General features: G+C 65.6%; 49 protein-coding genes, 1 tRNA gene and 1 CRISPR repeat array (2 of these 51 cut by a window edge). Of the genes, 25 read left to right on the top strand and 25 right to left on the bottom strand.

Annotated elements, in window-relative coordinates; all coding sequences use genetic code 11:
- The 6 genes from sufB to AC1AXT_RS04165 form a co-directional block, all read left to right on the top strand.
- Window positions 1–1,224, top strand: the 3' portion of a protein-coding gene (gene sufB / locus AC1AXT_RS04140) for a Fe-S cluster assembly protein SufB (protein ID WP_476540473.1). 231 nt of this gene lie to the left of the window's left edge; only the last 1,224 of its 1,455 coding nucleotides appear in the window; its start codon lies off the left edge, out of view; its stop codon occupies window positions 1,222–1,224.
- A 5-nt stretch (window positions 1,225–1,229) separates the two neighbouring features.
- Window positions 1,230–2,426: a Fe-S cluster assembly protein SufD gene (sufD, locus tag AC1AXT_RS04145; protein ID WP_476539421.1), complete on the top strand. Its 1,197-nt coding sequence runs from the start codon at window positions 1,230–1,232 to the stop codon at window positions 2,424–2,426.
- 45 nt (window positions 2,427–2,471) lie between these two features.
- On the top strand, window positions 2,472–3,248 hold the full coding sequence (sufC, locus tag AC1AXT_RS04150) for a Fe-S cluster assembly ATPase SufC (protein ID WP_476539423.1): 777 nt from the start codon (window positions 2,472–2,474) through the stop codon (window positions 3,246–3,248).
- A gap of 10 nt (window positions 3,249–3,258) precedes the next feature.
- Window positions 3,259–4,530, top strand: coding sequence for a cysteine desulfurase (locus tag AC1AXT_RS04155; RefSeq protein WP_476539425.1), 1,272 nt, complete (start codon window positions 3,259–3,261; stop codon window positions 4,528–4,530).
- A 140-nt stretch (window positions 4,531–4,670) separates the two neighbouring features.
- Window positions 4,671–5,213: a Fe-S cluster assembly sulfur transfer protein SufU gene (gene sufU, locus AC1AXT_RS04160; RefSeq protein ID WP_476539426.1), complete on the top strand. Its 543-nt coding sequence runs from the start codon at window positions 4,671–4,673 to the stop codon at window positions 5,211–5,213.
- Between the two features lie 17 nt (window positions 5,214–5,230).
- The gene (locus AC1AXT_RS04165) at window positions 5,231–5,836 is read left to right on the top strand and encodes a metal-sulfur cluster assembly factor (protein ID WP_476539428.1); all 606 of its coding nucleotides are present in this window, start codon (window positions 5,231–5,233) and stop codon (window positions 5,834–5,836) included.
- A gap of 96 nt (window positions 5,837–5,932) precedes the next feature.
- Here AC1AXT_RS04165 and glgC read toward each other — a convergent pair whose 3' ends face one another.
- The 3 genes from glgC to AC1AXT_RS04180 all read right to left on the bottom strand — a co-directional run bounded on the left by glgC (window position 5,933) and on the right by AC1AXT_RS04180 (window position 8,363).
- Window positions 5,933–7,177, bottom strand: coding sequence for a glucose-1-phosphate adenylyltransferase (gene glgC / locus AC1AXT_RS04170; RefSeq protein WP_476539430.1), 1,245 nt, complete (start codon window positions 7,175–7,177; stop codon window positions 5,933–5,935).
- A 149-nt stretch (window positions 7,178–7,326) separates the two neighbouring features.
- A complete protein-coding gene (locus AC1AXT_RS04175) occupies window positions 7,327–8,205 on the bottom strand; it encodes a TrmH family RNA methyltransferase (RefSeq protein ID WP_476539432.1) in 879 nt (292 codons plus the stop codon).
- Between the two features lie 70 nt (window positions 8,206–8,275).
- A tRNA-Leu gene (locus AC1AXT_RS04180) sits at window positions 8,276–8,363 on the bottom strand.
- Window positions 8,364–8,497: 134 nt separating this feature from the next.
- Here AC1AXT_RS04180 and AC1AXT_RS04185 point away from each other — a divergent pair.
- The 6 genes from AC1AXT_RS04185 to era all read left to right on the top strand — a co-directional run bounded on the left by AC1AXT_RS04185 (window position 8,498) and on the right by era (window position 13,940).
- A complete protein-coding gene (locus AC1AXT_RS04185) occupies window positions 8,498–9,295 on the top strand; it encodes a 16S rRNA (uracil(1498)-N(3))-methyltransferase (RefSeq protein ID WP_476539434.1) in 798 nt (265 codons plus the stop codon).
- 70 nt (window positions 9,296–9,365) lie between these two features.
- Complete coding sequence (locus tag AC1AXT_RS04190) at window positions 9,366–9,701, top strand: histidine triad nucleotide-binding protein (protein ID WP_476539436.1); 336 nt, start codon at window positions 9,366–9,368, stop codon at window positions 9,699–9,701.
- A 42-nt stretch (window positions 9,702–9,743) separates the two neighbouring features.
- Window positions 9,744–10,907, top strand: coding sequence for a PhoH family protein (locus AC1AXT_RS04195; protein ID WP_476539438.1), 1,164 nt, complete (start codon window positions 9,744–9,746; stop codon window positions 10,905–10,907).
- Window positions 10,904–11,449: an rRNA maturation RNase YbeY gene (gene ybeY, locus AC1AXT_RS04200; protein ID WP_476539440.1), complete on the top strand. Its 546-nt coding sequence runs from the start codon at window positions 10,904–10,906 to the stop codon at window positions 11,447–11,449. The genes AC1AXT_RS04195 and ybeY overlap by 4 nt, the downstream gene beginning before the upstream one ends.
- Window positions 11,450–11,469: 20 nt before the next feature.
- Window positions 11,470–12,864 carry a hemolysin family protein gene (locus tag AC1AXT_RS04205; protein ID WP_476562929.1) on the top strand — a complete coding sequence of 465 codons (1,395 nt, stop codon included), beginning with the start codon at window positions 11,470–11,472 and terminating at the stop codon, window positions 12,862–12,864.
- An 80-nt stretch (window positions 12,865–12,944) separates the two neighbouring features.
- Complete coding sequence (gene era / locus AC1AXT_RS04210; protein ID WP_476540475.1) at window positions 12,945–13,940, top strand: GTPase Era; 996 nt, start codon at window positions 12,945–12,947, stop codon at window positions 13,938–13,940.
- Between the two features lie 94 nt (window positions 13,941–14,034).
- On the opposite strand, the gene AC1AXT_RS04215 is transcribed toward era, so the two are convergent.
- Window positions 14,035–16,092, bottom strand: a complete 2,058-nt coding sequence (locus AC1AXT_RS04215) for an AMP-dependent synthetase/ligase (protein ID WP_476539444.1) — start codon at window positions 16,090–16,092, stop codon at window positions 14,035–14,037.
- A 289-nt stretch (window positions 16,093–16,381) separates the two neighbouring features.
- On the opposite strand from AC1AXT_RS04215, the gene AC1AXT_RS04220 reads away from it, so the two are divergent.
- The 3 genes from AC1AXT_RS04220 to AC1AXT_RS04230 are packed head-to-tail and all read left to right on the top strand — an operon-like array spanning window position 16,382 to window position 19,286.
- Entirely contained in the window at window positions 16,382–17,515 is a 1,134-nt protein-coding gene (locus tag AC1AXT_RS04220) for an NAD(P) transhydrogenase subunit alpha (protein WP_476539446.1), read from the top strand.
- Between the two features lie 2 nt (window positions 17,516–17,517).
- A complete protein-coding gene (locus AC1AXT_RS04225; protein ID WP_476539448.1) occupies window positions 17,518–17,829 on the top strand; it encodes an NAD(P) transhydrogenase subunit alpha part 2 in 312 nt (103 codons plus the stop codon).
- 5 nt (window positions 17,830–17,834) lie between these two features.
- On the top strand, window positions 17,835–19,286 hold the full coding sequence (locus AC1AXT_RS04230) for an NAD(P)(+) transhydrogenase (Re/Si-specific) subunit beta (RefSeq protein WP_476539450.1): 1,452 nt from the start codon (window positions 17,835–17,837) through the stop codon (window positions 19,284–19,286).
- Between the two features lie 114 nt (window positions 19,287–19,400).
- Here AC1AXT_RS04230 and AC1AXT_RS04235 read toward each other — a convergent pair whose 3' ends face one another.
- Together AC1AXT_RS04235 and AC1AXT_RS04240 are read right to left on the bottom strand one after the other, a co-directional pair.
- The gene (locus AC1AXT_RS04235; RefSeq protein ID WP_476539452.1) at window positions 19,401–20,483 is read right to left on the bottom strand and encodes an alpha/beta hydrolase; all 1,083 of its coding nucleotides are present in this window, start codon (window positions 20,481–20,483) and stop codon (window positions 19,401–19,403) included.
- A gap of 112 nt (window positions 20,484–20,595) precedes the next feature.
- Complete coding sequence (locus tag AC1AXT_RS04240; RefSeq protein WP_476539454.1) at window positions 20,596–21,678, bottom strand: alpha/beta hydrolase; 1,083 nt, start codon at window positions 21,676–21,678, stop codon at window positions 20,596–20,598.
- Window positions 21,679–22,159: 481 nt separating this feature from the next.
- On the opposite strand from AC1AXT_RS04240, the gene AC1AXT_RS04245 reads away from it, so the two are divergent.
- The 5 genes from AC1AXT_RS04245 to AC1AXT_RS04265 all read left to right on the top strand — a co-directional run bounded on the left by AC1AXT_RS04245 (window position 22,160) and on the right by AC1AXT_RS04265 (window position 28,886).
- On the top strand, window positions 22,160–22,777 hold the full coding sequence (locus AC1AXT_RS04245; RefSeq protein WP_476539456.1) for a 50S ribosomal protein L25/general stress protein Ctc: 618 nt from the start codon (window positions 22,160–22,162) through the stop codon (window positions 22,775–22,777).
- A gap of 677 nt (window positions 22,778–23,454) precedes the next feature.
- Window positions 23,455–24,585, top strand: a complete 1,131-nt coding sequence (locus AC1AXT_RS04250) for a branched-chain amino acid aminotransferase (protein WP_476539458.1) — start codon at window positions 23,455–23,457, stop codon at window positions 24,583–24,585.
- A gap of 292 nt (window positions 24,586–24,877) precedes the next feature.
- Window positions 24,878–25,717 carry a trimeric intracellular cation channel family protein gene (locus AC1AXT_RS04255; protein WP_476539460.1) on the top strand — a complete coding sequence of 280 codons (840 nt, stop codon included), beginning with the start codon at window positions 24,878–24,880 and terminating at the stop codon, window positions 25,715–25,717.
- Window positions 25,718–26,105: 388 nt separating this feature from the next.
- A complete protein-coding gene (locus AC1AXT_RS04260; protein WP_476539462.1) occupies window positions 26,106–27,269 on the top strand; it encodes an ATP-binding protein in 1,164 nt (387 codons plus the stop codon).
- A 696-nt stretch (window positions 27,270–27,965) separates the two neighbouring features.
- Entirely contained in the window at window positions 27,966–28,886 is a 921-nt protein-coding gene (locus AC1AXT_RS04265) for a GmrSD restriction endonuclease domain-containing protein (protein WP_476540477.1), read from the top strand.
- Window positions 28,887–29,126: 240 nt separating this feature from the next.
- Here AC1AXT_RS04265 and AC1AXT_RS04270 read toward each other — a convergent pair whose 3' ends face one another.
- Entirely contained in the window at window positions 29,127–29,390 is a 264-nt protein-coding gene (locus tag AC1AXT_RS04270; protein ID WP_476539464.1) for a hypothetical protein, read from the bottom strand.
- Between the two features lie 448 nt (window positions 29,391–29,838).
- Window positions 29,839–30,598: direct repeats of the CRISPR family, unit length 29 nt; unit sequence GTCTGCTCCGCACACGCGGAGATGATCCG.
- Between the two features lie 132 nt (window positions 30,599–30,730).
- Window positions 30,731–32,077: an IS481 family transposase gene (locus AC1AXT_RS04275; RefSeq protein WP_476562930.1), complete on the bottom strand. Its 1,347-nt coding sequence runs from the start codon at window positions 32,075–32,077 to the stop codon at window positions 30,731–30,733.
- A gap of 384 nt (window positions 32,078–32,461) precedes the next feature.
- On the opposite strand from AC1AXT_RS04275, the gene galE reads away from it, so the two are divergent.
- A complete protein-coding gene (galE, locus tag AC1AXT_RS04280; protein ID WP_476541848.1) occupies window positions 32,462–33,466 on the top strand; it encodes a UDP-glucose 4-epimerase GalE in 1,005 nt (334 codons plus the stop codon).
- An 80-nt stretch (window positions 33,467–33,546) separates the two neighbouring features.
- On the opposite strand, the gene AC1AXT_RS04285 is transcribed toward galE, so the two are convergent.
- From AC1AXT_RS04285 to AC1AXT_RS04315, 7 genes are all read right to left on the bottom strand, one after another.
- Complete coding sequence (locus AC1AXT_RS04285) at window positions 33,547–34,059, bottom strand: low molecular weight protein-tyrosine-phosphatase (protein ID WP_476541846.1); 513 nt, start codon at window positions 34,057–34,059, stop codon at window positions 33,547–33,549.
- 13 nt (window positions 34,060–34,072) lie between these two features.
- The gene (locus AC1AXT_RS04290) at window positions 34,073–34,750 is read right to left on the bottom strand and encodes a dihydrofolate reductase (RefSeq protein WP_476541844.1); all 678 of its coding nucleotides are present in this window, start codon (window positions 34,748–34,750) and stop codon (window positions 34,073–34,075) included.
- Window positions 34,751–34,837: 87 nt separating this feature from the next.
- Window positions 34,838–35,710, bottom strand: coding sequence for a thymidylate synthase (locus AC1AXT_RS04295; RefSeq protein WP_476541843.1), 873 nt, complete (start codon window positions 35,708–35,710; stop codon window positions 34,838–34,840).
- A gap of 106 nt (window positions 35,711–35,816) precedes the next feature.
- Window positions 35,817–36,230 carry an OsmC family protein gene (locus AC1AXT_RS04300; protein WP_476541853.1) on the bottom strand — a complete coding sequence of 138 codons (414 nt, stop codon included), beginning with the start codon at window positions 36,228–36,230 and terminating at the stop codon, window positions 35,817–35,819.
- Between the two features lie 104 nt (window positions 36,231–36,334).
- Window positions 36,335–37,372 carry a universal stress protein gene (locus AC1AXT_RS04305; protein ID WP_476541841.1) on the bottom strand — a complete coding sequence of 346 codons (1,038 nt, stop codon included), beginning with the start codon at window positions 37,370–37,372 and terminating at the stop codon, window positions 36,335–36,337.
- A 162-nt stretch (window positions 37,373–37,534) separates the two neighbouring features.
- Window positions 37,535–38,347, bottom strand: a complete 813-nt coding sequence (locus tag AC1AXT_RS04310) for a C40 family peptidase (RefSeq protein WP_476541839.1) — start codon at window positions 38,345–38,347, stop codon at window positions 37,535–37,537.
- A gap of 151 nt (window positions 38,348–38,498) precedes the next feature.
- A complete protein-coding gene (locus AC1AXT_RS04315) occupies window positions 38,499–39,545 on the bottom strand; it encodes a CHAP domain-containing protein (protein WP_476541837.1) in 1,047 nt (348 codons plus the stop codon).
- Between the two features lie 460 nt (window positions 39,546–40,005).
- On the opposite strand from AC1AXT_RS04315, the gene AC1AXT_RS04320 reads away from it, so the two are divergent.
- Window positions 40,006–41,226, top strand: coding sequence for a phosphoserine transaminase (locus AC1AXT_RS04320; RefSeq protein ID WP_476541836.1), 1,221 nt, complete (start codon window positions 40,006–40,008; stop codon window positions 41,224–41,226).
- Window positions 41,227–41,340: 114 nt separating this feature from the next.
- On the opposite strand, the gene AC1AXT_RS04325 is transcribed toward AC1AXT_RS04320, so the two are convergent.
- Window positions 41,341–41,598, bottom strand: a complete 258-nt coding sequence (locus tag AC1AXT_RS04325) for a DUF2530 domain-containing protein (protein ID WP_476541835.1) — start codon at window positions 41,596–41,598, stop codon at window positions 41,341–41,343.
- 204 nt (window positions 41,599–41,802) lie between these two features.
- Here AC1AXT_RS04325 and manA point away from each other — a divergent pair, with 204 nt between their 5' ends.
- Entirely contained in the window at window positions 41,803–43,224 is a 1,422-nt protein-coding gene (manA, locus tag AC1AXT_RS04330; RefSeq protein ID WP_476541833.1) for a mannose-6-phosphate isomerase, class I, read from the top strand.
- A gap of 164 nt (window positions 43,225–43,388) precedes the next feature.
- Here the strand turns inward: manA and AC1AXT_RS04335 are convergent, their stop codons facing one another.
- Window positions 43,389–44,663, bottom strand: coding sequence for a sensor histidine kinase (locus AC1AXT_RS04335; RefSeq protein WP_476562931.1), 1,275 nt, complete (start codon window positions 44,661–44,663; stop codon window positions 43,389–43,391).
- 182 nt (window positions 44,664–44,845) lie between these two features.
- On the opposite strand from AC1AXT_RS04335, the gene phoU reads away from it, so the two are divergent.
- Complete coding sequence (phoU, locus tag AC1AXT_RS04340) at window positions 44,846–45,526, top strand: phosphate signaling complex protein PhoU (protein WP_476541830.1); 681 nt, start codon at window positions 44,846–44,848, stop codon at window positions 45,524–45,526.
- A 164-nt stretch (window positions 45,527–45,690) separates the two neighbouring features.
- Here phoU and AC1AXT_RS04345 read toward each other — a convergent pair whose 3' ends face one another.
- The 3 genes from AC1AXT_RS04345 to AC1AXT_RS04355 form a co-directional block, all read right to left on the bottom strand.
- A complete protein-coding gene (locus tag AC1AXT_RS04345; RefSeq protein ID WP_476541828.1) occupies window positions 45,691–46,677 on the bottom strand; it encodes a zinc-binding dehydrogenase in 987 nt (328 codons plus the stop codon).
- A gap of 42 nt (window positions 46,678–46,719) precedes the next feature.
- Window positions 46,720–48,603 carry an oleate hydratase gene (locus AC1AXT_RS04350; protein ID WP_476541826.1) on the bottom strand — a complete coding sequence of 628 codons (1,884 nt, stop codon included), beginning with the start codon at window positions 48,601–48,603 and terminating at the stop codon, window positions 46,720–46,722.
- Window positions 48,604–48,732: 129 nt separating this feature from the next.
- Window positions 48,733–49,164, bottom strand: a complete 432-nt coding sequence (locus AC1AXT_RS04355; RefSeq protein WP_476541824.1) for a DUF2000 domain-containing protein — start codon at window positions 49,162–49,164, stop codon at window positions 48,733–48,735.
- A 335-nt stretch (window positions 49,165–49,499) separates the two neighbouring features.
- Between AC1AXT_RS04355 and AC1AXT_RS04360 the strand changes: the two genes are divergently transcribed.
- The gene (locus tag AC1AXT_RS04360) at window positions 49,500–49,922 is read left to right on the top strand and encodes a nucleotidyltransferase family protein (RefSeq protein WP_476541822.1); all 423 of its coding nucleotides are present in this window, start codon (window positions 49,500–49,502) and stop codon (window positions 49,920–49,922) included.
- Between the two features lie 139 nt (window positions 49,923–50,061).
- Here AC1AXT_RS04360 and AC1AXT_RS04365 read toward each other — a convergent pair whose 3' ends face one another.
- The 5 genes in view from AC1AXT_RS04365 to AC1AXT_RS04385 are tightly spaced (at most 55 nt apart) and all read right to left on the bottom strand, a layout consistent with a single transcriptional unit that may run on beyond the window.
- Complete coding sequence (locus tag AC1AXT_RS04365) at window positions 50,062–50,802, bottom strand: phosphoglyceromutase (RefSeq protein ID WP_476541820.1); 741 nt, start codon at window positions 50,800–50,802, stop codon at window positions 50,062–50,064.
- A 53-nt stretch (window positions 50,803–50,855) separates the two neighbouring features.
- Entirely contained in the window at window positions 50,856–51,974 is a 1,119-nt protein-coding gene (menA, locus tag AC1AXT_RS04370; protein WP_476541818.1) for a 1,4-dihydroxy-2-naphthoate octaprenyltransferase, read from the bottom strand.
- Between the two features lie 55 nt (window positions 51,975–52,029).
- On the bottom strand, window positions 52,030–53,952 hold the full coding sequence (locus tag AC1AXT_RS04375) for an ATP-binding cassette domain-containing protein (protein ID WP_476541816.1): 1,923 nt from the start codon (window positions 53,950–53,952) through the stop codon (window positions 52,030–52,032).
- Window positions 53,953–54,004: 52 nt separating this feature from the next.
- The gene (locus tag AC1AXT_RS04380) at window positions 54,005–55,819 is read right to left on the bottom strand and encodes an ABC transporter permease (RefSeq protein WP_476541814.1); all 1,815 of its coding nucleotides are present in this window, start codon (window positions 55,817–55,819) and stop codon (window positions 54,005–54,007) included.
- A 9-nt stretch (window positions 55,820–55,828) separates the two neighbouring features.
- Window positions 55,829–56,402: the 3' portion of an ABC transporter substrate-binding protein gene (locus AC1AXT_RS04385; protein ID WP_476541813.1), read on the bottom strand. Its footprint extends 617 nt past the window's final position; 574 of the gene's 1,191 nt are visible here — the last part of the coding sequence; its start codon lies off the right edge, out of view; it ends in the stop codon at window positions 55,829–55,831.

Here is a 56,402-nt window from a genome sequence, read left to right on the forward strand (position 1 = left end):
GACAAGCCGATGCCGCAATGGGGCGTCGACCTGAGCGGCTTCGACGCCGACGACTTCAAGTACTACGTCAAGCCGGTGGGCAAGCAGGCCGCCACGTGGGAGGACCTGCCGGACGACATCCGCACCACCTACGACCGCCTCGGCATCCCGGAGGCGGAGAAGAGCCGTCTGGTCTCCGGCGTCGCCGCGCAGTACGAGTCCGAGGTCATCTACAACTCCATCCAGGAGGACCTCGCCAAGCAGGGCGTCATCTTCGTGGACACCGACACCGCCGTGCGCGAGTACCCGGACCTGGTGCGCAAGTACTTCGGCACGATCGTGCCGCCGGAGGACAACAAGTTCGGCGCGCTCAACACGGCCGCGTGGTCGGGCGGCAGCTTCGTCTACGTGCCCAAGGGCGTCCACGTCGACATCCCGCTGCAGGCCTACTTCCGCATCAACACCCCGAACATGGGCCAGTTCGAGCGCACGCTGATCATCGCCGACGAAGGCAGCTACGTGCACTACGTCGAAGGCTGCACGGCCCCGATCTACTCCACCGATTCGCTGCATGCGGCCATCGTCGAGATCATCGTCGAGAAGAACGCCCGCGTGCGCTACACGACGGTGCAGAACTGGTCGAACAACGTCTACAACCTCGTCACGCAGCGCGCCTACGTGCGCGAAGGCGGCACGATGGAATGGGTCGACGGCAACATCGGCTCGAAGGCGACGATGAAGTACCCGGCCTGCATCCTCGCCGAGCCGTACGCGAACGCGAGCACGATGTCGCTGGGCTTCGCCGGCAAGGGCCAGTACCAGGACACCGGCGCGAAGATGATCCACCTGGCGCCGCACACGAGCTCCACGATCGTCGCGAAGTCCATTTCGCGCGGCGGCGGCCGCTCGGCCTACCGCGGCCTGGTCAAGATCGTCGACGGCGCCGAGGGCTCCAGCTCGAACGTCGTGTGCGACGCGCTGCTCGTCGACGACTTCTCCCGTTCCGACACGTACCCGCATGTCGACGTGCGTGAGGACGACGTGTCGATGGCGCACGAAGCGACCGTCTCGAAGGTCTCCGAGGACCAGCTCTTCTACCTGATGAGCCGCGGCATCGAGGAGAAGGAGGCGATGGCGATGATCGTGCGCGGCTTCGTCGAGCCGATCAGCCGCGAGCTGCCGATGGAGTACGCGCTGGAACTGAACCGCCTGGTGGAACTGCAGATGGAAGGATCGGTGGGCTGAACAGCATGGCAACCGAAAAAGAGATCACGATACCCGTCGCGGATCCGTCCGATCCGTACGCGGTGCCGGCGGCGATGCCGTCGAGCGCCGACAACGCGCCCCGTTCGTTCGACGCCGCCGACTTCGCGGTGCCGACCCGCAAGCAGGAAGACTGGCGCTATACGCCGGTGGACCGGCTCGCCGAGTTCTTCGATCCGTTCGAGCCGAGCGGTTCGTGCCTGCTGGAAGTCACCGACATCGACGGCAACGAGATCGACCCGTCCTGCGTCGCCGTGCGCACCTGCCGGATGGGGGAGGACCTTTCCGGCACCGTTTCCAAGCCGAACGACCGCGTTTCGGCGATCGAATGGAACGTCGCGCCGTCGGCTACCGTCGTCGAGATCCTGCGCGACCCGCAGCGTCCGGTATTGATCAAGATTGACGGCGGCTCGCTTGATCCCGACGCGCTGCATCTGGTCATCGCGGCCGGCGAGGGCGTGCACGCCGACGTCGTCGTCGAGCACGCCGGGCAGGCGCGCCTGGCCGAGGGCGTCGAGATCGTCACCGGCGCCCATTCCCACGTCTCCACGACGTTCATCCAGGAATGGTCGGCCGATTCGAAGCACGTCGGCTCGCACCGCATCCGCGTGGGCCGCGAGGCGTCGCTGCGCCATGCCGTCGTCACGATCGGCGGCGACGTCGTGCGCATCCGCATGGACCAGGACTTCGCCGGCGAACACGGCGACATCAACATGCTCGGCATCTACTTCGTCGACCCGGGCCAGCACATCGAGCACCGCACGATGGTCGTGCACAACGAGCCGGAATGCCGTTCCCGCGTCGTCTACAAGGGCGCGCTCGAAGGCAAGGGCGCGCACTCGACGTGGGTGGGCAACGCGCTGATCGAGCCGACCGCCCCCGGCACCGATTCCTACGAGCTCAACCGCAACCTCGTGCTCACGCCGGGCGCCATCGCCGACTCGGAGCCGAACCTCGAGATCGAGAACGGCAACATCGTCGGCGCCGGCCATGCCAGCTCCTGCGGCCGGTTCGACGACGAGGAGCTGTTCTACCTGCAGTCGCGCGGCATCCCCGAGCACGAGGCGCGCAAGCTCGTCGTGCGCGGCTTCTTCGGCGAGCTCATCCAGGAAATCGGCATCGACGAGATCGCCGGCCACCTGATGGCCGCCGTCGACCGCCGCCTCGAGCAGGCCGACCGCTGACCGGCGCCGCTGTCCGCTGACCAACTGAACTTTTTGGAGGAAACAATGTCCACTCTCGAAATCAAGGACCTGTGCGCGTCGGTAGAGACGAAGGAAGGCCGCAAGGAAATCCTCAAGGGCGTCAACCTGACCGTCAACTCCGGCGAAACGCACGCCATCATGGGCCCCAACGGCTCCGGCAAGTCGACGCTGGCCTACACGCTGGCCGGCCACCCGAAGTACGAGGTCGATTCCGGCCAGGTGCTCCTCGACGGCGTCGACATCCTGACGATGACGCCCGACGAGCGCGCCAAGGCCGGCCTGTTCCTGGCGATGCAGTACCCGGTGGAGGTGCCGGGCGTGTCGATGACGAACTTCCTGCGCACCGCGAAGACGGAGATCGACGGCAAGGCGCCGGCAATCCGCACGTGGACGAAGGAGCTGGCCGAAGCGATGAAGCAGCTCAAGATGGACCCCAAGTTCGCCACGCGCTCGGTCAACGAGGGCTTCTCGGGCGGCGAGAAGAAGCGCGCCGAAGTGCTCCAGCTCGAGCTGCTCAAGCCCAAGTTCGCCATCCTCGACGAAACCGACTCGGGCCTCGACGTCGACGCGCTGCGCATCGTCTCCGAAGGCGTCAACCGCGCCAAGGCGGCCAACGACTTCGGCATCCTGATGGTCACGCACTACACGCGCATCCTCAAGTACATCAAGCCCGACATCGTGCACGTGTTCGCCGACGGCCACTTCGTCAAGACCGGCGGCCCGGAGCTTGCCGACGAGCTCGAGGAGAACGGCTACGACGCCTACATGCCCGAAGGCGCCTCCGAATCGGCGCTGGCGTAAGGGGCTCGGCATGGCTGACTTCGCGAAGATCCGCGGGCAGTTCCCGATCCTGGACCAGCAGATCCACGGCCACCCGCTCGTCTACCTCGACTCCGGCGCCACGGCCCAGAAGCCGCAGGCGGTCATCGACGCGGAACGGCGCTTCTACGAAACGGACAACGCCGGCGTGCACCGCGGCGCCCATGAGCTGGCGTCGCGGGCGACCGACGACTTCGAAGGCGCGCGCGCTTCGGTGGCGCGCCTCGTCGGGGCCGGCTGGAAGGAAGGCGAAGAGGAGCTCGTCGTCACCTCCGGCGCCACCGGCGCGCTCAACCTGCTCGCCACCGCCATCGGCAACGCGTCCCTGGGGCGCGGGGGAGCCGACGCGCAGCGCTTCGCGCTGAAGCCCGGCGACGAGATCGTCGTGTCGAAGGCCGAGCACCATTCGGTGCTGCTGCCGTTCCAGGAGCTCGCCGCCCGCACCGGCGCCACGTTCAAGTGGCTCGACCTCGACGACGAAGGGCGCATCCGCACCGACATGGCGGACGACGTCATCACCGAGCGCACGAAGATCGTCGCGCTGACGCATGTGGGCAACACGACCGGCGTCATCACCGACGTGGCGCCGCTGGTGCGCCGCGCCCACGAGGTCGGCGCGCTGTTCGTGCTCGACGCATGCCAGTCCGTGCCGCACATCCCGGTGGACTTCCATGCGCTCGGCGTGGATTTCGCCGCCTTCTCCGCGCACAAGATGTACGGGCCGACCGGCGTCGGCTTCCTGTACGGCAGGCGCGAACTGCTCGAGGCGCTGCCGCCGGCCAGCTTCGGCGGCTCGATGGTGGAGCTCGCGTTCATGGACCGCCCCGCCCAGTACATGGCGCCTCCGGCCCGCTTCGAAGCCGGCACGCAGCCGGTGGCGCAGGTCGTCGGCGCCGGCGTGGCGGCGCAGTGGCTCATGGACATCGGCATGGAGAACGTCGCGGCGCACGAGCATGCCATCGCCCAAGGGCTGCTAGCCATCGGCGACATCGACGGCGTGCGCATCCTGGGCCCGCGCGACAACCGCGGCCGCATCGGCACCGTCGCGTTCGAAGTGGAGGGCGTGCACCCGCACGACGTGGGCCAGTTCCTCGACGCGCAGGGCGTCGCCATCCGCGTCGGCCACCATTGCGCGCAGCCCGTGCACCGGCATTTCGGCGTCTACGCGTCCAACCGCGCGTCCAGCGGCGTCTACAACACCCCCGAGGACGCGCAGCGCTTCGTCGAGGCCGTGCGCAACGTAGGGCCGTTCTTCCGCCGCTGACCCGCCGTTCCCGCCGCGCCGCAGGCACGCGGGGCGCCGGGAACGCACGGCGGAACATGGAAAACGGGCATTCCCGCGCCGCGGCCCGTGCGTACGCAGCGGCTGCGGCACAATCTTGTTGAAGGAAAGGAACCACGCCGATGGGCGACGATTTGGAGCAGATGTACCAGGAGGTCATTCTGGAGGCGTCGAAGCATCCGCACGGCCGCGAACGCTTCGCCGGCGACTTCCTCGACGGCACGAACGCCGGGGGAGAGGCGACGGTGACGGCGCAGCACGAAGCGTGTTCGGCGGCCCGCTCCCACCAGTTCAACCCGACATGCGGCGACGAGGCGAGCGTGCACGTCGAGCTGTCGCAGGGCGAGCCGCACCGCATCGAGCGGATCGTATGGGACGGCCAGGGCTGCTCCATTTCCCAGGCCAGCCTGTCGATCATGGTCGACCTCGTCGAAGGCAAGACGCTCGACGAGGCAATGGAGCTGTACGCCGCGTTTCGCAAGCTGATGGAGTCGCGCGGCGCCGGCCTGGACGACGAGGCGCTGGAAGACGAGCTGGGCGACGCCGTCGTGTTCCAGGGCGTCTCGAAATACCCTATGCGAATCAAGTGCGCGCTGCTAGGCTGGGAAGGCATGAAGGACGCGGCCGCCCGCGCGCTCGCGCAGCAAGCAAACGGAACCGTCTGAGGAGAGGACAGCATACGATGAGCGACAATCTGGTTCCCGAACCCAAGAGCACCGTGTTCGACGCCGTTGCAGCGGCCGTCGGCGACGAGGATACGGCGGCCGCCGTCATGGCCAACCCGGCGCTGGCTGCAACGCTCGGGCAGCCCCAGGAAAGCGCCGCCGCTTCCGGCCAGGAATGCTGCGGCGGCGAAGGCCACGGCCATGGCGACGGCCACGGCGACGGCCCGTGCGGCTGCAAGCACGGCAACGAGGAGGTCGTCGACGACATCGCGCTCAAGTCGTACAGCGACATCGGCCGCGCCACTGCGCAGGACGTCAAGGAAGCGCTGCACCAGGTCATCGACCCGGAGCTGGGCATCGACGTCATCGACCTGGGGCTCGTCTACGGCATCGAGATCGACGAGCTGGGCCGCGCGATCATCACGATGACGCTGACGACGCCGGCATGCCCGCTGACCGACCTGATCGAGGACGAATGCGCCTCGACGCTGGCCGGCCTCGTCGAGGAATTCCGCATCGACTGGACGTGGAACCCGCGCTGGACCGTCGACAAGATCACCCCGGAGGGCCGCGAGCAGCTCGCCGCCCTGGGCTTCAACCTCGACGCGCTGCCGCGCTACTGACCCGCGCAGCATGACGCGGCCCCGGTGGCCGCCGCCCCTCCCCAACCCTGGGGTAGGACGACGGCCGCCGGGGCCTGTCGTGTATGGCCGCCGACGTCAGTCGTCGACGACGGTGCCCTTCGGCACGACGGTGATGCCGTCCGGCGTCACCGTGAAGCCGCGCGACAGGTCGAGCTCGGTGTCGATGCCGACGGTGGAGTTCTCGGTGATGACGACGTTTTTGTCGAGGATCGCCTTGTAGACGCGCGCACGGCGGTTGATGACGACGTTGTCGAACAGGATCGAGTCGACGACCTGGCTCCACGAATGCACGTGCACCTTCGGCGAGATGATCGAGTGGTGGATCTCGCCGCCGGAGATGATCACGCCGGGCGAGACGATCGAATCGGTCGCGTGGCCCACGCGCCCCTGGCCGGCATGCACGAACTTGGCCGGCGGCAGGTTGTTCGCGTACGTGTAGATCGGCCAGTCCTCGTTGTAGAGGTTGAATTCCGGCTCGAAGGAGATCAGGTCCATGTGCGCGTCGTAGAACTGCTTGATCGTGCCCACGTCGCGCCAGTAGGCGTGGTCGGTCGGCGTCGCCCCCGGCACCTCGTTCTTCGAGAAGTCGTAGACGCCGGCCTCGTGGCGCGCCGCGAAATACGGCGCGATGTCGCCGCCCATGTCGTGCCGCGTGTTGTCGGCCGTCGAATCGAGCGCCAGCGCCTCGAACAGCGCGTCGGTATTGGCCACGTAGTTGCCCATCGACGCGAGGATCTCGCCGGGGGAGTCCGGCAGGCCGGTCGTCTCCTTCGGCTTCTCCTGGAAGCTCTTGATCATGTCCGGATGCTCCGGGTCCACCTCGATGACGCCGAACTGGTTCGACTGCTCGATTGGCTGGCGGATGCCGGCGACGGTGAACTCGGCCCCCGACTCGATATGCTGCTGGACCATCTGCTGGAAATCCATGCGGTAGACGTGGTCGGCGCCGACGATGACGACGATGTCCGGCCGCACGTCCTCGATGATGTTGATCGTCTGGTAGATGGCGTCCGCCGACCCCAGGTACCAGTGCTTGCCGAGCCGCTGCTGCGCGGGCACGGGGGAGACGTAGTTGCCCAGCAGCTGCGAGAAGCGCCACGTCTGCGAAATGTGGCGGTCCAGCGAATGGGACTTGTACTGGGTGAGGACGATGCACTGCCGGTAGCCGGAATTGACCAGGTTGCTCAGCGGGAAGTCGATGAGGCGGTAGACGCCACCGAACGGAACGGCCGGCTTGGCGCGGTCGCGCGTCAGCGGCATCAGCCGCGTTCCCTCGCCCCCCGCGAGGACTATGGACAGGATCTTCGGATTCTTGGCCATGGCGAGCTCCTTCTTTGGTTGCCTTCTCTGCTCTGAGTTTGCCTACGGGCAACACTTTACCGCTTGAGGAGCGCGAGGGGGAATAATGCGTCGATTTCTGCAACTTTTTTACGAATCTAGATTTCCTTCGCCGGCGTTTCCTCCGCCGGTCACTGCAGCGGCGCCTGCGGACGCGTCGCGTAGAACGCGACGGCGCTGGAAGCGGCCACGTTGAGCGAGTCGACGCCGTTGCTCATCGGGATCTTCACCGTCAGGTCGGCCCCGGCGATCGTATGCCGGCTCAGCCCGTCGCCTTCGGTGCCGAAGATCAGCGCGACCTTGCCGATATGCTCCGGCGCGTCCTGCGGCAGCCGCAGCCGGCGCGCCAGTTCATCGAGCGATATGGAATCGTCGCTCAGCGCCATCGCGACCGTCGTGAACCCCAGTCCGTGCAGCTCCTCGAGCCCTTTGCGCGGCCAGTAACGCTTGTCGTCGCCGCCGATGCGCGTCCACGGCACCTGGAACACCGTGCCCATCGATACGCGCGCGGCGCGACGGTAGAGCGGATCGGCGCACGAGGGCGTCGCGAGCACCGCGTCGACCTGCAGGGCCGCCGCCGAACGCATGATCGCGCCGACGTTCGTATGGTCGACGATGTTCTCGAGCACGGCGACGCGCGTCGCGTCCCGGCACAGCTCGGCGACCGTCGGCAGCGGCCAGCGCCGCATCGCCGCGATCGCGCCGCGGTGCAGCCGGTATCCGGTCAGCGACTTGAGCTGCTCGGGGGAGGCGACGTACACCGGCACGTCGGGGCCCCACTGCCGGTCGATGGCGGCGAACTGCTGCGCCATCGACTCGATCCACGGCTCCTCGACGAGCAGCGAGAGCGGCTCGCGGCCGGCTGCCAGCGCCCGCTCGATGACCTTCGGCGATTCGGCGATGAAGATTCCCCGCTCCGGTTCCAGCCGGTTGCGCAGCTGCAGCTCGGTGAGATTCGTATAGGCCGCGACCCGCGGGTCGTCTACCGAATCGATGGGGATGAACTGCATCGTGCGCCTCGTTTCGTTGGGAGAGGGAAAACGAAAAGACCGTGAACCTTTCGGTTCACGGTCTTGCTTGTGTCCGGAGCGGGACTTGAACCCGCACGCCCGTTTAAAATAGGCACTAGCACCTCAAGCTAGCGCGTCTACCATTCCGCCACCCGGACAGGTGTCCGTTGCGCTGGGCAACGAAATGAAACTATATGCGTTCGCTCTGGTTCGCGCAAGCGTCGGCGTGTCGAAACGGGGGGATTGGCGCCGGAAGCCCGGTTTTTCCGGCGTTGGTTTAAGATTCGGAGCTATGACAGATCCTCTTTTCCTGTTGGACAGCGCGAAGGACGACGTGCCGATCAACGCCGACGAAATCCATGAAGGCTGGAAGCTGGCGCTGCCCGCGCAGGTCAGGCGCCATGCCATCGGCTCGATGCGCCTGCAGGACGGGGACCCGCTGCAGCTGTCCGACGGGCGGGGGCTGAAGATCAACGCCGCCGTGCGCGATGCCGCCGAGGGCGTCGTCGAGGTACGGTCGTTCGAAAAGGAGCCGGCGCCCCTCGTGCGCCTCGGGCTGATCCAGGCGCTGGCCAAGACGGGCCACGACGAGCAGGCCATCGACATGGCCACGCAGATCGGCGTCGACGCCGTCATCCCGTGGCAGGCGCAGCGCTCGATCGCACGCTGGAAGGACGGCAAGACGGACCGCAAGTGGGCCTCGACGCTCGCCGCGGCCACCGAACAGTCGCGCCGCGCGTGGATGCCCGAGCTCTTCGAAGTGCATTCGTCGAAGGACGTCGTCGCCGAAATACGGCGCGCCAACGTGCGCTCCGGGCTCGTCGTCGTGCTCCATCAGGACGCCACCGGCACCTGGGAGGACGTCGAGGGGCGCGTGCTGTCCATCGCCGCCTCGGCCGAAGCCGACGGCAAGCCGCGCACCGTATGGGTCGCCGTCGGCCCGGAAGGCGGGATCTCGGACCAGGAGATCGCGATGTTCCGCGATGCCGGCGCCGAGGTGGCGCTGCTGGGCTCGAACATCCTGCGCGCGGCCACGGCCGGCCCGGTCGCGCTCTCGCTGCTGTCGCGCACCGTCGGCCGCATCCGCTGAGCGCGCGCGGCGATACTGTAGAATGTCGCGTATCGACAGGAACAACGCACTCATTCCGGTAGGAGGGAACATGAAGGACGACAACTGCCTGTTCTGCAAGATCGTGGACTGCGAGGTCCCGAGCGAAAAGGTGTATGAAGACGCCACGACGTACGCGTTCCGCGACATCCACCCCCAGGCGAAGGTCCACGTGCTCATCGTGCCGCGCGACCACTACGCGAACGTCGCCGAGCTCGCCGCGAAGGCGCCGGGCCAGCTGGCGCACATGGTCGAGGTGGCGCAGTCCATCGCCGACCGCGAATACGACGGCGCCTACCGGCTCGTGTTCAACACCGGCGAAGAGGCCGGGCAGACGGTCTTCCACGTCCATGCGCACGTGCTCACCGGCGAGAAGCTCGACGAGTAGGCATCGGCGCATAGCAGGGACAAGCAAGGAAACCGAGGGGATTTGGCAAGCACTATACGAACGGTGAAAGTTCCCGATTCGCTGGAACCGCTGGCCGTGTACGGCCCGTACGACGAAACGGTGCGCACGGTGGAGGAGCATTTCCCGGCCATCACGCTGCACGTGCGCGGCAACGAAATCACGATCAGGGCGGCCGACCGCGAAGGCGAGTCGCAGGCGGCGCAGGCCGAGGACGCGCTGCACGCCATCATCGAGGCGGCGCACACGACGCCGATGGACGCCGACATGGTCTCGCGCATGCTCGACCAGCAGGTGCTGGCGAACGCGGTGCGCGCGCAGGTGCCGGGGCATGGGGCGACCGTCGAACGGCTGCGCCGCGCCACGCAGCAGGCGGCGCAGGCCGGCCGCCATGCAACGCATGGCGTCGCGCGCCGCAGGCCCAGCATGCCGGGGCTGATCACGTTCGCCAACGGCGAGCCGGTGCGCCCGAAAACGGGCGGCCAGGCGCAGTACGTCGCCGCCATCGACGCCAATACCATCACCTTCGGCATCGGGCCGGCCGGCACCGGCAAGACCTATCTGGCCGTGGCGAAGGCGGTGCGCGCGTACCAGGACGGCGAAGTGCGCCGTATCATCCTCACCCGCCCGGCCGTGGAGGCCGGCGAGCGGCTCGGCTTCCTGCCCGGCACGCTCAACGACAAGGTCGACCCGTACCTGCGCCCGCTGTACGACGCGCTCGGCGACATGCTCGGCGCCGAGCAGATGCGCCGGCTGCTCGACGACGGCACGATCGAGGTGGCGCCGCTGGCCTACATGCGCGGCCGCACGCTCAACGACGCGTTCGTCATCCTCGACGAGGCGCAGAACACCACCGAGCAGCAGATGAAGATGTTCCTGACGCGCCTGGGGTTCAACACGACGATGGTCGTTACCGGCGACAGCACGCAGGTCGATCTCGAGGTGCCGCATTCGGGCCTCAAGTCGATCGAGCGGATCCTGGGAGGCATCGACGGCATCGCGTTCGTGCATCTGGGCGCCGGCGACGTCGTGCGCCACGCCCTCGTCGGGCGCATCGTCGACGCCTACGGCAGGGAGGACGAACGCCGCGAACTGGCGCGCCGCGACAGGGCGCTTCACGCACAGGGCACGCAGGCCGCGCAGGAAGCGGCGGGCGGCGACCGGAAGAAAGGAACGCAAGCGCGATGAGCGTTGAAGTGACCAATGAAACGCAGTGGATCATCGATCCGAAGGTGTTTTCGGATCTCGGCGTATGGGTCATGGACCAGATGCAGGTGAGCACCCAGTCCGACCTGACGATCATGTTCGTCGACCCGGATCCGATCGCCCAGCTGCACATGCGCTGGATGAACCTCGAGGGGCCGACCGACGTCATGAGCTTCCCGATGGACGAGCTGCGTCCCGGCGACGGCAAGACGCCGGTCGAGGGAATCCTGGGCGACATCGTCATCTGCCCGTGGGTGGCCGAGCAGCAGGCGCTGGCGGCCGGCCATTCGACGATGGCGGAAATGCTGCTGCTGACGATCCACGGCATCCTGCATCTGCTCGGCTACGACCATGGCACCCCCGAACAGGAACGGCAGATGTTCGGGCTGCAACGCCAGCTGCTGCTGACGTTCTTCGCGGCGCGGCAGGGCTCCAACTGGCTGGTGAGCCTGCCGCAGGGCGTGCCGAACGAGCTGGAAATCTGGGATGCCGAACACGGCGCCGGCCGCCAGCTGATGCACTGAAAGGAAGTCGAACGCGCCTTATGATCGATCAAACGACGCTGGTGGCGGTAATCGTGCTGGCCGTCGTCGCCGCGGCCCTGACGTGGGCCTCGATGCTGATGGCGGCGCTGGAAAGCGCCATCGGACGCGTGACGCGGGCGAACCTGAACAACTACACGATCGAAATCCAGACCGACGCCGAAATGACGCAGTTCACGCGGCGCAAGGCGATGACGAAGGTGGCGAAGGTGCAGCGCATCCTCGCCAACCGTCGCGCCTCCGGCGGCGGCTGCGCGTTCTACCGCGTGCTGTGCAGCGTGCTGGTCGGCGTGCTCGTCGCCTGCGTGGCGTGGCTGCTGGACGCGCCGCTGTGGGGCGTGCTGGTGGCCGGCGCCGTCGTCGCCTGCGTGGTGGCGTTCATCTCGCTGCTGATGCGGCCGAAGAACGCCGGCAGCTCGGATCCGCTGCACGTCGTGCTGCGCCACGCCTCGCTGGCGACGTTCGCGCTCAACTGCGCGCCGCTGGGCCGGCGCGACGCCGCCGAAAGCCACGGCGAGCTGTCCGACGACGAGGAACGCGAGAAGCTGCAGCTCGAGCAGGGCCGCGCCGCCGTCGACCGGCTCATCGAAACGAACCGGCTGGACCCGGAAGTCTCGGAAATGCTGCGCAACGTGCTGCGGCTGTCCGATACGCTGACGCGCGAGATCATGGTGCCGCGCACCGACATGATCACCATCGAGCGCGACGAAACGCTCGAGGACTTCCTGCGGCTGTGCTCGCGCTCGGGCTTCTCGCGCATCCCGGTCATCGGCACCGACGTCGACGACCTGATCGGCATCGCCTACCTCAAGGACGCCGTGCGCGCCACCGCCTTCAACGCGGCCGCCGATTCGCGCGCCGTCAGCTCGATCGTGCGCGCGCCGATGCTCGTGCCCGAATCGAAGCCGGTCGACGACCTGTTCCATGAAATGCAGCAGACGCGGCACCATGTCGCCGTCGTCGTCGACGAATACGGCGGGGTGGCGGGCCTGGTCACCGTGGAGGACGCCATCGAGGAGATCGTCGGCGAGCTGGCCGACGAGCACGACCGCACGCAGCATGCGCAGCCGCAGCAGATCGGCCCCGACGAATGGAGCATGCCGGCGCGCACGCCGATCGCCGACCTCGAGGAGATCTTCCAGATTGACCTCGACGAAAGCGACGTCGACACCGTCTACGGCCTGCTGACCAAGCTGCTGGGGCGCGTGCCGATCGTCGGCGCCAGCGCCGTCACCCACGGGCTGCGGCTCAAGGCGGTCGATTCGGCCGGGCGGCGCAAGAAGGTCTCGACGATCGTCGTCGAGCCGAACCGCGTCGAGAGCGGCGGCGAAACTGAAACCACGAAAGACGAAACGGATGGCGCCGGGGGCGCCGGCGACAGCGAGGAGCGGCAATGAGCGACACGAAGCAGGGCACCGAACGCGAACGGGACGCCGAACCCATGCAGGAAGGCGGGGCCGCGCAGGGCGGCGAGGCCATGCAGGCCGCGCAAAGCGCGCCGCATGATGCGGCGGTGGCGCCGGCGCGCCCGGACGGCTACCGTTCCGGCTTCGTCGCCGTCGTAGGGCGTCCGAACGTCGGCAAGTCGACGCTGATCAACGGGCTGGTCGGCACGCAGATCGCCATCGCTTCGTCGCGCCCCGAAACGACGCGCAAGGCCATCCGCGGCATCCTGACGACCGACAGCGCCCAGATCGTCCTCGTCGACACGCCCGGCATCCACCGGCCGCGCACGCTGCTGGGCCAGCGGCTCAACGACATCGTCGACGAATCGCTCTCGGACTGCGATGCGGTGGCGTTCCTGCTGCCCGGCGACCAGGAGATCGGCCCAGGCGACAAGCGCATCCTCTCGCGGCTGCGTTCCGACTTCGCCGTCAAGTCCCCGGACGGCTCGTGGCAGTGGAAGGTGCCGCTGATCGCCATCGTCACGAAGATCGACAAGCTGGGCCGCGAAGGGCTCGTCAAGAAGCTCATCGAGGTCGATACGTTCGCCGACTTCACCGACATCGTGCCGGTGTCGGCGCTCGAGCACGACAACCTCGACGAAGTGCGCAAGGTGCTCATCGAGAACTTGCCGGAAGGCCCGCAGATGTACCCGGCGGAAATGGTCAGCGAGGAGCGGCCGGAGGAAACGATCGCCGAGCTCGTGCGCGGCGCGTTCCTCGAGGAGCTCGACGACGAGCTGCCGCATTCGCTCGCCGTCGTCGTCGACTCGATCGAGTACCCCACGGACGCCGAGACGGGCGAGGCGTACAACGGCAAGGCGCGCGTCATGGTGTCGATCTACGTCGAGCGCGACTCGCAGAAGCCGATCATCATCGGCCGCAAGGCCGAGCACCTCGTCGCCGTCAAGAAAAAGCTGCGCACCGCCGTCAACCGCATCGTCGGCCAGAAGGCGCAGCTCGACATGCACGTCAAGGTCGCCAAGAACTGGCAGACCGACACCAAGAAGCTCGAAAAGCTCGGCTTCTAGATTCGAAAAGCGGCCCCTCCCGATTTTGCATTCGGGAGGGGCCGCTTGCTGCTTGTGCATTGCGCCCGGTGCGGCGTGGCCGCCGGGCTGCCTGCTACTTGGAGGAATCCTTCGGGGCGGTGCGCTTCGTGTACATCTGCGTGTTGAGCAGGTTCATGTAGCGCTTGATGACCTTCGGGCGGATCACCTTCATCGAGGCGGTCAGCAGGCCGTTTTCCTGCGTGAAGTCCTCGGGCAGGATGATGAACTTGCGCACCGATTCGGCGCGCGAGACGCCTTCGTTGGCCTGGTCGACGTACTTCTGCACCTCGGCGCGCACGGCGGCGTTGTCGGCCGCCTCCTGCATCGTCATGTCGCCGTTGAGGCCCTTGCTCATCAGCCACGGGCGCAGCGACTCCTCGTCGAGCGTGATCAGCGCCGAAATGAACGGGCGCTTGTCGCCGAGCACGAGGGCCTGCGAGACGATCGGGCAGCGCTCGATGACCTCCTCGATCGGGCCGGGGGACACGTTCTTGCCGCCTGCGGTGATGATCAGGTCCTTCTTGCGCCCGATGATGTAGAGGAAGCCGTCGTCGTCCAGGCGCCCCAGGTCGCCGGTGATGTACCAGCCGTCCTCGGTGAACGACTCCTTCGTGGCCTCCTCGTTCTTGTGGTAGCGCTTGAACACCGACTCGCCCTTGACCTCGATTTCGTCGCCTTCGCCGATGCGCACCTGGAAGCCCGGGAACGGAATGCCGACCGAGCCGGCATGGTACGGCACCGTCAGCGGGTTGAACGCGCACGGCGCGGTCGTTTCGGTCAGGCCGTAGCCTTCGTATACCGGAATGCCGGCGCCGCGGAAGAAGCTCATCAGCTCCGGGTCGAGCGGGGCGCCGCCGGTGACGATCCACTGCGCGTGGCCGCCGAGCACCTCGCGGATCGACGAATAGACGAGCGGGTCGAACGCGTTGCGGCGCGCCTTGACGAACGCCGACGCCTTGCCCTTCTCGGAAATCTCCTGCATGTACTTCTGCGCGGCCACGACGGAAGCGGCGAACACGACGCCCTTGGGGCCGTTGCCGGCCTTCTGGGAAGCGGCGTTGTAGATCTTCTCCAGCACGCGCGGCACGACGATCGTCGTATGCGGGCGCGCCACCTGCAGGTCGGAGGTGAGCGTCTTGATGCCGCGGGCGATGTAGATGTGGATTTCGGAAGCGACGCAGATGTAGTTGATGGCGCGGGCGAACGTGTGCGCCTGCGGCAGGAACAGCAGCACGCGGTGCTTCTTGTTCTCCAGCAGCTCCGGCATGTACGGCGGCAGGTTGACGGCGGTCGTGCAGTAGTCCTTGTGCGTCATCTCGACGCCCTTCGGCGCCGCCGTGGAGCCGGACGTGTACACGATCGAGCACAGGTCGTCGATGCGCACCTCGGCGATGCGCTTGTCGAGCTCGTCGTCGGAAATGACGGCGCCGTACGCCTTGAGCTCGTCGAGGCCGCCGGTCTCGAAGCACACGACGTGCTCGAGCGTCTTGCATTCGGCCTTGGCCAGGTCGGTCTCGTCCTTCATGCCCTTCGTCTCGACGGCCAGGAGCCTGGCGTCCGAGTTGAGCACGATGTTGCGGATCTGCTCGGCGGAATCGGTGTCGTAGATCGTCGCCAGCACGCCGCCGATGGCGAGCACCGCGCCGTCGAACACGTTCCAGTCGTAGCTGGTGTGGCACATGAACGCCACGCCGTCGCCGCGCTTGATCCCCAGGTGCAGCAGGCCCTTGGCGACGGCGCGGATGTCGGCGAGCGTCTCGTTCGCCGTCTTGGTCACCCAGGCGGTGCCCTCCTGGAACGTATAGAGCGGCTCGTCGCCCATCCTGCGCGCGCGGTCGGCGTACAGGTCGTACACGGTGTAGTCGTCCGGCAGCGGCGGGTTGCCCTCGGTGCTGGCCGTCAGGTACTTCGAGTCGGCGTCGATGAACGTCGTCGTCGGCCGGTCCGGCCCCCAGTAGTCCACGTGCGGGAGGTCCGCGTAGTTGTGGTGCTGCACCGTGTCGCCGGCGTTCAGGTAGTCGGGCTCGTCGGGCGTATCGTCGGTCACCGGATGGGTGAAGTCGTCCTTGAGATTCAGGATCTTCTGCGTCGTGCGCGACGCATGTCCCTTGAGCGTATCGAAAACGGACACGGCGGTTCCTCCAAAGTGCTTGATTCCAACGTCTAACCGTTGCTTGCTACCTAAAGCATCGTAGTCCGGCAGTTGCCTTTCGTCACCTTACGTTTCCGTAGCTTTCCTTGGGATTCCGCCGTTTGCGGCCCCTTTCCGCGGCGCGCGGGTGAAAAAAGTGAGCCGAAAGCGCATCGAAAGATGGAACATCGCGGCGCGGCTACGGGGGTTTGGCTAGACTGTTGCGCTGTATGTCCGGCACCGTTGAAAGGCCAGCGGGCCGGGCCGCCAATAGCAAGAAAGGGTTCACATGACTGAACTGACAGAAGGCGCCGTGACGTTCGGCGTGTTCAACGAAACGGGGGAGCACGAATCCCGCGTGGCGTTGACGCCCGACATCGTGACGCGCCTGAAGAAGTCCGGCGTGCGCTGCCTGGTGGAAGCCGGGGCCGGCGAACGCGCGGGCTACGTTGACGACGACTACGCCAAGGCCGGCGCCCAGATCGCCGACCGCAAGCGCATCCTGGCCGACGCCGACGCGCTCGGCTTCGTGGACAGGCCGTCGCTGGAGCTGGCCGCCTCGATGAAGCCGGGCACCTGGGTCATCGGCATGCTCGGCTCGTTCACCGACGCCGACTACGTCGACGCGCTCGCCAAGGACAAGCTCACGGCCGTCGCCATCGAGCGCCTGCCGCGCCAGCTGTCCTCCGCGCAGTCGATGGACGAAATGACGTCGCAGAATTCGGTGATGGGCTACAAGGCCGCCCTCGTGGCCGCCAACGCCTACGGCTCCTTCCTGCCGATGATGACCACGGCCGCCGGCACCATCCGCCCGGCCAAGGTCCTCGTGCTGGGCGCCGGCATCGCCGGCCTGCAGGCCATCGGCACGGCCAAGCGCCTCGGCGCCGTCGTCACCGCGTACGACGTGCGCCCCGCCTCGCAGCAGGAAGTCGAATCGCTCGGCGCGAAGTTCCTCGATCTTGGCCTCGACTTCTCGAAGGGCCAGGGCGAGGGCGGCTACGCCCGCGCGCTGACGCCGGAAGAGCAGGCCGCCCAGCAGGCGGCCGTCGACGAGAAGGCAGCCGGCTTCGACATCATCATCACGACGGCGAAGGTGCCGGGCCGCAAGCCCCCGGTCCTGCTGACCCGCGCAGGCGTGGACGGGCTGCACCGCGGCGCCGTCATCGTGGACTGCGCGGCTTCGGACCTGGGCGGCAACGTCGAGGGCTCGAAGGTCGGCGAACAGGTCACCGACCGCGGCGTGACGATCATCGGCGCCCCGTACCTGGCCAGCGACGTGGCAACGACCGCCTCGAACCTGCTGGCGCGCAACGTGGCCGACATCCTCGTCCACTTCATCCACGACGGCAAGCTCGCCGTGGACTTGTCCGACGAAATCGACCAGGCGATGGTCGTGGCAACTGACGGCACGAAAGGGGAGTGACGATGCCTGATCTTGTAGTTTCCATTACGCTGTTCATCCTCGCGCTGCTCATCGGCATCGAGGTCATCGGCAAGGTCCCGGCCACGCTGCATACGCCGCTGATGTCGGGCGCCAACTCGATCCACGGCATCGTCATCGTCGGCGTCGTCATCGTGGCGGCCGAAGCGAACTCGCCCCTGAGCTACGTGTTCATCTTCCTGGCCGCCGTGCTGGGCACGATGAACGTCGTCGGCGGCTACGTGGTGACGGACCGCATGCTCGAGATGTTCAAGAGCGACAAGTCGAAGGAACCGACCAAGAAGGACGGTAAGTAAAAGCTATGGAACTCATCGCAAACGCCTCCCAGGTCGAGGCCGGGACGAGCTCGCTCGACATCGTTTCCTGGTTCGTCTACCTGCTGTCCGCGGTCCTCTTCGTCATGGGCCTGCACTTCATGAATTCCCCGAAGACGGCGCGCCGCGGCAACACGATCTCCGCCGTCGGCATGGTCATCGCCGTCGCCATGGCGTTCATCAAGCTGTTCGCGCAGGGCTTCGTGTCGTGGATCGCCGTCGGCCTGCTGATCGCCGGCATCGCCGTCGGCGCGGTGGCCGGCGTCGTCTCCGCCAAGAAGGTGAAGATGACCGACATGCCGCAGCTGGTGTCGGTGTTCAACACCGTCGGCGGCGGCGCTGCCGCGCTGGTCGCCCTGAACGACATCCTCGCCTCCGAAGGCACCCCGTCGCTCGTCGTGCTCATCACGGCCGGCCTGGGCGTCATGATCGGCTCGGTGACGTTCACCGGCTCGCTGATCGCCGCCGGCAAGCTGCAGGGCATCAAGTGGGTGAAGAACCTGCGCCTGGCGGGCAAGGGCTTCTGGAACATCCTGTTCATCGTCCTGACCGTCGCCTCCCTCGTGCTGCTGTGCGTGTTCCCCGAGCAGCGCCTGCTGTTCTCGATCCTGACCACCGTCTTCGCGCTGTGCTACGGCCTCGTCTTCGTCATCCCGATCGGCGGCGCCGACATGCCGGTCGTCATCTCCGTGCTTAACGCCTGCACCGGCACCGCCGTGGCCATGTCCGGCCTGGCGATCGACAACGTCGCGCTGATCGTGGCCGGCGCCCTCGTCGGCGCGGCCGGCGTCACGCTCTCGGTGCTCATGTCCAAGGCCATGAACCGCCCGCTCATGTCCGTCCTCGCCGGCGGCTTCGGCGGCGGCGCTGCCTCCGGCGGCGCCGCGGGCGACGGTCCGGAAGGCACGATGAAGGAAACGTCGGCCGACGATCTGGCCGTCCAGCTCGTCTACGCCGACAAGGTCATCTTCGTGCCGGGCTTCGGCCTCGCGCAGGCGCAGGCCCAGCGCGAGCTCGCCGACCTGGGCGAGCTGCTCAAGGAGCACGGCGTCGAGGTCGAGTACGCCATCCACCCGGTGGCCGGCCGCATGCCTGGCCACATGAACGTGCTGCTCGCCGAGGCGAACGTGCCCTACGACGAGCTCATCGACCTCGACGACGTCAACCCGCAGTTCCCGTCGGCCAACGTCTCGCTGGTCGTCGGCGCGAACGACGTCACGAACCCGGCCGCCCGCAAGCCCGGCACCCCGGTGTCCGGCATGCCGATCCTCGACGTCGACAAGAGCCAGAACGTCGTCGTCATGAAGCGCGGCCGCGGCAAGGGCTACGCCGGCATCGAGAACGAGCTCTACTTCGAGCCCAACACCCAGATGCTGTTCGGCGACGCCAAGGCGAGCCTGCAGGCCGTCATCGCCGCCGTCAAGGAGCTCCTCCAGTAGCATCCGGATGTAGCAGCGTCCAGCAAAAAGAGGCCTCGCACGAAAACATTCGTGCGGGGCCTCTGTAATTTGTGTGCAGCCTTTTGAGGGAAAGCAACGAGTGGACCGCAATGGCTACTCAATCAGCCCGCAACGGCGCAGGAAGCCGTCGACCGTGCTCCAGTAGAGCGCCGGATCCCGCCGCACGCTTGCCGTGTGCGCCGCGCCCGCAATCTGCAGCTTCTGCACGTGCCTGCCCGTCTCGCTGGCGCGCAGGTAAAGCGTGGAGAGCGCCTGCGGGTCGACGACGTCGTCCGCCGAACCCTGCACGAGCAGCACCGGCGCCTTGATGCCCCCGATTGCCGTAATCGCCGCCCCGGCGGTGAAGGGGCGCTTGAGCACAAGCCGGTTGACGATATCCGCGGCGTCTACGATCCATGTGGCGAGCCGCCGCGGCACATGCAGCGTCTGGGCGGTCGAGCGAACCAGCTGGCCGTACGCGTCGCAGTAGGCGCTGTCGGCGACGACGCCCCTGATGTTCTCAGGCGCTTCGGGCGAGCCCGCGGCTGCGAGCACCGTCGCGGCGCCCATCGAATTGCCGTCGAGCAGGATCTCCGCTTCGCTATCCGCGGCGACGACGGCGTCCGTCCATGCCAGCACGTCCTTCGCCTCCTCGTAGCCGAGGCCCACATAGCGGCCGCCGCTGAGCTCGTGGCCGCGCTGCGCCGGAACGAGCACGGTGAAGCCGAGCCGCGCGTAATGGTAGGCCCATGGCGCCATTTCGAGCGGCTCGCCGGTATAGCCATGCACGCAGATCGCGTAGCGGTGCGGCAGCGGCGTGGCGGTGTCCGGGTCGAATTTCCATGCGTGCAGGCGCGTGCCCGCGGGGCCGGCCATGCGTATCGGCTGCTTCGTGTCCTCGAACCAGCGGCGCGAAGCCGGGTCGAGATTCGCCACCGTCTCGTCCCACGACGCGAGCTTGCCGGCGCGCTTGAGCCGGAACAGCGAAACGGGGGAGCGGGTATCCAGCGCGATGGCATAGACGGCGGCGCCGGCCGTGGCGATGGCCGCCGCGCCGGCGCCCATCGCAAGCGCCGCCCGGCGCAGGAATCTGCCGGCTGCAGCGCCGGAATGCCGCGGCGCATCCGCGGAATGCCGCGCCGCGCCGCCGCCCTCGCGTCGTCCGGAACCGCTGCGGGAATCTGTGGGTTTCGTCATGCTTCCAGTGTAATTGGAGCCTTGTGCGTCACGGCTGCCTTGTTCCTTGCGTGGCCAAAATCAATCCGGCCCCTTTCCGATTGAGACGCTCCGTTACAGCCCTCTGCGCGGACTATTTGCGCGGGAAGATCCGGTCGACGAAGCCGTCGACGGTGTCCCAGTACAGTTCCGGTTCGGTGAGCACCTCGAACGTGTGCTTCGCGCCGTCGATCATCAGCTTGTGCTTGTCGTCGGACGCGCACGCGTCGTAGAGCACGTCGATCGAGTCGGGCGGCACGACGGTGTCGTCGGAACCCTGCAGGAACAGCACCGGCAGCGTGATGTGCGTGACGGCGTCCTGCACCGACACGTCCTTGAACGAGAAGCCCTGCACGAAGCGGTTGATGACGTCGACCCCGTTGACCAGCGCGCGGGCGAGCGGCCGCGGCAGATGCGTGTTGGTGATCGTCGAATCGACCATCTCCTCGAACGAGGAGTCGAAGGCGCTGTCGGCGAGGATGGCCTTGACGTTGTCCGGCATCTCGGTGTCGCCGGCCGCCAGCAGCACCGTCGTGCCGCCCATCGACGTGCCGTCGAGCAGGATCTCGGCATCCGGATCCTCCTTGACGATCGCCTCGACCCAGTCGTGCACGTCGAGGCTTTCGGTGTAGCCCATGCCGGTGAAGCGGCCATCGTCGAGCGCGTCGCCGCGCAGCGACGGCACGACGACCGTGAAGCCGCGCTGCGCGAAGTGGTAGGCCCACGGCTGCATTTCGGTCGGGTCGCCCATGTAGCCGTGCACGCACAGCACCACCTGGTGCGGCCGCGGCTCGCTGTCGAACGGCTCGAACTTCCAGGCGTGCAGCCGGGCGCCGTCGCGGGCGGCCGTGGTGAAGATCTCCTGCTTCTCGCGCTGGAACCAGGCCGCCGCTTCGGCGGTGAAATCGCTCGGCGTCGCCATCTTCTTCTTGAACTTGCCGCTGGCCTTCATCGCGAATACCGACACCGGCGACTTCGTGTCGACGGTGAACTCGAACGCGATCGCCGACGCGAGCGCGTAGATGCCGGCTCCGATCGCGGCCCCCTTCACGGCCTTCTTCGCGACCTTTCCCGCGGTGCAGCCGCAGCAGCCGCCACGGCGAGCTCCGGTTCTCCGGGCGGCGTTGACCGTGCTGGCGGTTTCCTTGGTGAGTGCAGGCTTCTTGCTTGACGACATAATGGGCTCCTCTCCTGAATATCGTTCGATGCCCCTGCCTCCATTGTCCAATTCCGGCTCCGTGTTCACTGGTTTCTTCGCTGCCCGGAAAACCCGCCCAGGAACCGGAACAGCGAAGACCTGAACCTGCCGCCTCCGGTTCCTCCCGCTCCGGCGTGTCGGGGAACCGGACCCAGAAAAGCCCAGAATCGCTGGCTCCGGTTCCTCCCAACGCGGCGTGTTGAGGAACCGGGCCGTGAAAATCGGAATCATCCCCGCTCCGGTTCCTCTCGGGCCGGCGTGTTGAGGAACCGGAACCAAGAGGGGCAGGCGTCGTCCGCGGGGTCGGATAGATTGAAACGGTTGCTTTGGCGAGGGAAGCGGGCGCGGAACGCGGCCCGGCTTCCGTGATCGACTCGGCTTGACGCCCCTTTCCTTTCGGCGAGGGCGCGCGTTGGTTCGAAGATGCGCCGAAACGCGACAGATACGAAAGGAAAACGACATGGCAAACAACACCATCGTGCTTGAAGGCTCCCTGCGCACCGAATTCGGCAAGGGCCCCGCCCGCCGCATGCGCGTGGCCAAGGAAATCCCGGCGACGATCTACGCCGGCGGCGAGCAGCCGGTCTACATCAAGCTGCCGCAGAAGGAAACGACGCTGGCCCTGCGCCTGACGAACGCCCTGTTCACCATCAATTTCGACGGCCAGTCCAAGCTCGCCGTCGCCAAGGAAGTCCAGAAGAACCCGGTCAAGCGCACCGTCGAGCACGTCGACTTCTACGAAGTGCGCGCCGGCGAGAAGATCGAGGTCGAGGTGCCGGTGTTCGTCGAAGGCACCCCGAAGGGCGCCGCGAAGGCGTTCGTCGACATCCAGGAGCTCAAGGTCCGCGCCGATGTCGCCAACCTGCCCGAGAAGATCGTCGTGAACGTCGACGGCCTGACCGACGGCACCAAGGTCTACGCCAAGGATCTCGAAATGCCGGAAGGCGTCGAGCTCGACGTCGAGAACATGGACGAGTCCGTCGTCACCGTCGAGGTGCCGGACGAGGCCGCCGCCCCCGACTTCGAAGCCGCCGCTCCGGAAGCGACCGCTGAAGGCCCGGCTGAAAACGCCGAGTGAGCCGGTCGCCGGAAACGCGCCGGATCTAATCTAGATTCCGCGTTCCAGCACGCTTAGCGAAGCGCCCTCCCGTTACGCAAACGGGAGGGCGCTTTCGTTTCTTTCCATTCCGGTTCCCCCGACACGCCGCAATCAGAGGAACCGGACCCACCCTTCCGGCGTCTCCTTGGTTCCGGTTCCCCGACACGCCATAACCAGAGGAACCGGAACCGCCCTTCCGGCGTCTCCTTGGTTCCGGTTCCCCGACACGCCGCCGCGGTCGGTGCGGATTGCCGGGGTGGGACCGGCCGCCGTGAGAGGAACCTGATACGCCGGCGTCTGATATGGGGGAGGGGGAGAAGGGGTGCCGTAGTCCGGCTGCCAGTCGGACGCGTTCCGCACGCTGAAGCCGGAGCCGCCGGAACCGTTGGCGTCTTCGGGGCGTTCGTTCGGGTTTGGGGTAGGGCTGCCCATGTCGCTCACCTCCTGCATTGGAAAATCGGAAAATCTGGCCGTGGCAACCGATGCCAGGGAATCTTCCTGAAAGCCGTTCGAAAGCCGGCTGGAAACCGTCGGGGGTGTCAAGATGTGAACCGCCGGTTTCATTCCGTAACCAACGTGTGTAAGAGTAGGGAGCCAAGCCGGCGGCCAGTGCCGCACGGCAACCCACCCGACTACCGAAGCAAAGAAGAGTTACGATGACAGATTTCCAGTCGCATCACGATCCGAAGGAACTCGACGAGCTGGCGGCGAAGTTCACCGTCCTGCCGAACGACAACCCCGCGTCCGAAGCGAAGCGCAACGAGCTGATCGACAAGCCGGCGTTCGGACAGGTCTTCTCCGACAGCATGGCCCACATGACGTGGACGAAGGGCGAGGGCTGGTCTGACCGCCGCATCGAGCCGTATGCGCCGCTCAAGCTGGACCCGGGCGCTTCGGTGCTGCACTATGCGCAGGAGATCTTCGAAGGCCTGAAGGCCTACCGCCACGCCGACGGCTCCACCTGGCTGTTCCGCCCCGACGCGAACGCCGAGCGCTTCCAGAATTCGGCCGAGCGCCTCTACCTGCCGCAGCTGTCCGTCGACGACTTCCTCGGATCGGTCGCCGCGCTCATCAAGCAGGACGTGAACTGGGTGCCGTCCCGCCGCGAATACACGCTCTACATGCGCCCGTTCATGTTCGCGTCCGAACCGTTCCTCGGCGTGCGCGCTCCGGAAGAGGTGGACTACTGCGTCATCGCGTCGCCTTCCGGCCCGTACTTCCCGGGCGGCGTCAAGCCGGTGAGCATCTGGGTGGAAGACAAGTTCTTCCGCACCGGCCCCGGCGGCACCGGCTTCGCCAAGTGCGGCGGCAACTACGCGGCGTCGCTGCTCGGCGAATACCGCGGCATCGAGCAGGGCTGCGAGCAGGTGTGCTTCGTCGACGCCGCCACCAAGACCTACCTCGAGGAGCTCGGCGGCATGAACATGATGGTCGTCTACAAGGACGGCCACGTGGAGACCCCGAGCCTGACCGGCAACATCCTGCCGGGCGTCACGCGCCGCTCGATCATCCAGCTGCTTTCCGACAAGGGCCGCGACGTCGTCGAGACGATGATCGTGCTCGACAAGCTGCTCGAGGACATCAAGTCCGGCGAGGTCACCGAGGTGTTCGCCTGCGGCACCGCCGCCATCATCACGCCGATTGGACGCTTCAAGTCGGAAACGTTCGACGTCGAAGTCAACGGCGGCAAGACCGGCGAACTGACGATGGAGCTGCGCAACGAGCTGCTTGGCATCCAGCTGGGCGAGATCGAGGATCCGCACAACTGGATGTGGAAGGTCTGCTGAGATTCCTTCCGCCTGCGCTGATGCGTAGACTTGCGTTGATGCGCAGGTTTTGCGTTGACGCGTCGGGCTTCCGTTCGCGCGTGAAGCCTGCGTTCGCGGCGTGAGGCTTCCTTTCCCACTGTATTTTCCTCTGTATTCTGCGTGCGCGGGGCGCGCGGCCTTCGGGGCCGTCGCCCCGCGCACGCTTTTTTGCCGGCGGCGCAGCCCCCGCCGCGCCGGTACGACGGGGCCGTCCCTGTCTGGTATGTTGGCGAACAGTTGGTTTGACCCGCACCCGGAGGAGGAGAAGAAGATGGCTATCGCCCTGCAGACCAGCCCGTTCTTCCAGGCCATTGAATACCTGGCGGTGTTTTTCTGCGGCATCAGCGGCGGCATGGCCGCCATCAAGAAGAACTACGATCTGCTGACCATCGTCATCACCGGCTGGCTGACGGCGCTGGGCGGCGGCCTGATCCGCGACACGTTCCTCGGCGCGCTGCCTCCGGTCGGCGTGACGAACATCGGCTACATCGCCACCGCATTCGCAGCCGGCCTCATCGTCGCCGTCATCCATCCGGAAGTCGAGAAGCTCAAATGGTCGATGCTGACGATCGACGCGCTCGCCCTGGCGCTGTTCGCCGTCAACGGCACGTCGAAGGCGCTCATGTACAGCACGACCGGCGTGACCGCCGTGTTCCTCGGCACGTTTACCGCCATCGGCGGCGGCATGATCCGCGACATCCTGCTCAACGAGGTCCCGCAGGTCATCCGCGACCAGCATTGGTACATCATCCCGGCGGTCGTCGGCTGCGTGCTGACGGTGGTGGTATGGCGCTGGGAGGAGGCGAAGCGCATTACGTTCCAGCAGGAGTTCGTGCTGGACGTCGCGATCGTCATCCTCGTCATCCTGCTGCGGCTTGCGTCGGTGAAGTTCGACTGGAAGGTTCCGGGGGCGATGCACCGCACGCAGGCGCACCTGCCGAGCAAGATCATCGAACGCAAGGTCCACCACCGCGTCGAAGAGTACCGCGAGGAAAAGGCCGAAGAGGCGGAGGAAGAAACGGAGGAGGACCACGCTTCCAGCGCCCCCGCCACTTCCTCTTCCTCCTCCGAAGGTTCATCCAAGATTCCCTCCTCGCCTTCCTCCCGCTGACGCCCCAGCGCCGCTGCGGTCCGCAGGCGTTGCGAAGCCTCCGGCAACCGCCCTGCCAGCAGCGCCGCGGAACCGTGGCGGATTCCAGCGGGTATCCGCAAAGCATTTTCGGGATTGGCGTTTGCTTCCAATTGCACAGCTCAATACGGCTATCGATGGAAGCCAACGCCAATCCTTTTCCATATCCGCTTCTTTCAAGATCCCGTCAATCCAGCTCGAATAGTTAAGAAGTATTAACGGGTGTTAAGAGGTGTTAAGAAGTGTTAACGGGGGTTAAGAAGTGTTAAGATAGGTTAAAACCAGAAGAGCGCGAGGGCGGATGATAAGGAATCAGCCGCCCTTGTTCGCGCAGCAGAATAGAGGAAGAAAGGCGGATGCGATGGCGGCCATGTCGTTTTCGGTCAATCCGTTCATGCCAGGGGCTGGCGTCGTTCCGGTGGAGATGGTGGGGCGCGACGCGCAGACCGCCAGATTCAGCTCGATGCTGGGGCAGATCGCTTTCGGCCGCGACTCCATCGGCCTCATGGTGTATGGCATGCGGGGCGTCGGCAAGACCAGCCTCCTCGTGACGTGGCAGGAGCAGGCGGAAGAGACTGGATTCACCACGCTGCGCATCGAGACGACCGGCGTCTACAAAGACGACATGGGGGAACTGGAACAACGCGTCGCCGAACGGTCTTCCGCCATTGCCGCGGCGAAGAACGCCGTCTCCCATATCGAATCCGTCACCACCCCATTCGGTGCGGTGACGGTCAGCCATGATGAAACCAAGGATGTGCGCGAGCGGATCCTGGAAAATCTCATGCCGCTCATCAATGCCGCGAAGGACCGCAAGCGGGGAGTGCTGTTGTTCATCGACGAATTCCAGGAAGCCGATGCGGCGATGATCGGCTGGTTGCTGTCGCTTCAGCAGCGGATGGTGACATCGCACTTGCCGTTCTACCTGGTCATTGCCGGGCTGCCCAATCTTCCAGGGGTCATTACCGGCGTACGCTCCTATGCCGAACGGCTGTTCCTTCCGGTCGCCCTTGACAGCCTTACCCCGGAGCAGACGCGCAAGGCGTTCCAGGACACGGCCCGCGTCGACGGCCGTTCCTTTACCGACGACGCGCTCGAGCGGCTGGCGCAGGAAACGGACGGCTATCCGTTCTTCATCCAGGTATATGGCAACGCCGTATGGAATGGCGCCGAATCCACGCCGATGACTGTCCGGGACGTCGACAACGCCAGGGCTGCGGCGCTCGACATCCTTGATGGATGCCTGTACCGCAGCCGCTGGCAGCGCGCTACCGTCGCTCAGAAACGGTTCATGCGCGCGATGGCATCCAGCGGCCAGCAGGATGTTCCGCAAAAGGCGCTGGAAGAGGCGCTCGCCGTGTCCGGTGCCAGGATCTCCGCGCTCAAGGAACAGCTCATCGAGCATGGCCTGATTTTCCAGCCAGAGTACGGCAAGGTTTCGTTTACCGTCCCAGGCATGGAAGACTACATTCTCCGCGAGCATCCCGCCGACCAGGAACCCTACGAACATAACGGCGCTGCCGACGACGACTAAACCTTAACGGCGGACCGTCATTTCGTTTTCCGCAGGATGAGGATCAGTGTGTCGGCTACCGCGCAGAAGACAAAGCATCCGACGGTCAATGCGGATTGCCCTGTATTTGCAGCAATAATGGCGAAGACAGCGAACAAGGCTATGGGAAGTCCGGAAAGCCACCTGGAGCGCATGGCGTTACCTCCTTATGTGCGTTGATTAAATGTCCGGTAATGAAATATGTTACTTCAGAAAAAGCGGGAGAGAAGTCTGCTCGACATGGAATTCAATGGCGAAAAACATGGTTGAGGGAGAGGTATGAATACTTTGAAATTATGGTGGGCCAAGCAGGAACATAAATCCGTCGTCCTGAACACGGCCCTGATCGCATTCGCATTGCTCTTTTCACTGTTCAAGGGCACGGCCAATTTCGGCATACTCCTCGCGTTCATCGCGATGGTATGGGCGGTCGCCCACGCCCTGCTTCTCCTGCTGCGCAAGGCTCCCGGCGCCGGCAAGCGTCTGGTCGCCGCCGGCGTCGCCCTCGCCGTGATGTGGGTGGGTACCATGAGCGCTCCGGCAACCGCGACATCCGCTGACGACGAGCCCGCGCAGATCGCCGAAACGGTCGAACCGGAACCCGAACAGACGGAGGAATCCACCCCTGAACCGACTGAAACGGCAGAACCCGAGCCGGAGGAAACGGCCCAGGAAACCGTGGAGGGGGATTCCGCTGGCGATTCATCCGCCACGGCGACCGCCGTCGAAGGCGAACTGGCCACGACGGTCCTCGCGACGCTCGCAGTCAAGGGCCGTGCGCCGAAGACCGGCTATTCGCGCGACCGGTTCGGCGATGCATGGTCCGACGTGGACGGCAACGGCTGCGATACCCGCAACGACATCCTCAAGCGCGACCTGACGAACATCACGTACAAAACCGGCTGCCTGATCGCGACCGGCACCCTCAAGGACCCGTATACGAACACGACCATCGATTTCGTGCGCGGCGTCGACACGTCCTCCGAAGTGCAGATCGACCATGTCGTCGCACTGTCCGACGCGTGGCAGAAGGGCGCCCAGCAGCTGGGCGCCGGCGAACGGCTCGCGCTCGCCAACGACCCGTACAACCTCCTCGCCGTTTCCGGTTCCGCCAACCAGCAGAAGTCGGATTCAGACGCGGCGTCCTGGCTGCCGTCGAACAAGGCGTTCCGCTGCGAATACGTGGCGCGCCAGATCGGCGTCAAGGCGAAGTACCGGCTGTGGGTGACAAGCGCCGAATCGCAGATGATGGGCGATATCCTCGCCTCATGCCCGGCGCAGACGGTGCCGGCGGATGACGGGGTAGTGGACCCAGCGAACGTCACCGGAACCGCGGGTTCCTCTTCTAGTTCCTCGAGCTCCTCCGGATCGTCTTCCGGTTCCTCCGAGTCCTCCGGATCCTCTGGCTCCTCGTCTTCGGGCACGACTTCCGGCTCCGGTTCGTCGTCGGTGGATTCGACGCCTGCCGATCCGTCCGGCTCCGTGTACTACAAGAACTGCACGGCTGCCCGTGAAGCCGGCGCCGCCCCGATCTACCGCGGCGACCCTGGCTATCGTAGCCAGCTCGACCGTGACGGCGACGGCGTCGCCTGCGAATAATTGGCTATATGGGCAGCTTCATCGGCTGCCCATATGCATGAATGCTGTCCAGACTTTCAGCGGGCTGACAGTCACTGGACGTAGGCAACGGTTTGCCAGGCGTGGATAGCGCTTCAAAAGGGCGTAATTCCAATGATTCTGATTCAGGGCTCACACGGCCCGATGTCCAGTGACAAAGGAGCCTGCAAACTCTGGACGCATAATCGCCCTAGGGAAGGGCTGGCGCGTTGTCGGGCGGCGTCAATCTAGCCGGTCCGAAGCCTTTTCCTGCGGATCCTCCTCATGATCGTCGCGTGCTTCGGGCGTTGCGTTAGGCGGCATTGACCGTGAATAGCGTTCGAAGCCAAGGGCTGCGGTGACCACGAGCGTCCCGGTAATAATGGATGCGAGGGTCTTCCACTCCAGGAAATGCTCCGGCCCGACTTCCGCCAATGACATCAGGGCGCAAATCGCCGTGCACAGTAGCGCTTGCCTGATCGTCGTCTTCCAGAATTCCCTGTCCATAGCGACCCGCCTCCTTGCGTGGCGATCAAAGCCGATACGGCCAATCTATGCCGCTGCCCGCTATCCGTCATGTTTTGCGACGATTCCAACCTCTTTCGCCCGAATTCCTGAACGAATGATGTTTATTCAGGAGAAGGATTAATTCCAAGGATGCTGAATCGGTATGACGGAGGCTCTCTGTTCGCTTTTTAATGGAACTGGATAATCGCTGGACAGAAGTTGCTCCACCCGACTCTTGCGACGCTGTTATCCAGGAGAAATCGACGGATATTTTCCGCCGGAAAAATTGACGAGTCGAATGTATCGTTTCCAAGATAATGCAGTAAGCTATGTCTTCGAAGGCCAAGATTTGAGGTCTATGATGCAAGTATCCGAGAGTAGAGAGACGGTTGTGCAAATCCAATTTTTCAATAAGATTGACAACCGATTTTCCGCATAATCGCAGACTGTCTGCTCCGCACACGCGGAGATGATCCTGCCGGTGCCGCCAGTGCCGGGCAGTTCGACCAGTCTGCTCCGCACACGCGGAGATGATCCGGAGACGCGGATGAGCGCATCACCAGAGGACGTCTGCTCCGCACACGCGGAGATGATCCGTGGGGATACCTCATCGCATTGCCGGGACTTCCGTCTGCTCCGCACACGCGGAGATGATCCGACGACGGGACGATCCTGTTCCTCGACGTATCCGTCTGCTCCGCACACGCGGAGATGATCCGGCGCCCAGGGGGCTGGTGGCCGGCGATTGCAGGTCTGCTCCGCACACGCGGAGATGATCCGGCTCGAACAGGGCCTCCCCGGTCTGGGCGAGCGTCTGCTCCGCACACGCGGAGATGATCCGGGAACGCACCGGCGGGGCGCCGGGCCGGTGGGGTCTGCTCCGCACACGCGGAGATGATCCGGCAACACCATCACGAAAACCTCGAATCCGCTGGTCTGCTCCGCACACGCGGAGATGATCCGCAGCGGCGCAAGGCAGCGGACCCGCACCGCACGTCTGCTCCGCACACGCGGAGATGATCCGGGCGACCTGATGCGGATGAGGCATGAAATCAACGTCTGCTCCGCACACGCGGAGATGATCCGGACGGCGCGTGGACTGATGGCGCGCACGGGAAGTCTGCTCCGCACACGCGGAGATGATCCGGAAAAGCTGCGCGAACGCAACGACGGCAGGCTGTCTGCTCCGCACACGCGGAGATGATCCGAAGACGGGCACGGCTTCGCCCCGCTGGTATGTCCTGTCTCGGCGGATAGTTGACACATGTCTCAGCGCATGCTTGACACATGTCCCGGCGGATAGTTGACAGGGGGCCGGGGCCGGTTGGCCCCGGGCTTTCTCATTGGGCGCGGCGCCTGCCTTGGTAGGGCGGGGCGGGTTCGAGTGGCTGGTCGAAGACGACTTCGCCGGTGTCCAGGCGCGTGACGGTGGCGACGCCCTGGTGGATGCGCAGCTCGGCTTGCTGTCCGGCATGCGCGCAGCCGACGCCCAGGCGCAGCGTGTGCCTGCCGAGATTGGGCGTCTTCACCGTGCCGTTGGCGCGCACGGTGACCGTCACGGGTCCCGCTTCGGGGCATTGCTGGCGGACGGGGTCCCATGCCGGCCGGTAGCGCCGGTAGTCGCCATGCGCCGCGTCGGGTTCGCCCGCGGCGGGGCGCATGGCGACCGCTTCCGCCAGTTCGCCGTCGGGCGTGGCCTTGGCGCGCTCCGTGTAGGCTTCCCATGGCGTGCGCCCTGCCAGCGCGCTGTGGGGGCGTTCATGGTTGTAGTAGCTGACGAACTCGGCCAGCTGGGCGTTGAATTCGTCCAGGTTCGCGGCCAGGGGGCGCGCGTCGAGCCATTGCTTGAGCGTCTGGTGCCAGCGCTCGATCTTGCCCTGGGTCTGGGGATGGTAGGGCCGTCCGTGCTTCTGCCGCACGCCGTGCGAGTCCAGCAGCCCCTCGAGCCGGTGGCGCTGGCCGGATCCCGGCAGGCTCCTGAATACCTTGCCGTTGTCGGTCAGCGTGCTGGCGGGGATGCCGTGCTCCCCGCACGCCTCGAGGAACAGGGCGGCCACGTCGTCGACCCTGACCGGGTCGTAGGCGCGCGAGGCGAGCACGAACCGGGAGTGGTCGTCGAACCAGGTCAGCACCTGCGCGTCGGTGCCGTCCGCGAGGACCCAGTGCGTGAAATCCGACTGCCAGGTCTCGTTGGGCAGCTCCGCCTCGAAGCGCTGCACGCTGGCGCGCGGCCGCTTGGCAGGCTCCGGGGTCACCAGCCCCTCGTCCACCAGGATGCGGTGGATCGTCGACGCCGCCGGCGCCGCGCCGTCACGGCGCAGCATCAGCGTGCGGATCGACCTGGCTCCTGCGTCCATGCCGCCGTCGCGCAGCTCGCGGCGAAGCTGCGCCACCCGCCGGCGCGTGTCTGCGTCGGTGCGGTTGGCGACCCGGCGCGCCGCGCGGCTGGCCGGCACCAGCGCCGCCTCGCCGTCCTGGCGGTAGCGGCGCTCGAGCTGGTAGACCCATTGCCTGCTCACGCCATAGCGGGCGGCCACCCTGGCGACCGCCTCGCCTTCGGCGAGGGCCTCGATGATGCGCACGTTGCGCTCGTAGAGGGAACGCGCCTGCCGGCTCAAAGCGGACGGATCGACCTCACGGGTAGTCTTGTGATTGTCGTTGCCTTGGTTGTGTTTGCTATTGACCATACCAATCACAACCACGGCAACGGCCTGAAAAATGTCAACCATCCCCTCGGACCACTGTCAACCATCCGCTGACACAGCTGTCAATTATCCGGTCGAACAGGACACGACCCGCGAAAAGGAGAAGGAAGAAGAAAAAGAGAGGACAGACGAAAAGGCACCCAGGAGAAAGAAAAGGAAGACAGGAAGGTTGCCCACGACAGGCCCGAATTGACGCACGGGAACGCACGATATAGAGTAAGAAACGAACATAATTGAACATTGGTTAACACAATTAAACGTCCAGCTGCTCGCCGTCGAGCATTGCGGGCACACTGGAACGCATAGTGACATCGTAAGTTTTCCAACCGAACCGGGCCGTGAGACGCCCGGGAAGAAAGGCAGAACATGACTGTTCTCGTTACCGGCGGCTGCGGCTACATCGGAGCCCACGTCGTCCACGCACTGCACGAAGCCGGCGAAAACGTCGTCGTCGTCGACGATCTCTCCTACGGCAAGCCCACGCGCATCGAAGGGGCGCGCCTGTACGGCATGGACATCTCCCAGCCGGGTTCCGCCGAGCGCGTGGCCAACATCATGCGCGACGAAGACGTCGACGCAGTCATCCACTTCGCCGCACGCAAGCAGGTCGGCGAATCGGTCGAAAAGCCGCTGTGGTACTACCAGCAGAACATCAACGGCATGCTCAACGTCCTCGAGGCGATGAAGGCCGCCGACGTCAAGAAGCTCGTCTTCTCCTCCTCCGCCGCCACCTACGGCGAGCCGCCGGTCGAGGTCGTCCCCGAAGACGTGCAGATGAACCCGATCAACCCGTACGGCCAGACCAAGCTGTTCGGCGAGTGGATGGCCCGCGCCTGCGAGGAACCGTACGGCATCCGCTTCTGCGGCCTGCGCTACTTCAACGTCGCCGGCTGCGGCCCGGTCGAACTCGAAGACCCGGCCATCCTCAACCTCATCCCGATGCTGCTCGACCGCCTCAAGCAGGGCAAGGCGCCGGCCATCTTCGGCGACGACTACCCCACGCCGGACGGCACCTGCATCCGCGACTACATCCACGTTTCCGACCTCGCCGATGCGCACGTCGCCGCGCTGGAGTACCTCGACCGCGACGAACGCAAATACGACGTGTTCAACGTCGGCACCGGCAAGGGCACCTCGGTGCGCCAGATCGTCGACGAGCTCAAGAAGGTCACCGGCCTTCCGTTCGAGGAAGTCGTGCAGGCGCGCCGCCCCGGCGACCCGGCCCAGCTGATCGGCTCGCCCGAGCGCATCAATACCGAGATGGGCTGGCACGCCAAGTACGATGTCGAAGACATCGTCGAGTCCGCTTGGGAAGCGTGGCAGGCGAATCCGGAGCACCATATCGACGTGGAGAACTGGAAGCAGGCGTAGTCTCGCCTTCATTCCTTTTATTTATATAAGATTCAGCCCTCTTCCGTTTGCGTACGGGAGAGGGCTTCTGTTTTGGCTTGCTAGAGCTGGGACTCGACCCAGTCGGCTATGGCGGGGGCTACCTCTTCGATCTGGTCGATGGCGATTTCGAAGTCGCGCATGCCGCCGTACCACGGGTCGACCAGGTCGATGTCGCTTTCGTGGCCCGGCGCGGGCGTCGGCAGCGACGGGTCGAAGCTGCGGTACATGCGCACGTCGCCGCGGCGCGACGGCGGCAGCTGCCGCAGCAGCGACTGCATATGCGACGCCGTCATCGGCAGGAACAGGTCGGTCGACTCGATCTCCTCGCGCGTAATGCGGTGCGCGAAGTGGCTCTCGGGAATCTTGTATCCGCGTTCGGCGAGGACCTTGACGGCGCGCCGGTCAATCGGATTGCCGTATTCCTCGTCGCTGACGCCGCACGACGCAACGCGCACCTTATCGCCAAGGCCGCGGCGTTCGAATTCGTTGCGCAGCACGATCTCCCCCATCGGGGAACGGCAGATGTTGCCGGTGCATACTGTCATGACCGTATACGGACGGTTCTCGCTCATAGTCACTTCCCAATCAATCTTCTTCCGGCGCGCCGTTGCGTTCCAGCGTTACGAAACGGAACCGCTCGACGGAAGCCCCTTCCGCGGGCGTTTTCCAGCCCGTCTGTTCGGCTATCTCCCACTCGCCGCTCTCCAGCAGGCCGGAAAGCGACGGCGCGTACGTGTCGGCATCCACCGTCGCGTCAATCTGCGTAACGTACACCTTCGAAGCGTACGGAAGCGTCTCCTCGAACAGCTGCGCGCCGCCGATGACCCAGATTTCGCTGCGGTCGAGCCCGTCGTCCGGAATCGCTTCCTGCCGCGCCAGATCCAGCGCGTCCTGCACGCTGTCGACGACGACGGCACCCACCGCTTCGTAGTCGCGGTTGCCGGAAACCACGATATTGTCGCGGTTCGGCAACGGACGGAACCGGGGGTTGAGCGATTCCCACGTCTTGCGCCCCATGATGACGGGGTGGGACACGGTAAGCTCCTTGAAGCGCTTCATGTCCTCCGGCAGCTTCCACGGCATGGCGCCACGGAACCCGATGGCGCCTTCGCGGCCGTCACTGCCGTCCGCTTGCGCCCAGATGAGATTGATGGAGAACGTCTTGGGGAAATCGTCGCCCCAGTCGTCCTCCAGAAAGTCTTCGCGCCCGGCTTCTCCGGGCTCGGGTTCGTGATAGCCGCTGCGGCTACTATCGTGCTCCATTCGTCACCACTCCTTGCATACGTCAGACGGGACTTCAGTCTATTCAGTGGGTTTGACGGGGGGACGGTAGCGGTGCGCACCCGGCGGTCAGACGGCGATCGGGGCCTTGATCGTGGGATGGTAGCGGTAGTTCTCGATGGTGAAGTCCTCGTAGTCGTAGTCGAAGATCGAGTCGGCCTTGCGGATCGTCATCGTCGGGTACGGGTACGGCTCGCGGGACAGCTGCTCGAGCACCTGTTCGACGTGGTTGTCGTAGATGTGGCAGTCGCCGCCGGTCCAGACGAATTCGCCCGGCTCGAGGCCGGCCTGCTGCGCCATCATCATCGTCAGCAGCGAATAGGAGGCGATGTTGAACGGCACGCCGAGGAACATGTCGCACGAGCGCTGGTAGAGCTGGCAGCTGAGCTTGCCGCCGGCGACGTAGAACTGGAAGAGCGCGTGGCATGGCGGCAGCGCCATGTATTCCACTTCCGCCGGGTTCCAGGCGCTGACGACCATGCGGCGGGAGTCGGGCTGGTTCTTGATCAGGTCGAGGACGTTGGCGATCTGGTCGATCGTGCGGTTCGGGTCGTCGGCCGTCGGCGCGGGCCAGCTGCGCCACTGCACGCCGTACACGGGGCCGAGGTCGCCGTTTTCGTCGGCCCATTCGTCCCAGATGTGCACGTTGTGGTCGGTCAGGTACTTGATGTTGTTCGAGCCCTTGAGGAACCAGAGCAGCTCGTACGCGATGCCCTTGAAGAACACGCGCTTCGTCGTCAGCAGCGGGAAGCCGTCAGCGAGATCGAAGCGCATCTGCTGCCCGAAGAGCGAGATCGTGCCGGTGCCGGTACGGTCGGACTTGAGATTTCCCTCCATCAGGATCTTGCGCAGCAGGTCTTCGTAAGGGGTGGGGATGTCGGAATGCGGCCGCGCCGGAACGTTCGCGCGGATTTCAGCGAGTTCTTCTTCAGTAAGCGCCATGCAGTTCAGTATATGAACCAGCGTTGAGATTTTCGCCGGTTTGCGCGAATGCGAATGGAGGGCCCGAAGGCCCTCCATGAGCATTCGCATCGGCGGAAACCGAATCTCAGTGCCGGATAGTGATATCCATCCGGACCGGAGTCTCCTGCTCATACGTATGCATGACCGTGCAGCCCTTCTTGACGTGCGCTTCGATGCGCTTGGCGAGCTTCTCCGCGCCCGCTTCGTCCATGTCGGCATCCACGGCGTCCACGACGATGTGCTCGTCGAACGCGTTGTACGCATCGGTTTCGGGGTCGTAGTTGCCGTCGACGACGACGCGCGCGCCGTTGCCCTCGCCGAGCGCCGTCTCGACGGCGAACTGGCTGGAGAGCGCGGCGCAGCCGGCCAGCGCTACGCGCATGAGGTCGCCGGGCGTGAACTGCCCACGACCCTTGCCGAACTTGATGTGGGCGCCGTCCTCGCTGAAGGCGTCCCAGGAACCGTCCTTGTTGCGCTCAACCCATATGCGCTTGCCCATGTTGTCTCCTTTGCTCATCCGGGCGGATGGTAGGCGTCGGTTTTCCTTCCATCCTACGCGGCCCTGTGATGAGAAAGGGCCCCTAGCGGGGCCCTCGGAGAAAATCAGTCGTGGTCGGGGTGGTCGGGGTCGATCTTGACCTCGATGTCGTGGACCACCTCGTCGGTGGCCTTTTCGACCGGGACTTCGCGCACGAGCTCGTCGAGCGAAACGACCTTGAGCTGCTCCTTGTCGGCCGGCTGGGCTTCGGCACGCGCGGCCTCGGCCTCGACGTACTTGCGCGGCACGACGTAGACCGGGGAGACCGAATGCTGCAGCAGCCCCTGGCTGGTGGAGTTGAACAGGATGCCCGCAAGGCCGCCGCGGCCGCAGGAGCCGACGACGACGATGTCGTGGTCGTGGCTGGCCTTCGTCAGCGCCTCCACCGGCGAGCCCGGAATCAGCGAACGGCGGATCTTCAGGTCCGGGAAGCGCTTCTCGATTGGCGCGATGCGCGCGTCCTGATCGTCCATGTACTTCTTGAGCGCGGACTGGTCGCCGGTGCTCGCGTTCGCCGGCACAGCGGTGATGACGTCGAGCTCGGCACCCCAGTTGTCGGCGAACTGCGCGGCGATCTCGAGCGCCTTGAGCCCCCACTTCGTGTCGTCGGAGCCGACCGCCACCTTCGTGATGACGTTGTTCAGGTGCATCAGGTTGCCGTCGTCGTCGGTGTACGGCACCACGACGATCGGGCAGTACGCGTACGCCGGCAGGCTCGAGCTGGTCGTGCCCAGCAGGCGCTCGGCCAGGCCGCCCTTGCCGCGGTTGCCGATGACGATCAGGTTGTAGTTGCGGCTCAGTTCGACGAATACCGACGACGGGTCGCCGGTGACGATCAGCGTCTGGGCCGTCACGCCCTGCTCGTCGGCGATGGCCTTGGCCTTCGACAGGATTTCCTGCGCGTCGCTGTGCGCCGCGTTGTCGTCCCCCAGCGCGGTGTAGGTAGCGTCAAACGATACGGCGGCGTAGCTCGGCAGCGAGTACGCGCAGACGATCTGCAGCGACATCCCCATATGCTTTGCGTAGTTGGCAGCCCACCATGTTGCCTTGTAGCTCGCGTGCGAGCCGTCCACGCCAACAAGAATAGTCTTGTCGTCAACCATGAGAACCTCCTTCAAGTGAAGTACTAACGCTTCATTGACGTTTGTACTTGATTACCTTACCAACTCACTGCGGCGAGGAACGCCTTTTCTTCCATTTTTTCCTATGAAAAATCCCCGCCAGCCTGGCGGGGAAAAGTTTGCTATATACGGCGTTGCGGAACGTCAGATGACGCGGCGGATATTGTAGCCGCCCGCGAAGCTGGAGACCGCGTTGACGGCGGTAATCTGGGTTCCCTGCGCCGGGTTCAGCGCGTTGATGCACAGGCCGTTGCCGATGTAGATCGCGGCGTGGCCGGAGTTCGCGATGATGTCGCCAGGCTGCGCGGCCGCCAGCGACGGGACCGCGGTGCCGACGGCGGCCTGGGCGCCGGACGTGCGCGGCAGCGAAATGCCGAACTGGGAGAACACCCACTGCACGAAGCCGGAGCAGTCCCAGCCGGCCGGCGTATTGCCGCCGGAAACGTACGGATAGCCGACGTAGTTCTGCGCGAACGCGGCGATGTTCGCCGCCGTCGCGCTGCCTGCCGCGACGGTTGCCGCCGCAGCGGTGCCGGCATTAGAGGAGCCGGAAGAAGTCTCGTTGGAGGAAGATTCGGAAGAGGAATCGCTGATGGATTCGCGCGACTGCGAGCGGCTCGCGGCGGCGGCTTCTTCCTGGGCCTGCCGGGCGGCCTCTTCGGCGGCGGCCTGCGCGGCGGCTTCCGCTTCCTTTTCGGCGGTCGACTTGGTGTGCGGAACGTCGAGCGACTCGACGCCGCCCCAGTTCGAATCGTCGTCGACGTCCGTCGACGTGGCTTCCGCGTACAGGTTCGCCTTCACCGTGTTGACTTTCGGGAAGGAACGTTCGGCTACGATGGCCGACGCTGAATCCGAAGCACTATTGTCAGCGAACGCCGCGGGCACGGTGCCGGCTGCCAATGCAGCCGCGGCAACCGCAGCGGTAATAAGCGTAGTGAGTTTCGTGTTCTTCATCATTGCTTACCGTAGCACGGCCGGGCGAACCCGTCATTAGGCACCCCGGCATCTTCCGCAGCCTTTTCACATTGCGCTTACTGGCGACACGCTGGCAGGAAGCGCGGCTGCGGTCCGGTTTTTCCGCAACCGGCAGCGGATCGGTTCTGGGAAATCAGTAGTGGATGTACGTGAACTGGGAGGCTTCGGCGGCGGTGAACTCGCGGTTCGAAATGACGCCAAGGCCTTCGACGTTCGATTCGGAAATCTTGATCGAGCCGTCCTCGCCCACCGCTTCGACGACGGCGACATGGCCGTAGTACGTCGAGGCGCCGGCCTGGCCGGGCGCGAAGACGACGACGTCGCCGACGTGGCGCGGCGTGCTGTCCACCCAGTAGCCCAGGGCGGAAGCTGAAGCGCCCCAGCTGCGCGCGTCGCCGAAATAGGAGCCGGCGGGCAGCCCAAGCTGGACGCGGCGCGTGTAGGCCCACCAGGTGCACTGGCCGTACGGGTAGGTGCTGCCCTTGTCGCCGGTGGCGTGGTTCGGGTCGAAGCTGGCCGGCAGCGCGTCGGCGTCGGCCGCCATCAGCTTGGCGACGTTCTCGTTGTCGGCGATGGACTTGCTCACGGCGTTCGTGTCGGAGACGGCGTTGGAATCGCCTAGATTCCAGCCGCCTTCGTTGCTGGTCGCCTGCACGTTGTCGGTGGTGAGCGCGGCGCGCGAATCCGAACGGGAGGCGGCCCCGTCGTCGCCGGCGCGCTCGATCGTCGCCGTCGTCGTGGTTTCGCCGGCGCCGAGCGTCAGCATCGAGTCGTCGCGGGTGTTGGCGAACGCAACGGCGGTGGCGGCGGTGCCGACCAGCGCCGCGAGCGAAGCCGACGTCAGGATCGTGTTGCGGCGCTGGGCCGCGCGGGCCGACTCGCGCATCGCGCGGCGCGTCATCGGGGCGACTTCGTTGATCTTCTCAAGAACGGCCGCGTCGAGCGTGGCGACGCCGTTGGTCGCGGCGACCGCGGCATGGCGGCCTGCCGGACGGGCCGCGGAACGTGCGGGGCGGGAGGGGGCCGCGGCGTGCGCGCCGACGCTGGCCGCATGCTGCATGCTCATCGGCGCGACGTGCGCCGCTCCCTGGATACGGGATGGATAACTCGCGGAAAACAGAGACTTCGCCGGGCTCGAAGCGCCATTGCCCTTCGGGCTTTTGTGGGCTGCATGCCTCATACGTCGATCACTCCTCAAACTGCTTGGTTCCTTCACGCACCCCGGCTGCGCGTTTCCGCCCCGGTTTTCCGGGCTGCGGACGCACTGCGGCCAAGGTACAGATGGTCACAGAAAGGCAGATTACAACAACAGCCGGTCACAAATCCAGCGCATTTATAATCTCTTCACCTGAGAAACGGTTGTATTTCACCGCTCGGCGTCGCAATCCCAAGCGTGTTCCCAGCATTTCGGAACCTTCTTGCCAGAAAGGCGTATCCACACCGTTTCTTCACGTTTTGCAGGCTTCGCAAGGCGGCTTCGCCCTGCACCGGCACGCCGGAACGTGCCGAATGGACGGAGGAAAGCCGGAGGGCGGGGCGGACGGGAAATCTTGCGGAAATCCCCGGCGGAATCTCCCGCCAATCCCACTGGGCAAGCGCGGCGGCGCGCGGCGCAACGTCGGCGGGGTATCCTTGCCCACATGGCACAGATCACTATTCCTAGCGCAATGCTCCCGGCCGACGGACGCTTCGGCTCGGGGCCGACGAAAATCCGCGCCGCGCAGGTCGAGGCCCTCGCCGAAGCGGGCGCAACGCTGCTGGGCACCTCGCACCGGCAGGCGCCGGTCAAGAATCTCGTGAAGGATATCCGCGAGGGGCTCGCCGAATTCTTCCAGCTGCCGGACGGGTACGAAGTCGTGCTCGGCAACGGCGGCGCGAGCGCGTTCTGGGACATCGCATGCGCGAATCTCATTGAACGGCGCGCCGCGATCGGCACCTACGGCTCGTTCTCGAAGAAGATGGCGGCGTCGGCGCAGGCCGCCCCGTTCCTCGACGAACCGGCCGTGTTCGCCGGCGACGTCGGCACGTACCGGCTGCCGGAGTTCACCGAAGGCGCCGACGCCTACTGCTGGGCGCAGAACGAAACGTCGACCGGCGTGGCCGCGCCGGTGACGCGCGTGGCAGGCAGCGCCGAAGCGGGCGCGCTGACGCTGATCGACGCGACGAGCGCCGCCGGCGCCATCGACGTCGACGTCGCGCAGACCGACGCCTATTATTTCTCGCCGCAGAAGGCGTTCGGCGCGGAAGGCGGCCTGTGGGTCGCGCTGCTGTCGCCGGCCGCCATCGACAAGGCGATGGCGATGAAGGAACGCGCCGGCGTCGCCGTAGCGATGGACGGGGCTGAAGACTGCGCCGCTGCGACTGGCGCAACCGGAAAGAACGGCGCGCCGGACATCGCCGGCGGACGCTCCGTGCGCTGGATTCCGCCGTTCCTGTCGCTGCCGAGCGCCATCGAGAACTCGCGCAAGAACCAGACCCTCAATACGCCGGCCATCAGCACGCTGATCCTGCTGGCGAACCAGGTGGCCTTCCTCAACGCGAACGGCGGCCTCAAGGCGAGCGCCGCGCACTGCGCCGCCTCCGCCGACGTCGTGTACCGCTGGGCCGAGGCCAGCGACTATGCCGAGCCGTTCGTCAAGGATCCGGCGGCGCGCTCCACGTCGGTGGTGACGGTCGACCTCAAGCCGGAAGTCAAGGACAGCGACGTCGTCGCGGCGCTGCGCGACAACGGCATCGTCGACGTGAACGGCTACCGCAAGCTGGGGCGCAACCAGCTGCGCATCGGCGTGTTCCCGTCCGTCGATACCGCCGACGTCGAAGCGCTCACCCACTGCATCGACTACGTGGTGGAGCGGCTCTAGCCGCTTGCCGCCCGCGTTCGATTCGCGCCGCCACGCCCCCGTCTGCTCTGCTACGGGGCGGCCGTGGCGGCGCGAACTTTTTTCGATACGGATTGATTACGGAAACGGGCGAGCTCAGGCGCCGAGGCGGCGGTAGTCCCAGCGGTCGAAATGCTCCCAGATCAGCAGCGCGATGCCGATGACGGTTCCGGCCGCGCACACGATGACATAGCTCAGCACATGCTGTTTGCCGCAGGCGAGCAACACGAGAAACACCGCCAGCGCGATTGCCCAGAGTACCGTGCCTCCGAGGAACGTTTTGCGCAGATCCACTTGTACCGGCTTCGGCGATTCCCGCCGTGCGCTGGGGTCATAGATCGGGGCGATTTTCATGCCCACCAGCGTAACGCGACGCCCACCCTTTTCGCAAGATTCTTCCAGCAGCGGCATCGTTTTCCGCGCACAAAGCGTCCGGTTAACTGGAAAAAGCCAACGCAAAATCGGGTAGAAGGGGTGACGTTGGGCGGGTTCTTCGGGTATTGTAGTGGAATTGGTTTATCCGCCGCGGGGCGGGGCCAGCCGGGAAAGGAGAGCGTCGTGTACCCGATTCGTCCGGTGCCCAAGCGCTATGCCTGGGGGTCGCGCAGCCGCCTGCAGTCGATGTTCCAGCTCGACGGTTCCGAATGGGACGGACCGCTGGCGGAAATGTGGTTCTCCGGGCACGCCTCCTCCCCCAGCACGATGGACGTGCCGGGCCGCGGCGCCGTCGACGTGCCGCAGGCCATCGTCGAGGAACCGGAGGCGATGGTCGGCAAGCGCGGGTCGGAGGAGTTCGGCCCGGTGCTGCCGTTCCTGTTCAAGGTCATTTCGGCCGACGAGCCGCTGTCGCTGCAGGTGCACCCGGTCGGCTTCCAGGCCCGCGCCGGCTTCAACGAGGAGAACGCGGCCGGCCTTCCCCTCGACGACCCGCGCCGTTCCTTCAAGGACACGAATGCCAAGAGCGAAATGGTCGTGGCGCTCGAGCCGTTCCTTGCGTCGGTCGGGTTCGCGAGCCGTTCGTTCGCCCTGCACAATCTTTCGCTGGTCGACCACCCGGTGGCGGCCGCGATGGCGTCGGCGCTGTCGGCTCCTTCGCGCCGCGTCGCCAGGATCGCCCACGCCGACGAACCGACGCCGGGCTTCGCGCAGGCCGACAGCATGATGCCGATTTCGGCGAGCGTGTGGCCTGCCGCCCGCAAGCGCACCTTCCGCGCGTTCCACGCGGCGGTCACCGCCGGCGCCGACGATCCCGATACGCTGGTCGCCGCGCTCGAGGATGCGCGCGCCGCCAACGCCGCCTCGCGTCCCTCCATGCGCGGGGGCGCCCGCAGCGACATGGCGTTCGACTTCGCGCTGCGCGCCGCGCGCTCGTTCCCCGGCGACCTGAGCGCGCTGGCGCTGCTGATGATGAACCCGCTGAGCCTCAAGGAGGGCGAATCGGTGTTCATCCCCACCGGCTCCCCGCACGCCTACATCCACGGCACCGGCGCCGAGATCATGACGAATTCCGACAACGTGCTGCGCGCCGGCATGACCGTCAAGCACAAGGACATCCCGCATCTGCTGCAGTGCCTCGACTGCCGTTCGGGCAGTCCCGTCGACCCGTCCAATTCGAAGATCGGCACGCTGCTGATGCGCGACATGGTGTTCTACAAGCCCGGCGTCAGCGAATTCATGCTCGTCTACGGGCACGTCGACGCCGCGCAGAAGCCGTGGCCGGTGATGAACGCGCTGGCGATGCAGTACGACACGCTCGTCCAGCAGGTTTCCGGCCGGGTGGTACTTCCCCATCTTGGGCCCCGCGTCGTGCTGTGCACGCAGGGCGCCGTCGACTGCGTCACCGAACAGGACCGGCGCGTGCTGCGCCAGGGCGAGGCGGCGTTCGTTCCCGCCAGCGACGGCTGGAGCACCGTCGACCCGGTCACCGACGGCTCCGCCGAACCCCACGGTTCCTTCGTCATCGCGTCCACCCCGTTCTAAAGCCGCACTCAGGCCGCGCTTAAGCCGTGCGTTGCTCAAAAGCCGCCTTCGCAACCGGCTAGGAGAATCGGCTGGGAAAATCGGGGCGCTTTTTGCAGGCAACATAGGGGGGCAGAGCACCGAAATCTTGGATAAAGCCAACGGCAGCGGGGAAAAACGCCCCCTTACGCACGAGGCAGCAGCAGCGTGAATGTCGTTCCCTGGCCGGGGCGGCTCCATACCGAAACACTGCCGTGGTGCGTCAGCGCGACGTGCTTGACGATGGCCAGGCCGAGGCCGACGCCGTCGCCGGTGCGTTCGTTCTGGTTCGAGCCGCGGAAGAAGCGTTCGAAAATGCGGTCCTGCTGCGCCGGATCGATGCCGCAGCCGCGGTCGAGGACGCGCACGACGGCGTCGGAACCGTCCTTCGATGCGCCGACGGTGACGCTGACGCGCGCGCCGTCCGGCGAATACGCGACGGCGTTGGCGACCAGCTTGGCCACCGCGGCCTGCAATTGCGCGGCGTCGCCGTGGACGGCAACGTCGCCGTCGGCGCGGAACGTAATCTCGATGCCGCGTTCCTTCGCCTCCGCCTGTTCGCCCTCGACGGCGCGGCGCACCGGGTCGGCGAGCGCGATGCGGTTCGCCGGCGTCGCCGCCACCGGTTCCTGCGCCTTGATCAGCATCAGCAGGTCGGCGACGAGATGCTCGACGTGCCGGCTGGAGCGCCGCACGAGCCGCGCGTCGTGCGCGATCTGCTCCTCGCTCAGGTTGCCCGCTTCCAGCGCATCCGCAAGGTCCTGCAGCTGCCGGCCGGGCTTCATCAGCTGCTGCGAAACGTTCTCGATGAAGTCGTCGCGCGTCTGCTGGAAGCGGATCGTTTCGCTCACGTCGTCAAGCATGACGACGACGAACCGCTCGTCGATGCGCCCGACGGTGACGTGCAGCCAGTTGGGCCGGCTGACGGTGCCGGAGCGCTCCTCGCCGGCGACGCGCTGCACGCTGCCGTCGTCACCTGCCTGCGCGTACCACTGCGGCATCGCCGTCGTGACGTCGAGCGTGATCCGGCCGCCCGAAGCGCGCACCTTCGCGACGGCCTGCGAAATCTCCGGCACGGCGAGCCGGTCGTCGGACACGACGCCCAGCCGGTACGCGGCGGGGTTGGCGCGCACGACGTCGCCGTCGGCGCCGACGACGACCGCCGCTCCGGGCAGCATCGACAGAAGCGTTGCGGTGGAGTCGTCGAGATCGTCGTCATCATCGTCTTCGTCGCCGTCGCGCTTGCGCTTGCGGCGATGGAACGGCGACGAGACCGCGTCGCGCAGCGAAACGCCGCCGGTCAGGCGGCTCACGAGCGGCGCAAGCCATCCGAATACCAACACGAGCAGCGCAATCACTGCGGCGATGGCCAGCAGGAAGAACGCGGCGAAAATCAGCGTCGAGGCATTGAACGGCACCATACGGCCAATTCTTGCACGGCCTGTTTACCGCGTGCGCACGGCAACCGCAAAGCGTACGGCGGGTGAACAGTGGGCAAACAACGGTTCGACACGCAGCGAAACGGTTCCCGGGGCCGGTCAAACCAAGTAGTCTGGAAGCAGACTGCCATCGCCGGCGCGGACCGGCACGACGAAAGGAAACCATGCGCGTTATTTTCAACGAAGAGATGAAAGCGGTGGCCGACGACCTCGACCACATGGCCCGCAACGTGCGCGACGCCATCCACGGCGCCGGAGCGGCGCTGACCAAGCAGGATCTCGACGCGGCGCAGACCGTCATCGACAACGATGCGGAAACCGACGCGCTGGCCAGCAGCGTCATCGACCAGTGCGTCACGCTGCTGAGCCGGCAGAACCCGGTCGCCACCGACCTGCGCGTCGTCGTGGCGACGCTGCGGCTGGCGGCGACGTTCGAGCGCATGGGCGACCTGGCGCGCCATATCGCCGAAGCCGCGCGCCGCACCTACCCCGAATCGCCGCTGCCAGCCGAGGCGCAGCCGCTGTTCAACGAAATGCAGGACTTCCTCGACCTGACGGCCGACCGCCTCGTGACGATGCTCGCCGACCGCGACACCGACACGGCCGAGCAGATCATCCGCGACGATGACAAGCTCGACGACATCCACCGCCAGACGTTCGCGCTCGCCCAGTCGGACGACTGGAGCGGCACGAACCAGCAGCTCATCGACGTCGTGCTGATCGGCCGATTCATGGAGCGCCTCGGCGACCACGCGGTGTCGGCGTCGCGCCGTGTCGTCTACATCGTCTCCGGCTTCGACCCGAGCAAGGAGCCGGCGCGCGACGAAGGCACCGACATCGACTGACGCACCAGAGCCGTCCAGACTTTTCCGGGTGACGCCTCACTGGACAGATGGACGATTGCGCCTTGTTTCCAAATCCTTGGAAAATGGCCCTTTTGAGGCTTTCAGGGTTGAGAGCTGCCGGCCGCTTGTGTCCAGTGGCGCGGCCGGCGGAAAACTCTGGACGCCTAATCCAGCGTGACCACCGTTTTGCCGATGGTTGCGTCGCGCTGGATCGCTTCAAGCCCCTCGACCAGCTCGCCGAATGGCAGCACCTGGCCAATCAGCGGGTCGATTTCGCCCTGCGCGGCCAGCTGAAGGACTTCGGTGGCCATGACGCCGAGGTCCTTCTTCTGCTCCGGGTCGCCGCTGGCGTGCGCGCCGCCGAGATTGACCGCTTCGACGCTCCAGCCGTTGCTCCACAGCGTTCCCGGATCGATGTCCGGCACGCCGACGATGGCGACGAGCTGGCCGTTATAGGCGAGCATCGAGAAATCCTTCTCGCACTCGGCCGCGCCGACGGGGTCGACGATCAGGTCGACGCCGTGGCCGCCGGTCAGTTCGGCGACGCGCGCGGCGACGTCTTCCGCTTTGTAGTCGATGAAGGCTTCGGGGTGCGTTTTCTCGACGAACTCCTTCTTGCGGCCGGACGCGGTGGTGAACACCTTCAGGCCGTGCAGGTGCGCGAACTGGATGGCCAGCGAGCCGACCGAGCCGGAACCGGCCTGCACGAGCACCGTCGAGACGTTGTTGAGGTTCGGCTTGCGGTTGATTGACTGGTATGCCGTCAGCGCCCCGCACAGCAACGCCGCCGCGTCGGCATAGCTCAGCGGCTGCGGGATCTCGGCGAGTTCGTACGTCGGCACGCTCACGTATTCGGCGAAGCAGCCGTTCTTTTCGAGATTCAGGTGCCCGGCTACCCGCATACCGGCCTTCCAGTTCTCCACGCCGTCGCCGACCGCTTCGATCTGCCCGGCCAGGTCGAGGCCGAGGACGTGCGGATACGTCCATGCCGGGTTGTGGCCGGCTACCAGCTTCCAGTCGACGGGGTTGAGGCCAACGGCCTTGACCTTGACGAGGACTTCGCCGGGCGCGGCGGACGGCTTGGGAACGTCGGCCAGCTTGACGCCTTCCAGCGTCGTCACGTCGGCATTGGGAACGACATAGGCCTTCATATTCGAGATTTCCTTCTTTCCTGCATGCTTCTTGCCTTCAAGCTACTCCTCCTGGATGCCAAATACCTTCATCATCTGGCCCAGGTAGGTTTTGTCGGCGGCCTTGAGGGCGCCCTTGAGCGCCACCTTGGCGAGCGGGTTCATCTCCATGTCGGTGATCGGCTTGCCGTCGCGCAGCTTGACGGCCGCGTTCATCATGTCTCGGATGTCGTATTCGGAGTTGAACACTTCCGGCACGCCGCGGTCGACGTTGCACAGCGTATACACCGCCTCCATGCCGGTGCGCATCGAGTATTCGGTCGTGAAGATCGTGTCGCGCGGCGTTTCGGCGAATTCGCCGAGGAAGGCGAAGTTGACGGCGCCGTCCGGCACGACGTCGGGGCGGTCGCCCAGCTCGCGCGGCATGAAGAACGCATCGATGAACGGCAGCATGACCGGCACCGTGTTGCAGTGCTTCGAGGCGAGCTCGTGGATCTGGCTTTCCGGAACGCCCATGTGGTAGAGCCATTCCTCGCAGATCTCCTCGCCGGTGCATTCCTGCATCGGCTTGCGCACGTAGTTGCCCGGCTTGTCCGGGAACAGGCCGTACAGCCATGCGGAAATCTGGTCCTTGGGCTGGTCGCGGAACTGCTGCTGGCGGTTGACGGTCCAGCTCAGCAGCCAGTTGGAGTCCTTGACGGTGACGATGCCGCCGGTGACGGTGTGGCCCGAGTACGGGTCGCGATGGCAGATCTTCTCGATGTACTGCGGAATCTCGCCGTCAAGGCAGGTGGCGGTGGCGCTCATCCATTTCGTCAGCTGCGGGTCGTAGATGAACTTGTTGGGGTGGCCGAAGCTCGGGTCGACCTTGGCGATGCGGCGCCACATGTCCCAGCCGTTGCCGGGGTGGATCTGGTCGTCGAAGCCGGCCGGCGTATGCTGGTCGCCTTCGGTGGTGTTCTCCACGCAGCCGCCGTTGGTGATGAACACGAAATCGTTGTCGGTTAGCTGAATCGTCTGCTGCTTGCCGTCGGGACCGGTGAAGATGAACTTGTCGGCGACCTTGCGGGTCGGCGTGCTGTACGGGTTGCGCGGGAACGCGTCGTTCTGCGCCTGGGCGCGCTGCACTTCGTCCTCGCCGACGCCGGTAGTGGGGCGCACCGGGCCCTTGCCGCCAATCTTGAACGTGACGTCGTCGACCTTCGTGTTGTAGTGGAACTTGACGCCGCGCTTTTCGAGGTACTTGACGAGCGGCAGTACCATCGACTCGTACTGGTTGTAGCGCGTGAACCGCAGGGCCGAGAAGTTCGGCAGGCCGCCGATATGGTGGATGAAGCGGTGCAGGTAGCGGCGCATTTCGGTGGCGGAATGCCAGTTCTCGAACGCGAACATCGTGCGCCAGTAGAGCCAGAAGTTCGAATCGAAGACCTCGTCGTCGAAATAGTCGGTGATCTTCTTGTCGTAGGTTTCCTCAGGGGTGGCGAGGTAGAGCTTCAGGATTTCCTCGCAGGCCTTGTCGGACAGGCCGAACTTGTCGTCGGTGTGCGCGTCCTTGCCGCGGGCGTAGGTGGCGCGGCACAGCGAATAGTTCGGGTCCTCCTTGTTGAGCCAGTAGTATTCGTCGAGCATCGAATGGCTCGGGTCCATGATGCTCGGCACGTCGCGGTACACGTCCCACATCACTTCGAAATGGTTGTCCATTTCGCGGCCGCCGCGCATGACGTAGCCCTTGCCGGGAATGTAGGCGCCGTCGAGCGCGCCGCCCGGCAGCGAGTCCTTTTCATAGACGTTGATGTTCTTGCCTGGCATCTGCGCGTCGCGCACGAGGAAGAACGCGGCGGCGAGCGCCGCGATGCCGGTGCCGATGATGTGCGCCGTCTTGCCTTCCATCCCCTCCGGCTTCTTCGGGTGCGCGAATGCTTCATAGTTGCCTGCGGAATAATACATGGGTCCCCTCCTGCTCGATTCGCCCACGATGATTGTCACTCCCATTGTGAAACGATTCGCTCGCCTAAGCCCACCGGCGAAATTCCTACTCCCCGCATGGAGGATTATGGTTTTCAGGAACCATCTTCTCTATCGCCACAGCGAAAAACGCTTGGTGATCGGGTCGATAACGGCTTTCTCGCCAAAGGCGGCTACGCAGAAATATTCCATGTCCTCGCTCGAAACGTTCACCGTCTTCTCGAGCTGCTCCACATAGGTGCCGCCCGTCATGGTCTCGGTGAAATCAGTGAAAAGGACATCGTTGTCCATGAATTTCCTGCGCGCCTTCTTCAGCTCGCCATTCGTACCGCGCAGCACGATCAGCGACAGGCCGGAAATGCTGCGGTGGATGGCATCGTCGCCATCGGTGAAATCGATGAAGCTCATTTTCTCCCGCAACGCCTCCGGCGCGGCGCCGACCAGTCCCGCGCAGCAATGCCCGACAGCGTTCATCGCCCTGCCAGCCTCGAGCTTTTTATTCACGAGCACAACGAACTTGTGGGTGTCTGCATATACCGTCATGAGACGTCTTCTCCTTGCCTCTCAGCATCCCGTTGTAACCCCCAATGCACTCAGATTCATGGTATCTTCGCTTTTTCACCCATATTCACCCCCGTTCACACTTTTCAGTGATTTTCACACATATTCATATCTGTTCATAGTTTTCAGCAATTTTCACCTATATTCACACTCGTTCACATCCTTCAGCAGTTTTCACCCATATTCACACTCGTTCACATTCTTCAGTAGTTTTCACCAATTTTCACATTCGTTCAGAGATTTCATCAGTTTTCATATTCCAACCAACGCAAATGGTTCTTTGGTAACGTGGAGGTATCTGGCGGAAGGAGACGGCGATGACTGCAGTGGAGGCGAATCCCGCGAAGGCGCAGGCCGGCGGCGCCCGCATTCCTACGCCGCAGGAGATTGCGGACATCGTCATACCGATTGCGCGAAAGCATGGGCTGACGAGCCTGTATCTGTTCGGGTCGATGGCCCGCGGGGATGCGGTGCCGGAATCCGACGTCGATTTGATCTACGGAACGCTTCATAACGAAATCGACGACGAAACGACGCGCCGTTCGGTACGCGAGTTCCGGCGCGAGGCGAGCGACGCACTCGGCCGCGACGTCGACCTCGTTCGCGAAAGCTATATCCGCATCCCGAAAACCGATCCGTACGAACGGGAGCTCCAGCGGCTGTTCCTGCTGAACCTGAAGAAGGGGCGGATTATCAAACTGTACGAAAGCGACGCGAAAAGCAACTGCCTTCGCTCGTAACAGCAAACCTTTCAGGCTTGAGCAACGTCCTAAGCCCGGAGCGTTCACCGGACGGTTTCCGACGAAGCCTAAACGAAAAGGGCCCGGGTTCTTGCGAAACCGGGCCCTTTCGAGCGGAAAAGTCTTCAGCAGATCACAATCACTTCTGGCCCTGGGCTGCGACGGCGGCGGCGCCGGCGGCAGCGGCTTCAGGATCGAGGTATTCGCCGCCCTTCTTGATCGGCTTCATGTTCTCGTCCAGCTCGTAGACCAGCGGCATGGCCGTCGGGATGTTGACCTTGGCGATTTCGTCCTCGGTCAGGCCGTCGAGCATCTTGACGATGGCGCGCAGCGAGTTGCCGTGCGCGGCGATCATGACGGTCTTGCCCTTCTTGAGCTCCGGAACGATGTTCGACTCCCAGTACGGCTCGACGCGCTCGACGACGTCGGCCAGGCATTCGGCTGCCGGCACCGGGTCGCCTTCATAGCGCTTGTCGCCGTTCTGGGCGTACTGGTCGTTCGGATCGATGTCCGGCGGCGGGGTGCCGTAGGAACGGCGCCACAGCATGAACTTCTCGTCGCCGTACTCCTCGCGGATCTCCGACTTGTTCTTGCCCTGCAGCGCGCCGTAGTGGCGTTCGTTGAGGCGCCAGTCGCGCTCGACCGGAATCCACAGGCGGTCCGCTTCGTCGAGGGCGACGTTCGCGGTGTTGATCGAACGGCGCAGCAGCGACGTGAAGACGATATCCGGAAGGATGTTCTTCTCCTTGAGGAGGCGGCCGGCGTTCTTGGCTTCCTCGACGCCCTGCTCGGTCAGCGGGACATCGACCCAGCCGGTGAACTGGTTGGTTTTATTCCATGCGCTCTGGCCATGCCGGAGCAATACTAGTTTGTACGTCATGGCCCCCAGTCTACAGCCGTCCGCAGTCAAAGCGCCGCGCCGTCTCGTCGCCGCTACATCGCGCCGAAAACGCAGCTGAGCACCATCAGCGCCGCGAAGACCAGAGATTGCAGCCCCGCGTACCGCAACGCACGCCCGTAGCGTTTGCGGTCGGCGGCGACCATCACCCCCAGCAGCGTCGGGATCTGCAGCATCATCAGCGAGTTGCCCCACGGCATCCATGCGCACATGCCGGCGATGATCGACACGGCGAACGACGCGACGGCGACGACCCCCAGCGCCGCCTGCGCCCGCTTCGGCCCCAGCCGCACGGCGAACGTCTGCTTGCCGCACAGCGGGTCGGTGTCGATGTCGCGCAGGTTGTTGACCATCAGGATCATCACCGCGTTGAAGCCGACGGCGACGGCGCCGCAGAAACCGATGATGTCGACGCCGTAGCGACCGGCGAGAACCTGCTGCCATGCCCCTTCCTGCGCGATCATTGGCCGGCTGAACGAAAAATCGGACGTATAGCGTTCCCCGACGCCGTAGCCGGTGAACGACTGGCAGACGACGAACTCGGTGCCGAGGGTCGCCACGAGCCCGAAGAACACGAAGACCGCGGCCTCTCCCCACCCGCTGTAGCCGTACGGATGCTTGCCGCCGGTATAGAACCAGCCGGCGATGACGCAGAGCGCTCCCAGCGCGACGATCCACCATTGCCCGCTCAGCGCGGCCGCCGCGACGCCGGCTGCGCAGCCGGCGAGCGCGAACGCGGCCGCGCAGCCAAGCACGGCTTTCGGGTTCACGCCGGCTTCCGTAAGCCGCTGGGGGCGTCCTGTTTGAGATTCGCTGCCCGCGCGGCCGGCGTCGGCGCCGCGCAGCCCGTCGGAATAGTCGTTGGCGAAGTTGACGGCAATCTGGAAGCAGACCGCAACCACCGCGCACAGCGCGACGGCGAGCGCGAACCGCCACAGGAGCGAGGAATCCGAAGTCCAGACCGGCAGGCAGCGCGTCGGCGTGCCGTCGTGCGAGACGGGGTCCGGCGAACCGGACTGCCGCACGCACACCGAATCCCAGTTGGTCGGGTCGGTCAGCACGTACCATGCCGCCGCGGCCCCCACCGCTACCGGCGCGATGCTGGCCGGCAGCGTCCTCACCCTCAGCCCGTTGACGAAGTCCCTCATCTTCATGCTGCCATTGTGCCATGCCGCGGCAACAGGCGCGGCAACGGGAAGGCGCGCGGCATCAGGCGCCGCCGAGGTAGGCTTCCTGGACTTCCGGATTCTCGAGCAGTTCGCTGGCCGCGCCGTGCAGGCGGATGCGGCCGTTCTGCAGCACGTAGCCGTAGTCGGCAATCGAGAGCGCGAGCTGCGCCTGCTGCTCCACCATCAGCACCGACAGGCCGAGTTCGTCGCGCAGGCGTCCGATATGCTCCAGCACCTCCTCCACCAAACGCGGCGACAGGCCCATCGTCGGCTCGTCCATGCAGATGAGCTTCGGGCGGCTCATCAGGGCGCGGGCGAACGCGAGCATCTGCTGTTCACCGCCGCTGAGCGTGCCGGCAAGCTGGCTGGCACGTTCCTTCAGGCGCGGGAAGCGCTCGAACTGCGCTTCGAGGTCCTCGGCGACGCCGTCGCGGTCGCGGCGGGTGTAGGCGCCGGCGAGCAGGTTCTCGCGCACCGTCATCTGAGGGAACACGCGGCGCGCTTCCGGCACCGACGCGATGCCGCGCAGCACGCGGGCGCGGGTGTCGAGGCCGGTGATGTCGTCGCCGTCGTAGCGCAGCGCGCCGCGCTTGGGCCTGTTCAGGCCCAGGATCGTCTTCATCGTCGTCGACTTGCCGGAAGCGTTGCCGCCCAGCAGCGACACGATCGCCCCGCGCGGCACGTCCAGGGAGACGCCCTGCAGCGCATGCACTTGCCCGTAGAACACGTCGACGTTGTCGATGGCGAGCAGCGGCGCCACGTCCCCGCGCTCCACCTCCTCACCCTCGACGATCGCCTCCGCCTGCCGCACCGTGGCGACAGGCAGCGCGTTCTGGCGGCTCAGGACGTTGCGCTGGCGGTGGGCTTCGACGGAACCGTTGAGCTCCCGGCGCTTGCCGAGGTAGGCTTCGACGACGCGCGGATCGCGGCGCACCGTGTCGGGGTCGCCCTGCGCGATGACCTTGCCGCCGTCCATCGCCAGCACGCGGTCCGACAGGGCGGTGACGAGCTCGATCTTGTGCTCGACGAGCAGGATCGTATGGCCCTGCGCCTTCAGGTACTGCAGCTGCTCGAGCACTTCGGCGGTCTCCGACTGGTTCATGCCGGCGGTCGGTTCGTCGAGCAGCAGCAGCGACGGCTCGGCGATATGGGCGCGCGCGATTTCGGTACGCCGCCGATTCGCGTACGACAGCGTATACGACGCGTCGTGCCGCCGCGGCCCGAGCCGCTCCCGGAACCGGTTGATTTCGCTGGTCACCCTCGCCTCGACGTCGCGCTGCTCGCGCCGCGCCTTGGGGCCAGGCACCAGCGCCACCGCGGTCTCGGCGAGCAGCGGCAGCCAGCGCAGGCCGACGTAGCGCTGCAGGTTCTTGAACGGCCGCTGCGCTTCGAGCTTGCGGTGGTAGCCCAGCTCGATGTTCTCCTCGACGCTCAGGGCCCCGAACACGCGCCCGTTCTGGAACGTGCGCCCCAGGCCCCGTTCGGCCACGCCGGGGCTGTCGACGCCGGCGACGGAGTCTTCGTTGATGTCGATGAGCCCCGAATCCGGCTTGAGGAAGCCGGAAATGAGATTGATCGTCGTCGATTTTCCGGACCCGTTCGGCCCGATGATCGCGATGACCTCCCCCTGGTGCAGGTCGAACGACACGCCGTCGACCGCCTTGAGCCCGTCGAACGACTTGCGCAGCTCGCGCACGCGCAGCACGACCGGCTTGTCGAGCACCTTGCGCCGGTGCGCTTCGGCGTATGCCTTCGGGTCGCCGCCGAACGCTTCCAGTTCGCGGCTGTACGGATCGACGTCGGCGACCGGCCCGCGCACCTGCCCCGCCTCGAATACGTAGGCGTCGGTTTCGCGACCCGTCGCCGCGGTTTCGGTTCCTCGCGTTTCGAGTTCCCCCGTTTGAGATTTCGCAGTTTCAGATTGCGCCGTTTCGGTTTCCGGCGATTGCGTGTGCCGTCCCATGATGCCGGTTCCTTTCCTTCCATCAAGCAATGAACAAGATTTCCTCGAACCCCTAGGCCTTCTTGGCGAGGAGGCCTTGCGGGCGGAACATGATGACCGCTACGAGCAGCGCCCCGTAGAGCAGCACGCGCGCGTCGGGGAACAGCCGCAGCAGTTCCGGGGCGCCAATCAGCACGACCGAGCCGGCGATGGCGCCGAGCGGCGAGTTGAGGCCGCCGAGCACGATGATCGTCAGGAACAGCATGCTCATGTTCGAGTTGAACAGCGTCGGGTCGATGTACGTGTACTGGTGGGCCAGCAGCGCGCCGGCGAGCCCGGCGAAGAACGCGGCGATCATGTAGGCGAGCGCCTTGTACGAGCCCGAGCGGATGCCGAGCGATTCGGCGGCGTCCTGGTCGGAGCCGACGGCGGCGAACACGCGCCCCAGGTGCGAATGCTGGATGCGCGTGACGACGAACAGCGTGACGAGCAGCACGATGACGTCGAGCAGCAGGAGCTTCTGCGACGTGTTGAGCGTGGCGCCGAACACCTTCGGGAACGGGATGCCGGTGATGCCCAGCGAGCCGTTGGTGATCGGCTCGGCCACGCGGATCAGCGCGACCATCACCATGCCGACGCCGATCGTGGAGATCGCCACGTAGTGGCCGCCGAGCTTCCAGGTCGGGAACGTCAGCAGGCTCGACAGGAACGCGGCGATGGCGCCGCCGGCCAGCAGCGCCAGCAGGAACGGCCAGCCCTGCTGCGACGTGAGGATCGCGGAAGCGTACGCGCCGACGGCGAACGGGGCGGCCAGTCCGAGCACCGTCTGCCCGGTCAGCCCGGAAATCAAGGTCAGGCCGATGGCGGCGATGGCGTAGATCGCCACCTGCGTGGCGATGCCGGAGACGTAGTCGGACAGCGTGAACGGCAATGCCAGCAGCACGGCCGCCAGCACCGCGTAGCCCCATGCCGGCAGCTCGAACGGCTTCGTCGCGCCGGTGAACGTGCCCGTCATAGGCTCGGACTTCACGTCGATCTTCGCGCCGAAAATGCCCTGCGGCCGCACGATGAGCACGATCAGCAGCGCGCCGAACGTAATCAGGTCATGCGCTCCGTCGCCGAACCAGAACACGCCGAGCGATTCGACGACGCCGAGCAGCACCCCGCCGACGACGGCGCCCGGAATGGAGCCCAGTCCCCCGATGGCAGCCGCGACGAACGCAGTCAGGCCGATCGTCGAGCCGTTCATCGCGTTGATGTTGCCGTTGAACAAGCCGATGAAAATGCCGGCGACGCCGGACAGCACGGCGCCAATCGTGAACGCGATGTTGCGCACCCGCTTGACGGGGATGCCCATCTGCGCGGCGGCCTGCGCGTCCTGCGCGGTGGCGCGGATCGCCTGCCCGGACTTGCCAAACTTGAGGAACGCCCACAGCCCCGCCATGGAGACCAGCGCGAACACGATCATGACGATGTCGGACGTGCCGAACCGCACGCCGAACAGCTGCAGGTTGTTCGTGGCGAGCAGCTTGGGGAACGGCTTCGTGTTCGAGCCGAACACCAGCTGCAGCCCGTTGTCGAGGATCTGCCCGACGCCGAGCGTGGCCAGCAGCGCCGCGATGGGCTTGCGCCCTTCCAGCGGCGCGATGATGCCGGCGTTGATGAGCAGGCCGAGCACGCCGGTCACGAGGACGACGGCGAGCACGGTCGGCCCGATCCCCCAGCCCAGCACGCTGCCCGTATACCACGCCACCATCATGCCGACGGCGGCGATCGACCCCTGCGCGAAGTTGACGACGTTCGTGACGCCGAAGATCAGCGCGACGCCCACGGCGACGAGCGCATAGGCGCTGCCATGGATGACGCCGGCGAACAGCGTATCGACCACGGCAACCCCCTAGCCTTCGTAGACCGTGAACTCGCCGTCCTGCACCTGCAGCAGGATCGGCTCGATCGACGGCGCGCGCCTGGTGGAGACGTCGAACGAGAACGTGCCGCCCTTGCCCTGGTACAGCGGGAAGTCGTCGACGGTCTGCAACGCTTCCTGGATTCCTTCGCGCGTCGGCGACGTCTTGTTGGCCGCGTAGGCGAGGTCGATGATGGCCTGGTAGGCCGTCGTCTCGAAGTTGCCCGGATAGTTGCCGTACGTCTCCTTGAACTTCTTGACGTACTCAATCGTCTTCTCGTCCGTGGTGCCGGTGGCGCTGAACGAGCCGGTGATGATGGCCCCTTCGGCGTTGTCGCCTGCCAGGTCGAGGAACTCGTCGGTTTCCTGGCCGCCATAGAACGGCCCGGTGTAGCCGAGCTTGTCGCGCAGCGTGTTGACGACGAGCGCGCCGTCCGGCCCGTAGCCGATGTCGACGATGGCGTCCGGCTCGGCATCGCGCGCCGGGATCAGGATCGGCGACAAATCGGTCGAATCCGCCAGATAGCTCGACGAGTAGGCAATCTCGAGCCCCTGCGCCTCGGCC

The organism is Bifidobacterium sp. LH_450 (genome assembly GCF_056356715.1).

What these genes read in the sequence shown, in the direction of transcription:
- sufD (WP_476539421.1), top strand. Translation starts at nt 1,230, where the DNA reads ATGGCAACCGAAAAAGAGATCACGATACCCGTCGCGGATCCGTCCGAT.
- sufC (WP_476539423.1), top strand. Translation starts at nt 2,472, where the DNA reads ATGTCCACTCTCGAAATCAAGGACCTGTGCGCGTCGGTAGAGACGAAG.
- AC1AXT_RS04155 (WP_476539425.1), top strand. Translation starts at nt 3,259, where the DNA reads ATGGCTGACTTCGCGAAGATCCGCGGGCAGTTCCCGATCCTGGACCAG.
- sufU (WP_476539426.1), top strand. Translation starts at nt 4,671, where the DNA reads ATGGGCGACGATTTGGAGCAGATGTACCAGGAGGTCATTCTGGAGGCG.
- AC1AXT_RS04165 (WP_476539428.1), top strand. Translation starts at nt 5,231, where the DNA reads ATGAGCGACAATCTGGTTCCCGAACCCAAGAGCACCGTGTTCGACGCC.
- glgC (WP_476539430.1), bottom strand. Translation starts at nt 7,177, where the DNA reads ATGGCCAAGAATCCGAAGATCCTGTCCATAGTCCTCGCGGGGGGCGAG.
- AC1AXT_RS04175 (WP_476539432.1), bottom strand. Translation starts at nt 8,205, where the DNA reads ATGCAGTTCATCCCCATCGATTCGGTAGACGACCCGCGGGTCGCGGCC.
- AC1AXT_RS04185 (WP_476539434.1), top strand. Translation starts at nt 8,498, where the DNA reads ATGACAGATCCTCTTTTCCTGTTGGACAGCGCGAAGGACGACGTGCCG.
- AC1AXT_RS04190 (WP_476539436.1), top strand. Translation starts at nt 9,366, where the DNA reads ATGAAGGACGACAACTGCCTGTTCTGCAAGATCGTGGACTGCGAGGTC.
- ybeY (WP_476539440.1), top strand. Translation starts at nt 10,904, where the DNA reads ATGAGCGTTGAAGTGACCAATGAAACGCAGTGGATCATCGATCCGAAG.
- AC1AXT_RS04205 (WP_476562929.1), top strand. Translation starts at nt 11,470, where the DNA reads ATGATCGATCAAACGACGCTGGTGGCGGTAATCGTGCTGGCCGTCGTC.
- era (WP_476540475.1), top strand. Translation starts at nt 12,945, where the DNA reads ATGCAGGCCGCGCAAAGCGCGCCGCATGATGCGGCGGTGGCGCCGGCG.
- AC1AXT_RS04220 (WP_476539446.1), top strand. Translation starts at nt 16,382, where the DNA reads ATGACTGAACTGACAGAAGGCGCCGTGACGTTCGGCGTGTTCAACGAA.
- AC1AXT_RS04225 (WP_476539448.1), top strand. Translation starts at nt 17,518, where the DNA reads ATGCCTGATCTTGTAGTTTCCATTACGCTGTTCATCCTCGCGCTGCTC.
- AC1AXT_RS04230 (WP_476539450.1), top strand. Translation starts at nt 17,835, where the DNA reads ATGGAACTCATCGCAAACGCCTCCCAGGTCGAGGCCGGGACGAGCTCG.
- AC1AXT_RS04235 (WP_476539452.1), bottom strand. Translation starts at nt 20,483, where the DNA reads ATGACGAAACCCACAGATTCCCGCAGCGGTTCCGGACGACGCGAGGGC.
- AC1AXT_RS04240 (WP_476539454.1), bottom strand. Translation starts at nt 21,678, where the DNA reads ATGTCGTCAAGCAAGAAGCCTGCACTCACCAAGGAAACCGCCAGCACG.
- AC1AXT_RS04245 (WP_476539456.1), top strand. Translation starts at nt 22,160, where the DNA reads ATGGCAAACAACACCATCGTGCTTGAAGGCTCCCTGCGCACCGAATTC.
- AC1AXT_RS04250 (WP_476539458.1), top strand. Translation starts at nt 23,455, where the DNA reads ATGACAGATTTCCAGTCGCATCACGATCCGAAGGAACTCGACGAGCTG.
- AC1AXT_RS04255 (WP_476539460.1), top strand. Translation starts at nt 24,878, where the DNA reads ATGGCTATCGCCCTGCAGACCAGCCCGTTCTTCCAGGCCATTGAATAC.
- AC1AXT_RS04260 (WP_476539462.1), top strand. Translation starts at nt 26,106, where the DNA reads ATGTCGTTTTCGGTCAATCCGTTCATGCCAGGGGCTGGCGTCGTTCCG.
- AC1AXT_RS04270 (WP_476539464.1), bottom strand. Translation starts at nt 29,390, where the DNA reads ATGGACAGGGAATTCTGGAAGACGACGATCAGGCAAGCGCTACTGTGC.
- AC1AXT_RS04275 (WP_476562930.1), bottom strand. Translation starts at nt 32,077, where the DNA reads ATGGTCAATAGCAAACACAACCAAGGCAACGACAATCACAAGACTACC.
- galE (WP_476541848.1), top strand. Translation starts at nt 32,462, where the DNA reads ATGACTGTTCTCGTTACCGGCGGCTGCGGCTACATCGGAGCCCACGTC.
- AC1AXT_RS04285 (WP_476541846.1), bottom strand. Translation starts at nt 34,059, where the DNA reads ATGAGCGAGAACCGTCCGTATACGGTCATGACAGTATGCACCGGCAAC.
- AC1AXT_RS04290 (WP_476541844.1), bottom strand. Translation starts at nt 34,750, where the DNA reads ATGGAGCACGATAGTAGCCGCAGCGGCTATCACGAACCCGAGCCCGGA.
- AC1AXT_RS04295 (WP_476541843.1), bottom strand. Translation starts at nt 35,710, where the DNA reads ATGGCGCTTACTGAAGAAGAACTCGCTGAAATCCGCGCGAACGTTCCG.
- AC1AXT_RS04300 (WP_476541853.1), bottom strand. Translation starts at nt 36,230, where the DNA reads ATGGGCAAGCGCATATGGGTTGAGCGCAACAAGGACGGTTCCTGGGAC.
- AC1AXT_RS04305 (WP_476541841.1), bottom strand. Translation starts at nt 37,372, where the DNA reads ATGGTTGACGACAAGACTATTCTTGTTGGCGTGGACGGCTCGCACGCG.
- AC1AXT_RS04310 (WP_476541839.1), bottom strand. Translation starts at nt 38,347, where the DNA reads ATGATGAAGAACACGAAACTCACTACGCTTATTACCGCTGCGGTTGCC.
- AC1AXT_RS04315 (WP_476541837.1), bottom strand. Translation starts at nt 39,545, where the DNA reads ATGAGGCATGCAGCCCACAAAAGCCCGAAGGGCAATGGCGCTTCGAGC.
- AC1AXT_RS04320 (WP_476541836.1), top strand. Translation starts at nt 40,006, where the DNA reads ATGGCACAGATCACTATTCCTAGCGCAATGCTCCCGGCCGACGGACGC.
- AC1AXT_RS04325 (WP_476541835.1), bottom strand. Translation starts at nt 41,598, where the DNA reads ATGAAAATCGCCCCGATCTATGACCCCAGCGCACGGCGGGAATCGCCG.
- AC1AXT_RS04335 (WP_476562931.1), bottom strand. Translation starts at nt 44,663, where the DNA reads ATGGTGCCGTTCAATGCCTCGACGCTGATTTTCGCCGCGTTCTTCCTG.
- phoU (WP_476541830.1), top strand. Translation starts at nt 44,846, where the DNA reads ATGCGCGTTATTTTCAACGAAGAGATGAAAGCGGTGGCCGACGACCTC.
- AC1AXT_RS04345 (WP_476541828.1), bottom strand. Translation starts at nt 46,677, where the DNA reads ATGAAGGCCTATGTCGTTCCCAATGCCGACGTGACGACGCTGGAAGGC.
- AC1AXT_RS04350 (WP_476541826.1), bottom strand. Translation starts at nt 48,603, where the DNA reads ATGTATTATTCCGCAGGCAACTATGAAGCATTCGCGCACCCGAAGAAG.
- AC1AXT_RS04355 (WP_476541824.1), bottom strand. Translation starts at nt 49,164, where the DNA reads ATGACGGTATATGCAGACACCCACAAGTTCGTTGTGCTCGTGAATAAA.
- AC1AXT_RS04360 (WP_476541822.1), top strand. Translation starts at nt 49,500, where the DNA reads ATGACTGCAGTGGAGGCGAATCCCGCGAAGGCGCAGGCCGGCGGCGCC.
- AC1AXT_RS04365 (WP_476541820.1), bottom strand. Translation starts at nt 50,802, where the DNA reads ATGACGTACAAACTAGTATTGCTCCGGCATGGCCAGAGCGCATGGAAT.
- menA (WP_476541818.1), bottom strand. Translation starts at nt 51,974, where the DNA reads ATGAAGATGAGGGACTTCGTCAACGGGCTGAGGGTGAGGACGCTGCCG.
- AC1AXT_RS04375 (WP_476541816.1), bottom strand. Translation starts at nt 53,952, where the DNA reads ATGGGACGGCACACGCAATCGCCGGAAACCGAAACGGCGCAATCTGAA.